This window comes from Rhodoferax koreense, from assembly GCF_001955695.1.
Classification (GTDB): Bacteria; Pseudomonadota; Gammaproteobacteria; order Burkholderiales; family Burkholderiaceae_C; genus Rhodoferax_B; species Rhodoferax_B koreensis.
Genome location: NZ_CP019238.1, coordinates 1 through 55,133 on the forward strand (window position 1 = coordinate 1; position 55,133 = coordinate 55,133).

The window sequence follows — 55,133 nt, forward strand, 5'->3', positions numbered from 1 at the left end:
GCCAGCAGTTCCGCCATCTGAAAGGGCTTGGACACATAGTCGTCGGCCCCGCCATCCAGGCCGCGCAGGCGATCATCCAGACCATCGCGAGCCGTGATGATGAGCAGGGGAACCGGGTTGTCCTTGGCTCGGATGCTGGCCAGCACCTCCAGCCCATCCTTTCCGGGCAGACCGAGGTCGAGTAGCACCAGGTCGTAATGCTGGCAGCCCAGCGTGGTGAGCGCCGTCTGCCCGTCCTTCACCCAGTCGGCGGCGTAGGACGCATCCTTCAATGCGCCCTGGATCGCGTCACCGATCATGGGATCGTCTTCGACCAGCAATACCCGCACTCACCCTCCCTTCAATTGTTGTTCAATGCGCCGTCCTGGCGGCTCGCTGCCTGAACAGCAGGATTGCCACCACTATGAAGGTGAGCAGCGCGGCCGACGCTGAATAGCGGCTCAGCGCCAAGCCGCCCGCGCTCACCGGCTTGTCCAGAAAATCGCCGACCACGGCACCTAGCGGACGCGTCAGGATGAACGCCGCCCAGAACAGCAGCGTGCGGGACACGCTCGTCCAGTAGTAGGCTGCCACGACCAGCGCGAGCAGCCCGCCGAACACGACGGCCGCACCCGTGTATCCCAGGCCCGCCGTATCAGCCGTCCAGTCGCCCAGCGCGGTGCCCAGCGTCTGGGAGAACATAATCGTCAACCAGTAAAAGGCTTCCGCCTTGGGCGAGCTGACCGTGCTTACCGACACGGAGCCAAGGGTGCGATGCCAGACGAAGAGAGAGCCAAGCAGCAAGGCCAGCAGCAAGCTCGAACCGCCAGCGTACCCGATTCCGAGCGATCGGTCCGCGAAATCGGCAGCGTCGTGCCGACCGTGGTTGTCGCGATGATGGTCGTCCAGTACAGGAAGGGGTGGAAGTCCTTGGCCTTGACCTGCGCGACCACGGCAGCCAGGAAGATCGCCGCGAAGATGGCTGTACCGACCAGGTAGCCCAGGTTCATGGACATCGAAACCGCATCACCGCCAGTTTCACCGAGCGTCGTGGCGGCAATCTTGAGCCAGAGCCCAGCGTAACTTCGGGCACCTTGGCCAAAGCGTGTTCAGTGGATGTTTTCATGGGCGCGCTCACTTTCCTTCGAGCGTGTTAAAGGTTTTCAGCAGGGCATCCATCGCAGCCTTGCAGTCAGCCTGGCTTGGCGTGTCTGCGCGAAGCGTCGCAAGCGACTTGTCGATGGCCTTGTCGAGCAGATGCCAGTCATCTGCCGCGCGCGGTTTGAGTCCGGCTTCGGCCGAATCCCATGCGACTTCCAAGTCCTTGATGCGTGACTTGGCAGCAGGCAGATCGCCCTTGTCAACGATGGCGGCGACATCAGTGGCGATGCTGCGGAAGGCCGACAGGTCGCCCAGCTTGGATGCAGTTTTGACTTGCAAGGCCGAGACAGTCTGGGCCGGTGTAGTTGATGCCGAGCTTGCGTTGTTCTGATCGGCAGATTTGGAACAACCAGCCGCGAGGGCCAAGAGCACGGCGGCCGAAATAGCCGCAACAGAGCGAGCGATTGAGTGCTGTATGAACATGTTTTTCTCCTTGTGTAGAGCGAAGAGGGTTATTCGACGAGCTGGGCCGAGCGGCGTCCATTCATGCCGATCTGCGCGACGGCCACCAGCATGACGATCACCGTGAGGAACAAGGCGCTTGTCCACATGGCACCCATGCCAAGGCCACCATAAGTCTTGGCCTGCGTCAGCAAGTCGCCGAGTGCGGCCCCGAAGGGGCGGGTCAAGATGTAGGGATCCAGAAGGTCAGAACGGCGTTGCCGCCCATGCGCCAGGCGGTATAGGTGATGCCAATCAGCACACCGAACGCCACCGCGCCCCAGGTAAAGCCCAAGCCCAATGCCTCGGTCGCCAAATCGCCAGCAGCCGTGGCCCAGCGCGAACGTGCAGAGGATGGCAGCCCAATAGAACAGCTCCCGGCTGCGCGTCACAATGTCGTGAATGGACAGGGTGCGCTCGATCCGATACCAGACGAAGAAGATCGCGGCGAGCGCAACGGCGAACGCCGAGGTGCTGATGTACAGGCTGACGCCAAGGCCATCGTCAGCAGATCGGTGATCTGGGTGCCGACCACGCTGACCAGTACCAACCGTCAGCCAGTAAATCCAAGGGGTATAGCGTCGGGTGCGCAACTGCATGAACAAGGCGGCCGCCAACAGGGCAGCCATGACGGTTCGAGTCACGCCTTGCCCCCACCCTGCGTTGACCGCCAGGAAATCGGCTCCCGTCTCGCCCACCGTGGTGGACATGATCTTGATGATCCAGAACGACAGCGCGACTTCCGGGACTTTATTGAGCCAGCCAGTGGTGCTGCTCGTGGGCAATTTGTTCATGGTGTTCTCCTGCCGGGGGTGAAATGGTTTGCCAGCAGTTTGAACATGCTGACTTAGCCCGCCCATAGGCTCACTCGCGCACCCATCCAAGCGCGATCAACCCGCTGAAAAGCCGCCGATGGATTCCGGTGGAAAGTTGATAACTTGGCAATAGATACCAGTGTGCTTCACGTAACGTCAGCCAGGCACAGATTGCAGCAACGGCGATGGCCCGAGCATGTCGAATGGGAAGTGCACTCCAAGGTAGATGCGCGCCCAGGCAATGGGAACGCCCAGCAAAGCCAAAGTCACGCCTGCAATTCGTGGGCCTCGTTGCAGCGCGAGGCTGAAGGCAACCGCCCACCACAGCGTCAGGTGATCGCTTGGGAAAGACGAATCGGCAACATGAGGGATGAGGGTGTGACCCAGGCCGATCATGAAAGGTCGAGGATGCAACCAAGCCAGGCCGATGATCTGGTTGATGAGCAGGCCCAGCAATCCCGATGCGCTAGCAACGAGCATCGTCTTGCGGGTAGGCTCGCCGCCGCGAAGCCAGCCGATGCCGATCAGGAGTGGAACCGCCCAGATGAGCTGTTCGGCAAAGAAGGTGGCCAACGTCAGAGCCAAAGCACTGGGATGCTCCGGTGCGTTGAGCCAGAGAAAAAATGTATGGTTGAGTGATTCCATGAGGTCTCCGGGCCGGATCGCCTCCGAGGGAAACGATCCGGCCATACTGTCGGGAGTCAGTCCCGCTTGTCGTGGTCATCATCGTGATCCGCCTTGTCCTCGGCAGACGAGATGACCGTGCCCTTGTCGGCATCGACCCGGACATCGAAGACCTTGGCCCCGCTGACGACTTCCACGTCGTAGACCCAGCCTTGCTTCGAGTTCTCGTACTCGGCGCGTGACGCCTTGCCATTGGCGTGCTGCTCGGCGACGGTGACCGCCTGTGTGAGGGGAATCTTGGCCTTGCTGATTGCCAGGGCGTCGTTTTCCATACCGCCATTGGCGGCGTAGGCGACCGCGCCGGTTGCAGCGATGGCGACGGCCAGAAGGGAAAGTTTGGTGTAGCGGTACATGATGCTTCTCCAGAAGAGTGCAGGGATTTGCACAGTGGAGAAGGTACGCAGGCAGACTTAGCTCGCACTGAGCCGGGAAGTTTTCGCTCTCGCCGATGTAGTGTTATCGACTTCTAATAATTGGTGCAGTCGTCTTCTGAAAATGACAGATAAATCGCATGACGGCCTTTTTGGCCGGGGGTAGCATGACCGGACACTTTGCGTATACCCAAAATGACCGGAGGAACCCATGACCAGCCGCAACGGCTACTTCCCAGGCATGTCATTTTCAGAAGGCGACTGCACGGAATGTCAGGAGTCGGCTGCACGGCCTGTCGGGGCTATTTTTTGCGGGAGCGTTCCATGTGCAGAACAGCGTCAAGCAATGCCATTGAATCGCAGGTGTCGGATGCGTAGACCGTGCGCGTCCTTGGGTCATACGACACCATGACGAACGGGTCTGAGGTACGTTCCGTGCTCCGGGGCGCTTGACGCTTGGAGCGGTAGGTTCTGCATACCTCCCTCTTGACCTTGCCCCTGTTTGCTGGAGTTCTTAGCCCACGGATTACGCGGCCTTTTTACGCTGTGCCTCGTACCAGCGTTGCTCATATTGCATCGGGCTGAGGTATCCCAGCGTCGAATGCAATCGTCGGTGATTGTAGAAAGCCATCCAGTCCAGCACCGCGTCCATGGCCTCACGCCGGGTAGCGAACTTCCTGCCGTACAGGCTGGCCGTTTTCAATCTGCCCCAGAAGCTTTCGGTCGGTGCATTGTCCCAGCAGTTACCCTTCCTGCTCATCGATGAGCGCATCTCCCAGACACGTAGCGTGTCCTGGAATTCGTGGCTGCAATATTGACTGCCACGGTCGCTGTGGAAGATGAGGCCAGCCTCAGGGCGGCGCCGGAACCACGCCATGGTGAGCGCATCCTTGACTAGACTGGCTTGCATATGGGCTTGCATGCTCCAGCCCACCACCTGACGGCTGAACAAATCAATGACGCCCGCCAGGTACAACCACCCCTCGTCGGTAGCGATGTAGGTGATGTCGCCACTCCACAACCGGTTGGGCGCCTCGGGATTGAAGCGCCGCTGCACGAGGTCGGGCGCCACCGGCAGACTGTGCCGGCTATCCGTGGTCACCACGAATTTGCGCTTGGTCTTGGCTTTGATGCCGTGCTGCTGCATCAGGTGACGTACCCGCTCTTTACCGACACGAATCCCGCGTGCAAGCAGCTCCTTGTGCATACGCGGCCAGCCGTACTCCTGCTTGACCTCTATGTGAATTGCACGCATGTGGGCCAGTAAGGCTTCGTCGCTATGGCGGCCAGCAGGCCCTGGGCGAGCAGCGTCACGGCGGCGCTGCCAGACAAAATAGCCACTGGCGCTGACCTCCAGCACTTCGCAGGAGATGCTCACTGGATACTGGTTTCTCATTTGGTAAATCCAGGCGTACCTCGCAGCGTGTCCTGCGCGAAGTACGCCGCGGCTTTTTTTGCGATGTCTCGCTCCATTCGAAGCCTGGCAACCTCAGCACGCAGGCGCGCCAGCTCCATTTGCTCAGGCGTGACGGATGCAGGTCTGTCTCCTACACCGCCCACATCACCCTTGGCGCCGCGGCGTACCCAGTTGCTCAGGCTGGCCTTGGGGATACCCAATACCTTGGCTGTGGCAGCAATGGATTGCCCACCCTTGACCTGACGCACCGCCTCCAATTTGTATTCCCGCGTGTACTGCGCTCGAACTTGCTTGTCTGACATTTCTTGACTCCTTGGTCGTATTTTGAACAAGGCTCAAGAACTCCACTTTCCGGGGGCAAGGTCATCTTTTCGGCAAGCTGCTGGCCGATCTTCTTCCAGTCAAAGAGATAGTCGGGATACAACCGGCGCATGTCTCGCTTGTCCTGCGGCTCAAGCGTGTAATTGCGAATCCGCATGATGTTGTAATTGCTCCTGCCGACTTTGACCGTGAGATAGCAAAAGCCCTTTCTGGTCGTGACGAAGGCACTGCTTTGCTTGCGGCTCATGGTTGCTCGCTCCCGCCTTGCAGCGCGGCGTATAGGGCCGTCTTGCTCACCTTGAGCCGTGTAGCAGCCTCCCGGACGTTCAGCCCGTTGGCAATATGCTCCTGCGCCCGCTGCAACTTGTCGGCAGTGACAACCGGCTTGCGCCCGCCCTTGCGCCCGCGAGCGGCGGCAGCGGTCAGCCCGGCCTTGGTGCGCTCACGGATCAAGTCGCGCTCGAACTGGCCCAGCGCGCCGAACACGTGGAAGATGAGCCGCCCGCCCGGTGTGGTGGTGTCAATGCTTTCTGTCAGCGACCGGAAGCCGACGCCACGCGCTTCCAGCGCGCCGATTGTCTCGATGAGGTGTGGCATCGAGCGCCCGAGCCGATCCAGCCGCCAGACGGCCAGCACGTCGCCGTCGCGCAGATAGGCCAGCGCGGCGGCCAAGCCGGGCCTGTCGGCCTTGGCCCCGGAAGCCGTGTCCTCAAAGACGCGCTCGCAGCCCGCCTTGCGCAGTGCATCCGTCTGCAAGGCGGTGTCCTGTTCAGCCGTCGATACCCGCGCATAGCCGATGAGTGCCATTACCGCCCCTTTTGTCCGTTTTTCCGTCCGCCTATCATAATGTCCGACAACCCGTTATTCAAGCGCATTGCCGGACAGTGACCGGCTTGGCCGACTAATGATCGTTTGACGGACAAGGCGGCGCATGTGCCGCCATCCCGGCGCAATGGAACAGCGAACCGACTTAAGCCGGAACCGCCGAAAATTCCGGCGCGATACCGAGTAAGCCGGAATCCCAGATTTTTCCGGCACCGGGTCAAATAACGCCAACGACCAACAGGAGCGCCCTATCTATTGCTTTCATTCGCTCATCGTCGAGGCGGCCAAACGGTTCACTGATTTTGGTGCGCGGTAGCGTCGAGAGCTTGTCCACCATAACTTGCGATAGTGCGCGCAGCCCGTTAGCTGGATTCGGTTCCACGGTGACGCGAAACGCGGCATTGCGCAGGTCGCTTGTCACTGGGCACAGCACAACGCTTTCCAAGTCGGTTAGTAGGTCTGATTGAACGATCAGGGCTGGTCGTGGTTTGCCGTAGTCACCCTGCAATGAAACCGTCACGAGGTCGCCTCGCTGCATCACTCCCAGCCCTCAACGTGCGATGCCGCCTCTTCGGTGAAGCGCAAAACCTCTGCTTCTGCTGGGTCGCCCTTCAGGCTTTGGCATTGCTTGCGCACTTGCGCCGTGAACTCAGGCGAACGGGTGTCCGGCACCCAAAACTGCACAGGCCGCAGCCCCGCCGCGCGCATCCGTTCGCGGTGTCGGGCTACCTTTGATTCGTGAATTGATGGCATGGTGCTCTCCATTGGTTGCATGTATGGTTACATGATACTGCGCATGAAACCATAGCGCAAGCCAAGCCGTTCCGCAACGTCGTGCAGGGAAGTTCTGCGCAATTTCCGCCCTTCTTGGAGTTTCGTGCATAGGACTGCTGACACGACCCGGTCAGAAGTCGGCTGCACACGGGGCGGCCAGCCTCATGAACTGGTGCAGACGTCTTCTGAAAATGACAAGGCAAGACCAAGGCGAAGCGCAGCGCGATCATCACGCCGCGCACCGCCCAGGAAACACAGATTGCGGCCATGCCGCGCCAGTCACGCGCAGCGCGCCAGGCGCTCGCCAAGACGCCACCGCTGCGCGTCGGCGGCGATGGCCTGGTCGAAGGTGCCGACCGCATCATGCGGACGCCGACCGAGCACCAGGCCGCCGGCGTCGCTTTCAAGGTCGCGCGCATCTACTTGCGCGTCAGCACCGACGAGCAGGACTTGACCAGGCAGGCCGCCATCGTGGAGAGCACCAGGGCCGCCGGCTTCTACGTCGCCGGCATCTACCGCGAGAAGGCTTCGGGCGCTCGCGCCGATCGCGCCGAGCTGCTGCGCATGATCGGCGACCTGCAACCCGGTGAAGTCGTCGTTGCGGAGAAGATCGACCGCATCAGCCGCCTGCCGCTGCCCGAGGCCGAACGCCTCGTGGCCTCGATCCGCGCCCAGGGCGCGCGCCTGGCTGTCCCTGGCGTGGTCGATCTATCCGACCTGGCCGCCGAGGCGAAGGGCGTGGCAAAGGTGGTGCTGGAGTCGATCCAGGACATGCTTTTGAAGCTGGCGTTGCAGATGGCCCGCGACGACTACGAGGATCGCCGCGAGCGGCAGCGGCAGGGCGTCGAGCTGGCGAAGGACGCCGGCCGCTACACCGGCCGCAAGGCCAACACAAAGGTGCATGAACGCATCGTGGCGCTGCGCAGCGCAGGCCACAGCATTCCAGAGACGGCCAGGCTGGCCGGGTGCAGTGAAAGCCAGGTCAAGCGCGTATGGGCGCTGCACAACCAGGCGCAGGCGTGACCTACTCGGCCGCCTCCAGCTCGCGCAGGCATTCCATGATCGCCGCCCGCTCCAGCGGATCGAGCTTGGCGAGCTTCGCTTGCCAGCGGGCTTTCTTCCGCTTGATGCGCTCGCGCTCGCGGAAGTTGCTGCCGAGGTAGCGCAGATCGTGCAGCTCGGCCGGCTCGGGGTAGTTCATCCACAGCCGTTCGATAGCGATGCCGCCGCGCGTCATCGCGTTGAAGTCGATGGTTCTCCATGACGCCAAGGGAGAGCTGTCATAGATCGTTGAGCTGTAGCCCGACACCATCACCGCGCACGGCAAGCCGGCCAGCACGTCGAGCAGCCGCACGTGGTCGGCGTCGTCGTATTCGTGGCGGTATAGCTTGCCGCCGCGCCGGCTGTCCATCACGTAGGGCGGATCGGCGTAGACGAACTCGGAGCCGGTGAACTGGTGGGACTCCAGCCAGGCCACGGCGTCGCCGTGGTGCAGCTCCAGGCCGGGCACGTCGAGCTGCTGCCAGACCTCGATCACCTCGGGATCAACGTCGATGCCGACGCTGCGGGCAGCGGGCCGCTTGCGCTCCAGGATGTTGCCGCCGCCCAGGTGCGTTTCGATGTACGTGTCGTGAGGCGGGATGTTGTTGATGATCGTCTGGTAGACGCCGGCACCGCCCTTGCCGCCGGGGTATCTCATGGCCTTCTTCCTGGAGTAAATCGGGACTTGGCCAGCATCGTCAGAAATGGCGATGCTGTCAAGGGAAGCCGGCCGGGCCTGCATCGTCAGAGCCGACGATGCGAAGCTGCTGGAGCGTCCTGCAGCACCGCCAGGAATGGCGATGCCGGATCGCTCAGTAGGTGGGGATGTAGACCACCTCAATGTCCACGCGCTGGTTCTCGCGCCGGCCCTCGGCCGTCGAGTTGTCTGCCACGAAATCGGCGGCCGATGCGAAGTTCACCATGATCTTGAGCGGCGAGACGCCGCGCGCCACCAAGTACGACCTGGCCGAGAGCGCACGGCGTAGTGCAAGGGCCTCATCGGCCGCGCTGGGCCGTAGTGTGCTGGTGCGCCCGCTGATGTAGATGATCGCCGCATTCCTAGCGTCGGCCAGCAGCTCCAGGGCCTCTGGCGTCGGCTGGAATGTCGCGCTGCTGTCGGGGAAGGACACCGATACGCCGGACTTGATCGGCGTGCCGAAGTTGCCGGCGTCGCCGGCGGCCAGTGCGCTTTGCGCGCTGACCAGGAACGCCAGAGAGAGGGCCAGAAGAACGGGTTTTCGCATGGGGCAGGACTCCAATCAGAAGAACAGGTAGCCGGCCTTGCTCATGGGGATGCGGATCAACCAGAGCGAGGCCAGGTGCAGCGGGTAATAGGCGTAGAAGGCCCAGCGCAGGCGCGGCACGCGCACATCCACCCGCGAGGCCAGGAAGAGCACCGGCAGGGCTGCCAAGGCCCACAGGTTGCGATTGACGAACCACAGGGCCGCGCAGGCCAGCACCGCGACCGCCGCGGCGGCCCAGCTCGGCCGGCGCGTGTACGACCACACCGCCAGGCCGAAAGCCACGGCCGGCCACCAATATTCGACCGAGCTGCCGCCGACCAGGAACACCACGCCGGCGGCCGCCAGGTGCAGCTTGCCGCCACGTTCGACCAGGTAAGCCGTGGCCGTGACGACCAGCAGCGTGAACATCACGTTGAGCGGCCACCAACCGGCGTACAGGCCGCCGAGGGCCACGAAGGGCACGGAGGCCAGCGCGCCGAACATCGCCAGGCGCGACATGGTGCGGCCGTACACGCCGCGTTCGAGCGTGCCCGGCCGGGCCAGGTTGTAGGCCAGGACGAACACGAAAAGGGGGAGCGCCACGCGGCCGGCCTCGAACAGCACCGGCAGCGTCGCGTTGAACAGGTACTTGTTGACGTGATCGCCGGTCATGAGAACCAGTGCGAGCCACTTCAACGCTTCGACGGTTCCATCAGGAATCCGCAGGGCCTTCATCAGCGCCGGCCCCCGCGAATCGCGTAGGCGCGCAGCACCAGGAAGATGATGTAGAGCGCTGGCAGTGAGAGCACGAAGGCGATGGGCTTGCCGATCCACGCCGGCAGCGCCCACAGCAGAAGGCCCAAGGCGAAGATCGGGCCGAGGCCCAGCAGAAGCAAATCGAGCTGGTTCTTGGCCTGTCCTTCCGCCCACTTGCAATAGGCTTGAAGCAACCGGCCGACGCCCAGCGTGTACCGCATCATGAAGGCGTGGAATTTGTCCATGTTTAGCCGCTAAATCGGAAGAGCCGGCCTACTCGGCCGACCCCTCGCGTGAAGTGTTGAAAGACACCGTGCGGGGCACGTAGCCGGCCACCGACACGCTGCGAGCTGCTGCGGCCGCTGGGGCGGCCTGCTGGGGTGCTGGTGCCGGCCTGGCCGCCGGCGTCGCCCGCTGGGCCACCGTCGCGGGCTGGCTGGGCGTCGAGGGCGTGGCCCCGGCCTTCGTCACGTCAAGCGTGACGAACCGAGCTTCGAGCCAATCGGCCCACTTCGACGCCTTGCGCATCAAGTCGGCCCGGTACACCGCGTTGTACTGCGGCGTGCGCGAGTGGTAGTTCGCCGCCTTCGTCCAGAGGTCGCCCTTGTCGTTGCGGATGTGCATCCGCAGCCGCCAGGCGGCCAGGTCGAACGAGTAGCAGCCGGCAGCCGCCACATCGTTCGCCGTGATGCCGTATCGGGCCAGGTCGCCCAGGTACGCGGTGTTGAACTGCATCGGGCCAACGTCATGCGTGCCATTCGAGTTGCGCACCCACTGGCCCGGCTTGCCGCCCTCTTTCTCGGCGACGGCCAACACGATGTTGACCGGCACCTCGTACTTGACGGCGGCCGAGATCGAGCAGACGACGCGCTCCTGGAGCTGCGGCGGCAGATCGGCGAAGAACGGCATGCCCTCCCCTCCCTCAGTTCAGCCAGGACTGACGGCGGCGCTCTTCGTCCTCGCGCCGGATGCGTTCGTTGTACTCGGCCAAGGCGCGGTCATAGTCGCGCGCTTCGACCCAATACCCGCCCCGCTCTGGCGTCCCGACATAGCGCGGCAGCGTGCCGCTGCTGGCGAAGTCGGTGTAGGCGTGGCCGGTGTAGGCCCCGCAGTAGTCAGGCAACTGGTTGCTGATGTACGTGCGCCCATCGTCGTAGCCGCCCGTCCACATCACCAACGTCGAGTTCAGCGACTGCGCGTCGCAACGGCCAGCGCCGCGCGAGATCGCCGACACGAGCGACTGCATTTCCGGCGTCTGGCTCGCCACCGGGCAAAGCTGGAGGAAGTTCAGGCGGGCGCGGATCGTGTCCGACAGCTTGCGCTTCGTGATGTTGAAGTACCGCGACAGCGACGGCGTGCATTCGCTCGGGCGCGTGCCCGACGACAGGCACAGGATCGCCTCGCAGGCCAGGCGCGTGTCGCCGGTCAGCACGTCTTGCGCGCTGGCCGTGCCGGCGGTCGATCCGAGGGCTGCCACGAGGGCGGCCAGGGCAAACAGTTTCTTCTTCATGGTTGGACTCTCCTTGGTTACGCAGTTGTGCCGTCGCGGCCTTGCTCGCGGTTGGCGAACGCAGCTACTTCGGACTCGGGATCGGCATCGGCGGGGCCGCCTGCCAGGCTGTTGTCGCCGAAGCTCGGCGCGGGCTGCTGGTCGGGCACGTCGATGTTCTCGGCCGTGCCGCTTCCTTGCGCCTTGATCGCGGCGGCGATCTTTCCGCCAGTGGTGTCGGCGATCCGCTCGGCTGCGGCTTCGCGCAGGCTCGCGGCTTTGGCCTTGGCAACATCGGCGGTTCCCTTCGCCAAGTTCGCGCCGGCGTCGGCGGCGATGCGGCCGGCCGTGCCGAGGGCCGATGCGGCCGATGCGAGCAAGCCGGGGCCGGTGCTGCCCGGTGCGGCCTGCTGCCCTTGCCCTGCCCCGCCGGCGGGCTTGGGTTCGTTCTTGGCGGCCTTGTCGGCACTGCTGCCGGTGCTGGCCGTCGAGCTGCTGCCCTGGCCGCCGGCGTCGGCTTTGCCGCCGCCCTTATCGCCGCCCTTCGAGCTGCCCGAGCTGCTGCCGGTCGAGGGGCTGCCGCCACCCGACGAAGAGCCACCGCCGGAGCTGCCGCTAAAGCCCGCAGCCTGAGCGAAGGGCGTGCTGCCGGTGCCGGCGTCGCCGCCGCCGCCCGCACCGCCGCCCGAGCTGCCGCCGCCCGAGAAGGCCGACATAACGTCCGTGCCTGCCGACACGTTCTCATTGGCCTTCGAGAAGGCGGCCATGACGGCAGAGGCACCACCGGCGGCCGAGGCTGCGCCGGCGGCCAGAGCGGCGCCGCCGGTCGCGGCCGCTGCTGCTGCCATGCCTGCGGCACCCAACGCAGCGCCTGCACCGAACTGGCCGATGCCGGCACCGCCCACGCTCGCGCCGGTGATGATCCCGGCGATGAGCGGCGGAATCTTGTTGACCAACGCCAAGAGGATGATGACGACGATCAGCATCACGCCCATTTCCTTGAGGCTGATGCCGGCGCTCATGCGCGAGTAGTAGTCATCGAGGAAGGTCTTGCCGATGCCCACCAGGAGCACCATTGCGAAGAGCTGCGCGGCCACGCCCAGGACGACCTTGTAGTAGTTGATCGCCATGTCGGAAGTCCAGCGCGAACCACCGAAGCCGAGGAAGAACACGCCGCCGTAGGCGAGCACCCAGCCCGACGCGAGCAGCAGAAGCATATTCACACCGACCAGGGCCAGGATGACCAGGATCGCCACGGCCATGAGGATGCCGGCCATGCTGTCCACCGGCGACCACACCGAGGACTGATCCATCACCTTGTCGAAGATCGCAAAGCCCACGTCCACGATGCCCGAGGGCGACAGAGCATTGCCCAGGCCCGTCGCGTTGCCGGCGAGCTGCCGCAACGACGCATAGATGGACGAGGCGAAGTTAGGGCCGTTGGTCAGCGCCCACCAGAAGAAGCCGGTAAAGATCGTGAAGCGGACGAACTCCGCGAAGAACTCGCCAATGTCGGCCTTGCGCAAGGCCATCATGCCGAACGTCCAGACCATCGAGATCACAACCAGCGTCCAGAAGAGCCAGGTTGCGGCCGTGGTGATGACACCGGCCCAGCCGCTCGCGGCGGCCTGGTAGCGATCCAGCACGCTATCGAACACGCCGGCGTTGTCGATGGCCGCGTGGGCATCGACCGCGAAGAACGCCAGCCAGACGAACAGCGGCAGGGCGAGGGTTTTTAGATTGGCTGGCATTCTCATCGTCAGCACCTCACCATTCGCGTTTCGGGCTGGGCTTGAAATCCCCACCACGACGCAAGCACAGCGACGAAAAAGCCTGCTGGACGCCCTTGTCCTCGATCTTGGCGATGTTCTCGGGCTTGCAGTTCTCGTCGTTCACTTCCGGCATGGGGGCCGTGGCCGGCTTGTTGTCGCAGCCGGCGACCAAGGCCGCCACGAGGGCGGCCGAGGCCAAGGACAGAGCCTTGATTGCTTTCATGAATCCCCCTTACCAGGTGCGCGCCGGGCTGGCCCGGTAGCTGCCCTGGCGCAGTTGTGCGGCCGCTGCCGCCTGCTGGGCTTCCTTGTCGGCGTCGGCCTGCATCTTGGTTGCCATCGCGTTCTGCTGCGCGATCAGCAGGCCACGAATCTGCAAGAGCTGGTTGGCCTGCTGGCTGGCGAGCTGGTTGGCGTAGCCGATGGCCTGCATTTGGCCCTGCGCGCCCTGCGCTGCCGATTGAAGACGCTGCAACGTCGCTGCATCGGCCGTGAGATTCGTTTGCTGCCTATCGAGGCCCTTGAACAAGGCATCGTTGGCCTTCTTCTGCGACTCGCTCGCGAGCTGGGCCACATTCCGAAGTGCTGCGCGTTCCGCGTCGGAGCACCCTGCCGCCGTAAAGCACGGCGAGTTCTTGTAGTAGTTCACGTCCTGGAACTTGCCGATGTAGCTGTCCAGGCTGCCGAGTTGGGTCTTGTAGTAATCCAGCGTGTTGACCGCGTTCATCAACCCGTTGATGGTCGATTGCGCCTGATCCCAGATATACGCGGCCGGGGCCATCGTGTTCTGGAGTTGGTTTTGATACTGCTGGAGCTGGGTGCTGTACTGCTCAATTTGCTTGAGCGTCTGGGCCACCGATTCGATGGCCGTCATGATGTTCTGCGACAGGTTGGTGCCGTCGATGACGGGGATGCCAGCCTGCACAGGTGTGACCGCCAGCGTGCTCGAAACAGCAATGACGAGGGCCAATTTAGCGGCTAAAAACTTCGGCTTCATGGTGCTTTTCTCCTATGGCGTTAGTAATCGAAGGAACGGTACGGCTTGGAAAACGTCATGTCCTTCGTGACCACGACGTTGAAGCGATACCCCGGCCGAATTTCCAGCGTCGGCGAAATGCTCAGGTTCTTGGCGATGAGTTGCGCCGTAACCTGGCCGAGCTGCTGGCCGAGGGCTTCGCTTAGGGCACTGCTGGCGCTCGGTGCGCCATAGGTGTTTGTGGCCTGGTTCTGGCGTTGGCTGTAGGTGATGCCTGCTGTCACGCCGGACATGAGGAAGGCCGAGCCGAACAGGCGCACATAGTGGTTGTTCACCTGGTCGTGGAAGCCCGCGTATCCCGCGCTGTCCGCGCCTGGCATCGCGCCAATGTCCATCGCCTTGCCATCGGGGAACACGATGCGTTGCCACGCAACCAGCACGCGCGCTTGGCCGTAGGCCACGTCGCTCGAATACGAGCCGACGAGGCGCGATCCCTGCGGGATCAACAGGTGCTTGCCGGTCGGTGTGTCGTACACGTCCTGCGCGACCTGGGCCATGATTTGGCCCGGCAGATCGGAGTTGATGCCCGAAATGAGCGTGGCCGGCACGACGAAGCCCGCGCGCAGCTCGAACGGTGTGCGCGGCGCTTCCGGCTGCGAATCCAGCTTCCAGCGGTCGCCCTGCCCACCTTGGCCGAACTGCGCCATGCTGTTGCGCCCGCCGCCGCTGGTCGAGGTTTGCAGGAGCTGCGGCGCACCGCCCGCGCCCATGCCGCCGGCGGCCGGAGCCGCGCCGCCACCACCGACGCCCATGCCGCGAATCTGCGCCAGGCGTGCTTGATAGGCGGCGGTCGGATCGTTGCTGCGCTGCGCGTCGATTTGCTGCTGCACCGCTGCGATGCGGTTCAGCATTTCATCGCGCGTCTGCGGCGTGCCGGTGTAGGTGCTCGGGCCACCCGGCGCGGAGCCGTTGCTACGCGGGGCATCCACGCGCACGGTGGTCTTGGCCTTCACGGCTTCGCCGAACATCTGCATCTTCGCCATGCGGATGCGCTGGGCCTCGTCGTCGTTCACCGGCTGGCCCGGGTTGCCGGGGTTGGCCGGCGGGGCCGGCGGCGCGTCCGGGTTGGACGGCCGCGCGATCTCCAGCGGAGCCGACGCCGGGCCGGTCGGCATGTCGGGCACCTTGAGCGGGCTTGCCGGCTCGATCAAGCCGCCGGTCTTGTCGCCTGCGATCTCCTTGGCGAACATCGACGTGTTGCCGGCCTTCTCCTTGGGGCCGTCCGCCGGCGCGTTCTGCTTGGCCGCGCGATCCGCCGCGACCAGGGCCATGACCAGCACGAACGACAGCAGGACGCCGCCGAGGATGTACATGGGCATGTTGTTGACGCGACGGACGCCCGCCTTCTTGGACACTTCGCCAGGCGAAGCGTCAGGTGCCATCTGATCGGCGTTTTCTGTCATGGCGTCACTCCTTGCGCACCCAGTACCCGGCCGGCGCGAACGTGCCGTTTTGCGCCAGGTAAGGGCGGGTGATGGATTGATTGCCGACCATCAAGGTCAGGCGGTACAGGTTCGAGTCGCCAGCCTGGTCGAGCACGTAGCGCAACGGCAGGCCGCCCGACGCGGCCGTGGTGGCCGGTGCGCTCGCCTGCGATGCCGCCGAGGCCGGGGCCTGCGTGGAAGCGCCGGCCGGGGCGTACTCCAGGAGGGCATAGCCCTTGTCGCGCAGCGACTTGACGAGCGCCTGGCCGAACGGATCGGGCGTCGGCTGTTGCAGCTCCAGGCGCGTGCGCGCCGGCGCGTACAGCGTGGCGAGCTGCTGCACCGCGTCGGTGGCGAGCTTCTGCTGATCGAGCGCGGCCGACTGGACGAAGTTGCCGTACTGGCTGGTGGTTGCGCAGCCGCCGAGGCCCAGGGCGAGGGCGAGCAGCGCGAGAGAGACGATCTTGCGCATGGTCACTTCCTCCGGCTGATGGTCACGCGGTCTTGGCTACTGCCAACACCGGCAATCAGGATCGCGCGGTCAAACACCGTGTCCACGATGTAGCGATTGCCCTGCACGCGGTAATTGACCAGCACCGTTTCGTCGTCGGTGAACAAGCCGCCCTCTTTGCGCACGACCAGGAGCGTCGGCGCTTCGGTCTGCTGCATCGTGCCGGGCATTTCGATGATGGTCTTGCGGCCATCGTTGTAGACGCGCACAGGCTTCCAGCTCGCCGACCCGGACAGCTCATAGTCGAACGAGAGATCGCCCAGGTACTCGCCCGTCGCCGGCAGGGTGTTGTCGGTGCGTTCCTGCTTCTCGCGGCGCTGGATCGCGTCCCACTTGGCTTGCGCTTCCTCGGGGTACGTGAACGAGACTTGCGGCATGTACTCGGTGCGATGCGAGCGCAGGCGGAAGTGGTAGCTGCGGCGGTTCGTGGTCACAACCAGGCTGGTTTCGAGGCCCACGTCCATCGGCTTGATGATGAGGTGCTGAACCTCGGTCGCGCCGCTGCCGGTGATGGCCGGTTCCACCGTCCACCTGGCCGTGTCGCCCAGGTTGATCGAGTTCACTTGTTCGCCGGGCTGCAAGGCCACGTCGCACACCTGGAGCACCGCGCAAACGATGCTCGGCTGCTGCGCGCCGTACACGAACTTGATGGCACCGCCCGAGCCGGCCACCGGCTTGATGCCGGTCGCCGACCCCGCTTCCCACCGTTTGGCGATGGCGAGCGCCGCGCGCTCTTGAGCGGTCAGCGTCGGGTTGGTCTTGTTGAAATACTTGTCGGCAATGTCGTCGCCAGGGGCGGCCAGAGCCAGGGAGGGCACCGCCACAGCAGCGCCCACGATCAAAGCGGAGAGGGTTTTCTTCATGGTGGATGACCTCGAATTCATTGGATGCGGGACCAGGAGTAATCACGCACGTAGATGCTCAACGGGTTGTTCCGCAGTTGCTCATCGGTGGTGTTGGGCGTGACCTCGGCGATGTAGGTAGTCACGAGCGCGCGCCAGGTGACGGGCTGACCTTTCAGCGTGCCTTGGCGGTCGCGCGTGGTTTCCACCCACTCGACTTGCCAGGTGTCGGGCGTTTGCGGGATGACGGTCTTGATCTCGACGCTGACCATTTCCTTCTCGGCGCGCTTGAACGGGCTGGAATCGGGCGTGCCGTTCAACCACTCGTTCATCTTTGGCGTCGCCGGATCGTTGGGGGCGAGCATCGAGTACGCCTTGAACACGCACTTGCGCTGCAAGGCCACGTCAGGCGACACCATGCGCGCGCAGCTCATCCAGTCCGCAACGGCGGCGTGGATGACACGCGGATCGGCCTTCCCTGCGGCCTGCACCGGGCCGGCGGCCACCGTCTGGCCCAGCTTGTCCACCTCGACCACGTAGGGGATGAACTTCGACTGGCTGCCGATGTGGATCACGCCACCCACGCCGGCCAGCGCGATCAACAGCGACAGGATGCCGATCACCTGCCAGGTTTGGCGCTGCGAGACGACGCCGCCCACGTGATCGTTCCAGGTGCGGCGCGCGGCCAGGTAGGGGTTCTCGGCCTCGCCCGCACGGCGGCCGCCGGCGAGCGGTTCCTTCGAGCGGCGCGGATCGCGCGGCTCGGCGGAGTTGGCGGGCTTCTTGAAGATCAAGCCCTTGAGGGTGTCGGCGATGCTCATGCGGCCTCCAGGTAGTCGTTGAGATTCAGCCCACGGCCGGCCAGCCACTCATGCACCCATTCGTGGCCGAACTTGGCTTCGAGGCTCTTGATGGTGGCGACCGATTCCTTGTCGGACGCACCGACGAAGGCCAGGGCCATCGGCCCCAGGGCAAGGTCATAGAGACGGCGGCCGTTCTCCGAGACGTAGTAGTACTGACGCTTCGGAATGGCAGTCGCCAGGATTTCGATCTGACGCGCGTTGAGGCCCATACGGCGATAGAGCGCCGATGTGTCCTCATCCCTGGCGTAGACGTTGGGCAGGAAAATCTTGGTCGCGGTCGATTCCACGATCACGTCCAAGATGCCCGAGTTGGCCGCGTCGGAGAGGCTTTGCGTCGCCATCAGCACAAGGCAGTTGGCCTTGCGCAGCACCTTGAGCCATTCCCTGATCTTGGCGCGGAACGCGGGGTGGCCCAGCATCAACCAGGCTTCGTCCAGGATGATGACGGAGGGCTGGCCTTTCAGTGCGCGCTCGATGCGGCGGAACAGGTAGAGCAGCACCGGCAGCGCGAACTTCTCGCCCAGGTTCATCAGCTCTTCGATCTCGAACACCGTGAAGTCGGACAGCGACAGGCCGTCCTCTTCGGCGTCGAGCAGGTGGCCCATCGAGCCGTCCACCGTGTACTGCTTGATGGCCTCGCGGATCGCCTCGTCCTGAATCGTCACCGAGAACTCGGAGAGCGTGCGCGCGCCGCTGGCGTGCATGCTCATGATCGCGTTGCCGATCTCGTTGCGCTGCGCCGGCGTGGTGTTGACGCCGTTCAACGCCAGGATGGTGTCGATCCACTCCATCGCCCAGGCCCTATCCCCCTTCGTTTCGAGGAACTGGAGCGGGCAGAACGCCAGGCGGTCATCGTCGGCGGCCACCGTGAAATGCAGGCCGCTCTTGCCCTTCGTGGCCGCGCGGATGCCGGCCGCGAGTGGGTACATCGACATGCCCTTGTCGAAGGCGTAGATCGACATGCCGGCGTAGCGACGGAGCTGCGCGGCGATGATGCCCAGGTGCGTCGATTTGCCTGCGCCGGTCGGGCCGAACATGAAGGTGTGGCCCAGGTCGCGCACGTGCAGGTTCAGGCGGAACGGCGTAGCGCCCACCGTCACGCAGTGCATGAGCGCCGGCGACAGCGGCGGGTACATCGGGCACGGAGCCGTGGCGCTGCCCGTCCAGATCGAGCTTGTCGGCAGCAGGTCGGCCAGGTTCATCGTGTTGATGAGCGGCCGGCGCACGTTCTCGACGCCGTGGCCGGGCAAGCTGCCCAGGTACGCATCGAGCGTGTTGATCGTCTCGATACGGGCCGCGAAGGCCAGGCGGTTGACGGCCTTCTCGACCAGGAGCGCGGAGGCCGCCAGGCGCTCCCGATCCTCGTCCATCAGCACGACCACGCTGGTGTAGTAGCCGGCCGCCACCAAGCCGCTGTTGACCTCGGCGATGGCCGCCTCGGCGTCGCCGACCATCGCGGCCGCGTCCTGGTTGATCGAGCCGGTATTCGTGTTGAACACCTGATCGAAGAAGCCGCGAATCTTCTGCTTCCACTTCTTGCGGAACTTGTCCAGGTGCTTCAAGGACTCGTGCTGATCCATGAAGATGAAGCGGCTCGACCAGCGGTATTCGCTGGGCAGCTCGGCCAGGGCCGAGAGCACCCCAGGCGTTGACTCCAAGGGGAAGCCTTCGATGGCGACCACCTGGATGAACTTGCGCCCGATCTTGGGCACGACGCCGCCCCACAGCTCTTGCCCGCCGATTACCGCATCGAGGTACATCGGATTGCTGGGCAGCATGACCGGGTGATGGAGGCCCGTCACGCAGAACTGCAACCAGCTCAGGAAGTCATCGTGCGTGACTTCCCTGCCCTCTTCCGACACGACTTTTTGGCCGCGCAGGCGCGTCATCTTGACCGCCGAGGACAGGCGCGATTCCAGGCTGGTGATCTCGCGCTTGAACTGCGCAATCAGGCCCGTAGTGCGCGCCGTATGGTCGGGAGCCACCGCATCGTCATCGAACATGAGTTCGACAAACTTGCGCTGGGCCAGCACTGGCGGGAACCACGTGACGGTCAGGACAAAGTAGCCCTCGAACATCGCGCCCAGGCCCTCGAACAAGCGCCGGCGTTCCTCGTCAATGGCGAAGGAAACGGAGTCGGGGAACGATGACACGCCCCGCTCCGAGTAGTTCGGCGCAGGCCGACGCACAGCATCGACATGCACCATCCAGCCGTTCCCCAGGCCCGCCAGGGCCTGGTTGATGCGGAACGACACCATTTCCCGCTGTTCCTCGGTGCTGCTGGCGTTGTCATCCCCCTTGTACAGCCAGGCGGCCATAAAGGAGCCGTTCTTGCCCACGATCACGCCGTCATCGACCACGGCGGCGTAATTGAGCAGATCGGCCAGGCCGGCATCCTTGGCGCGATGCTTCTTGAGCTTCAGCTCGGCATCGACAGCCCGGATGCGGGCAAAGAGGATGAGCAACAGAACCGCACCGAGCACAGCAATGGCAATTGCGATTGCTTCGATCATTTGTATTGCTTCCCTTGACTCGGCGTGTTGTCACGGAAGGGCGTGCTGCGAGCCGGGTAGTACGGCTTGTACCGGCGGTGCCGCAGGTACACGTGTCGCAGCTTCGGATCGGCCTTCGCCATGAGGCGCAGCGCGAAGAGCGCGCCGAACCACAAGGCGATGCCGAACACCGTTGCCCTCACTTCTTGGGCGCTGAAAATCAGCGCGCCGGCCAGCAGGCCCGAGAACATCACCAGCTCACGATCCCCGCCCATGAACAGGTTTTCTCGGTTGCCGGCCCTACGGATGGGGATCGCGCGCAGAGCCATGACTTACCCCGCGATGTGGCCGCGCTCGGCCCAGCGCATGACGGCTTCGCCGGGGAAGCCGGCCACGTCCAGCGCGGCGACCTTGACCTGGTGCAGCGCGCCATCGGTCAGGGCGGCGATTTCCGCGCCACGGCCGAAGAACGTGCTCATCATGTTCTGCGCGCCGACCAGCAGGGCCATGACCAGGACGATGAAGATCAACGTGCGGAAGAAGCCGTTGAGTTCGCCGCCGAAGATCAGGATGCCGCCGGCGACCACGATGCCGATGATCGACAGCGCGAAGGCCACCGGGCCGGTGACGGAGTTGCGGAGGTTGGTCAGCCAGCTCTCATACGGCAGAGAGCCGCCGGTGCCCTCGGAGGCGAATGCGTGCTGGGGGGCCAGCAGGAAGAACGCCAGGAGGGCGAAGAGGCCCATGTAGAACAGGGCGTTGCGGTTGAGGCGGAATGCCGGGAAGGTTGCTTGCATTGGTCGTAACTCCTAGTCAGAGGGTTTTGGTGATGTACTGGCCGTTGGCGAACCCGGAAACCTCCAAGATTTCCTGGATGCGCCGCGAGCCTTCGACGCGGGCGATATGAACAACCACGTGAACCGCCTCGCCGATAAGCGGTTCAATGGGTTTCGGGGAATCGGGGTGCATGCTGATGAGCATGGCGAGCCGATCCAATCCAGCTTTGGCGTTGTTTGCGTGCAGGGTTGCAGCACCTCCTTCGTGCCCGGTGTTCCAGGCCATCAACAGATCAAGGGCTTCGGGGCCGCGCACCTCGCCGACCAGGATTCGGTCGGGGCGCATGCGGAGGGTGGTTTTCAGCAGCGCCGTCATGTTCACGTCGATGCTGGTGTGGTACTGGACGTAGTTCTCGGCGGCGCACTGGATTTCGCCGGTGTCCTCGATGATGAAAACCCGCTCGGTCGGGTCTTGAATCACCATCTCGTTGATGATCGCGTTCACCAGCGTGGTCTTGCCCGAGCCGGTGCCGCCGATCACAAGGATGTTCCGGTGCGCGCGCACCGCTGCAATCAATGCCTCGCGCTGCGGCGCGGTCATGATTCCGCGTTCGACGTACTGATCGAGCGTGAAGATGGCGACGGCCTTCTTCCGAATGGCGAAGGTGGGTGCGGGCACAACCGGCGGGAGCTGGCCGGCGAAGCGACTGCCATCAAGGGGCAGCTCGCCTTCCAGGATCGGCTTGGAGCGCGTGACTTCCTTGCCGTGGTAGCCCGCGATGGTTTCGATGATGGCTTGCGCCTGCGCGACGCGCAGCGTGCCGATGCACTTCATCGGCTCGCCCAGGCGTTCGAGCCAGAGCTTGCCGTCCGCGTTGAGCATGATTTCAACGGTCTTGGGATCGTTGAGGGCGGCCAGCAGCTCCGGCCCCATGTCGCGTTCGAGCTTCTTCTTCGCCCGTTCCTTGATGCTGTTGTGTTCTGGTTTCTGGTCGGTCATTCCGTATGCCCTGTATGCCGTTGCGTTTCGCGCATTCTATACAGGTTCATACGATATACCGAACTAATTTCGACCGCAACACCGAAGCGCACAAGGGTGACTTCGGCCGCGACGTTGCATCGCGGATTGCAGGGGCGAAAGAGGCGACAACGCGGCGCATGCTCCGTGCGCCCTCGCGCCGAACCCGTGGCGTTTGCGTTATGGGTTGTCCGGGGGTTGAGCCACCCCGGCGGGCTTTAGCGGCTAAAACTTGGCTGGCTCTTGTGGCTCAGTTCCGCGCCGCTTCCCTTCCCTTCTCACATCCTGGCGTCAACTCCCTCTAAGTTTCTTCCTTGTCGCTTCGCCCCACTTCTTGACGATGAACGCCTGGTGTTCTGGCAGCACGGCCGCCACGCGCTCGAAGCCTGGCGGCAGGCTTCGGGGTGCCTTGCCGCCGGCCAGGGCGTCAAGGGCTTCTTTGTCCAGGTCGGTCGATTCAAGCAGGAGCGGCAGGGGAGTTTCAAGGGCCTGCGCAATGTCCTCCATCACCTTTAGGGAGGGGTTGGCTTTGCCAGTAGTGAGATCGGACAGGAAGGAGATCGAAACCCCCGACCTGTCCGATAGCTCCTTTTTCGTCATGTGCCGCTCATCGAGCAGCCGGAGCACGTTCGTGAAGAAGATGTAGTTGTACAAGGCCCGTATGCCTTCTCGGTGCGGGCGGCAGAAAATTTTAGCCGCTAAAGTTCTTGACCACGGACGCAGGTTTAGCTAAACTGACGACTCCATTAGCGAAAGGAGCATGACGAATGAGCCACAACCTGTTCCAGTTTATCGGTAATCTTACCCGCGATACCGACGTTCGCCATAGCGAAAACAGCGCCCGCGCCGTTTTCGACCTGGCTGTCAATCGCGTGTGGCGCAACGCAGCCGGTGCGAAGCAGGAGCAGACGGACTTCTTCCGCATCAAGTCGTTCGGCGGCCTGGCCGAGAACGCGGGCAAGTACCTGGGCAAAGGCTCCAAGGTGTTCGTCCAGGGCCGCATCGAGCCGACGAAGTACGAGAAGGACGGCAAGACCGAATACGGGTTCGATTTCATCGCCGAGGAAATCGAATACCTGGACACCAAAGCGCCAGGCGGCGGCCAGTAAGGCCAGGCCCGGCCACGGCCGGGCAGTATGCTAGGAGGGAGATTAGATGCAGAACGAGTTCAACGAGCAGGAATACAGGCGCAAGCTCATCGAGGGCGGGCTTAGCGAAGCCGACGCCACCGACCTTGCCGCCCGTACCGCCGCCGCTCGCAGGGACTCGGGCAGCGCCGGCGGGGCCTTCCGCCCCGCCGGTTCCCTCTTCGAGCTGCCGGCCACGGCCGGCGACAACGAGGCGGCTTTGCCGCCGAAGCTACCGACGCCGGCAAGTGCCGCCGTCGAGCGATCCGAGCGCATGGCGCAGGAATCGGCCGAGCTTGCGCGCACGATGGGCCTGCCGCCCGAACCGCGCACCGCCGTGAACAAGATGGCCGAGCAGATCGGCGCGCTGGCCCAGGACAAACGGAGTAGTGCGATGGCGACCAAGAAGCGAACGGCCGGCGGTGAGCTGGCCGAGAAGGTCAGCGAGGCCAAGCAGACGGCCTTGCTCAAGCACACGAAGCAGCAGATCAAGGACATGCAGCTCTCGCTGTTCGACCTGGCTCCCTGGCCGGATCACATGCGGGCACTGCCCAACGACTTCGGGCGGTCGGCGATCTTCACCGTCCGCAACAAGAAGGTGCCGCGCGCCGCGCTGCAAGGCCAGTCGATCTACCACGTCAACAAAGACGTGGAGATCACCTACACCGGGATCGAACTGCGCGCCGACGACGACGAGCTGGTATTCGCCCAGGTGCTGGAGTACGCGAAGCGCACCGCGCTCGGAGAGCCGGTTTCCTTCACGTTCTACGAGCTTTGCCAGGACTTGGACTGGTCAATCAACGGTCGGTACTACACAAGGGCCGAGGAATGCCTGACGCGGCTCCAGGCGTCGGCCATGCAGTTCTCATCCCAACGCATCGGCCGGCTCGAATCGGTGTCGCTGATCCGGCGCTTCCGCGTCCTGGATCGCGGCAAGCGCACGTCGCGCTGCCAGGTCGAGATCGACGCCGAAATCGTGGTGCTGTTCGCCGGCGACCACTACACGAAATTCGTGTGGGAGAAGTACCGCAAGCTGTCGCCCACCGCGCGGCGCATGTTCGACTACTTCGCCACCCACAAGGAGCCGTACCCGCTTAAGCTGGAGACGTTCCGGCTGATGTGCGGCTCGGATTCCACCCGGCCGAAGAAGTGGCGCGAGCAGGTAGGCGAAGCGTGCGACGAGCTGCGCGAAAACGGCCTGGTCGAAAGTGCGTGGGTGAACGACGACCTGGTGCATTGCAAGCGGTGATCGCCCCCCTGCCCTCCCCTGGAGCCGCCCGAGATCGAGGCGGCTTTTTTTCTCGAGCATCGCCACTTCCGGCGAGGCAGTACCGCGCACCAGCTCGCGCACGTCGAGCTGCAGCATCGTCACTTCCGGCGAGGCTGGCCACGTCCTGGCCACGTCCTGGCCACGGTCGACCATCGCCACATCCAACGATGCCCCGAGGGCCCCATCGCCACTTCCGACGATGAGATCCGCTCTTTGACATTTGAGGGGCCAAGCTGCGGGGGATTCTCCCGGCCGGCGGCCGCGAGAACCGGCTATGTCGTGCTACGCATCGAGCCAGGCGGCCACGGCCGCCCGTCTCGCCCCTGGCGGGCTTCCAGCGCCTTCCCGACGCTCACCGGGCCGGTGGCCCTCGCCGCTAGGCTACGAGGCCCTGGCGGGCCTTTCTGGCCCCTTCTCGGGGCCATAGAGGGCCGGCGCTGCCTGGTCGGCCTTGTGGATCGTTTGGGGACAAAACGCCGGCTGGTGACAGTTGAGGGGCGTTTCTTGACACTTGGGGGGCAGCGCACCCCGGCGCGATGCTGACAGATGAGGGGCCGGCCTCGAAATCGGCCGGCTGGAGCCGCGCCGGAGGCCGTCGAGGCGGCCTATGTGCTTGATCGGGCTGGCTTTATCCACAGAAGTTGTGGATAAGCCTGTTGGCAAGGCCCTTGCCGTACTGACACTTGAGGGGCGGGGGTGCTGACAGATGAGGGGCGCGATCCTTGACACTTGACGGGCAGACTATTGACCCTTGAGGGGCTTATCCATTGACACTTGAGGGGCGGCCCTTCGAGCCTTTTCCTTGGCGTATCAACGGCTTGCGCGCGTTTTCCGGTCAAGCTAACCGGCTTTTAACCCTTCATAACCTTTATATTAAACCTAGTTGTTATAACCGGGTGTCGAAAAAAGCGGCAAACCGGCCCAAGGTGCCCCGCAGAATAATCGGCCGCCGAAGGGGGGTGCCCCCCCTTCTCGATCCCACCCGGCCGCTAAAGCGGCCTCCCATCCCCCCAGGGGCGTTGCCCCTCGGCCTACGGCCTTCACCCCAAGAATGGAGCGCCTACGGCGCTACGGCTGACCATAGCCAGGCGCAAGCGCCTGGCAGAAGTTCGTGCTCTTCCAAAGGGGGCCAAGGCCCCCTCTGGACTCCCCAACTGTCAAGGCCGCGGTGACTCCTGCGCCGTCGCCAAGTCGGAAGATGGCTCCAGCTCGAAGGCCGCAAGGTTGAACGCCAAGGGAGGGGTCGGCCTGCCAGGCCCAGGGCGTGATTGCGCCCCTCAAGTGTCAAGAAGCGGGGGAATTCAGTCGTCCGCGTCGTCGTGCAGGATCGACTCGTAGTCCTGCCCGCCGTAGAACACGCCGATGATGGAAACCAGATCGCCGGCCACATCGAAGGCGATCACGGCGCGCTTGCGGTAGTTCGTGATGCGCAGGCCGGGCCGCACATCGTCGCGCATGGTGCCGCGCAGTGGAAACGTGCGCAGGCTTTCGCAATAGGTGACGATTGCCTCGGTGTAGCGAGCGGCAACGTCAGGCGACGCCGCCGCCGCGATGTAGCGGTACAGCTCGGCAAGCTGCTCTTCGGCCTCGGGCGAGAAGACGACCGCGTAGCTCATTGCGCCTTCGCATGCTCGGCGGCCAGGCGGGCGCGCACCTGGTCGGCGGTGACGGCTCGGGAGGGATCGGCTTTCAGGGCGTCATACGCCGGGCCGACCTGGTTGTGAAGCCAGGACTCGACGGCGCGATCACGCGCGAGTAGCGCACGCAGGCCGTCGCGGATGACCTCGCTTTCGCTCGCGTACTCCCCGGTCTTGACCTTCGTTTTCACCACGTCGGCCATGTCGTTCGGCAGGGTGATGCTCAGTTGCTGGGTGGTTCGCATGGCGGCCTCCATTCGGTTCAATAGGATTCAATCCTATCACTCCAAGGGGACGAAGTCCAGTTTAGCGGCTAAAGTTTAGCTAAAGTGCTTGACAGGTTAGGACATTTTGTCCTAATATACGTCTTGAAGGCCGGGCATGTCGCCCAGGTCAACTACCGGAGAGTTCCGATGAACACCCAAGACCAACCCGTCACCGCTTCCCTGGTCGCCGAGGCCCAGCGCCTCGACTTCTTGCCTACCTACTTCGGCCCGCGCCTGATGATGCGCGGCGAGGCCCTTGTGTACGCCTGGCTGCGCCGGCTCTGCGAACGCTACAACGGCGCGTATTGGCACTACTACACCCTGTCGGACGGCGGTTTCTACCTGGCCCCCGACCTGGCCGAGCGCCTGGAGATCGAGGTAGACGGCAACGGCTTCCGGGGCGAACTGTCGGCCGACGCCGCCGGCATTGTCGCAACCCTGTTCGCGCTCGGCCAGCTCGCGGCCGAGATCGCCGGCACGGACGCGGCCGACGCCCTGATCGACCGCTATCACTTCCTGCGCGGCTTCGCGGCCGGCCACCCCGAGGCCGCTGCGATCTACCGGGCTATTGACTGATGAGGGGCGGCCCCGGCTCCGGCCGGGGCTGCACCAGGAGCACGTCAAGCGATGGCGAAGCGAACAAAGCAACCGGCCCAGGCGGGCCAGGACTGGAGCGCGCCGGCGGCCGAGCTGCTGGCCGAGCTGCCGGCAGACCGTGACGGCCTGCTGGCTGCGGCCGTTGCGGCCGTGGTGGAGATCGACGCGGCTGTCATGCGCGGCGACGGGGCGGCGGCCGAGCTGGCCGGCGACCGATACGAGGCGATCATCTGGAAGCTGAACGGCGGCACGAACTTCGGGTGCATGGCCGACGACGAGGCCGCCGGCCGCGTCATCGAGCGGCATTGCGCTGCGGTGCCGGGGGACGTGCCCTTGTGGGGCCAGCGCGGCCAGTTCCTGGCCGTGGCGGGCGACGTGCGCGCCCTGGTGGAGTACGAGGCCGGTTATGGCGGGCCGCTCAACGCGCATTTTCAGTTCCACGCGGTTGACCTGGACAGGCCGTTTATCTCGGCGACGGGCTATCGCTCGCACTTCGACACGGCGCGGGGCTGCATGACCGTGGACGAGGTTGCGCGCGGCATCCTGACGGCCATGCTGGCCGAGAAGAAGCGGCCGGTGTTGATCGAGGCCAACTACCGCGACCGCTTGGCCGACGCTCCCCTGCCCGATTGGCTGGCCGGCCTGGTGCCGCCGGCGCGGCGCGAGCCGGCGACCGTGACGATCCCGCCGGGCTTCGTCTTGGTCGATGTGGTGCTGCCGGCGCACAAGGCGTTCATCGCGCGGCGCTGGGCGGCCGAGGCGGCGGGCAAGGTCAAGGCGGCCAGGGCCGCCAGGTCGAACGCCAAGGGAAAGGCCGGGGGCCGCGAGCGAGATCCCGCATCGGCGGAAACGGCGATGCGCTGCAGCACCGCCAAAGCTGACGATTGCAAGGCCGAGGCTGGGCCTGTATCGCCAGAAGCGACGATGCCGGGCGCAGGCGAAGCATCCTGCAGCACCGCCAGGAATGGCGATGCAGGCCCGGCCGACCTGGTGGAGTTCACGCCCGCACCAGGCCAACGGTGCGAGATCGTGAGCGTCCACCATCCGGTGTTCGCCAAGGAGATCGGCAAGCGCGTCATCATCGTGAAGGTGCATCCAGACACCCGCCAGGTGTGGGCGCATGACGACCGGCCGGTGACATACAAGACCAACCGCGCGGGCCGCCGTGTGGTGGATTCAGACCCGAGCTGCATTCAGTCGATCTACGGATTCGACCAACTGCGGCTTATCACGTGACCAGGAGAAGAAACGAATGACGAACGACGCCAATATCCGGCTGGAGTGCTTGAAGCCGGCCGAGCGGTGGGCGCAGCCGAGCGGCGAAGAGGTGCGCGAGGTGCTGCGCCTGGCGGGCCTCACCGGCGGCAAAGCCGCGAAGGTGCTGGGCCTCGGCCCGAAGGGCGACCGGACGATCCGGCGATGGGTGGGCGAGGACACGCCGATCCCTTATGCCGCGTGGGCGCTGCTGTGCGACTACGCCGGCCTCGGGCTGATCTGGAAAGAGGCTTGACGCCAGGGAAAGAGGCTTTAGCGGCTAAAGTGCTAGGCATCGGACTACGGTAAAGCGAAAATAGTTTAGCTAAAGTGCTTGACAGGCTAGGACATTTTGTCCTAATATAGCACTTGAAGGCCGGGCATTCCGCCCAGGTCGATTACCGGAGAGGTTCCGATGAGCAAGAACAAGATCATGCCTTGGGTTGACGCCCTGCCGAATGTGGAAGCCACCGACTTCCAAGCCCGCCGCGACCAGATCGAGGCCACGATGGCCGAGGCGGCCGAGCTGGTGAAGCAGGCGGAAGAGCTGCGCGGCAAAGCCTATTTCGCCGCCTTGAGCCTGGAGGCCAGTGCCAAGGGCGAATGGTCGAGCCAAGCGGTCGAGCAGGCCAAGCGCAGCGTCGGCTGGTAAGGGAAGGCGGCCCGGCTTCGGCCGGGTCATCAACGGAACGCCAAGAGGAAACAGTCCCATGAGCAAAGGCAAGATCGAGATCATCGAGACGTGCTGCCGGCGCTGCGGCAAGAGCATCCGAACCTTGAGCCACACCATCATCGGCGCCGATGATGCCCGCGAGAAGTTCGGCAGCATCTGCGGCGGCTGCATCACGCCGGAGGAAGATAACGAGCTGACGGAAATGCTGCTGGCGGCGGCCGTGCGACGCATGAGCGGAGCGACGCTGCAATGACGGCATTCCACACGTTCGACGGCCCCAGGTGGAGGAACGCCCCGGAGTGATCCGGGGCGCTTGGCCTGGTGCTGGCACACCGTAACCATGCTTCCGAGTGGGAGCATCCAGCATTCAACACGTAACCGCGTGGAGGGTCAAGCCATGTCCAACATCGTCAAGTTCCCCAGGGCGAGCAAGCCGCCGGCTCCCGAGCCGGTGCAGCCTGCCGCGCCCGCTGCTGCGCCTGCCGCACCCAAGGCCGAAGGCCGGGGCCTGGTGGCCGGCCTGGTCAAGTTCGTATGGGTGGCGACCGTGCTGGTCTGGCCGGTGCTCAAGTGGGTGCTGGCGATCATCACCTTCTTCCAGTTCGTGCGGATGCTCTACCACTGGAACACGCCTGGCGTGTATGCCGGCTGGTCGTTCCTGGCGTACTTCGCGGCACTGACCGCGATCACCTACTTCGTTTCGATCTACAAACCGAAAGGGCTTTGACATGGCAAAGCAGACCCTCCCCTACCCGCCTGGCTTCGTGGAGCCGACCACTGGCCGCGTGGCCGTCCTGGTGCGCGAGTACGCGGACAGCGACTTGAACGGCGACGCGCCGGCCTACTGGTACAGCGCGCAATCCGAAGAATGGGGCCTTGACCCCTGGCGTCTCGTGGAGGGCGTCGATCCGCACGTGGGCGGCGGTTCCTTCGACGTGTGCTTTGCCAGCGGCGGCACGCGCACCGTAGGCCCGCTGATGACGTTCTTCCTGAGTGCCGCCCATGCGGCACAGCTCATTGACGCCAAGGGGGAAGAGTTGGCCTTGCAGCGCGCCACCCTGGCCGTCATCGCGGACGGGCTGGGCCTGCCTGCCAAGGCGCTGCGCATCGAGGCGAAGGTGGAGGGCCGGCCGGCCGTGTTCTACGACCAGGACGGGGCCACGCTTTGCGCGTGCGCGGTGGATTCCGACCACTGGCGACAGGCGCGGGCGACGGCCGCAACGGCATCGGCCATCGACAAGGCGCGAACAAATTTTTAGCCGCTAAAACGCTTGACGGCTTCGCATGGTTTAGCTAAACTTCTGCACATGGTCGGCGGCTGGCACCGCCATTTGTTCAACAAACCGGGTGTGGAGTGTTATGGGTGCAATCCATGAAGAAACGGCTAACCGAAGCCCAATTCCAGACGGCCATCAAGGGGCTGGAGATCGGGCAGCAGACCATCGACATAGCGCGCGGCGTGCTGGTCGATGGCCGGCCCCAGGCGGAGTTTGTCACTTCGCTGGGGCTGACCAAGGGGGCGGTGTCGCAGGCGGTCAGTCGCGTATGGGCAGCAGCAGGGGAACAGCTCCCCGAGGGCTTCGAGCGAGTGACGGCGGTACTGCCGGAGCATCAAGCGTTCATCGTCAAGAAGTGGGAAGCAGACGCCAAGAGGAAACAGGAACCCAAGTCATGAAAACACTGGTCACGGCAATTCAGAAGGGCGGTCAAGGCAAGACGTTCGCCACCTGCCACCTGGCATTCGACTTCCTGGAGCGCGGCCTTCGCGTGGCCGTGATCGACCTGGACACCCAGGGCAACGCATCGTTCACGCTGTCGGCGTACCAATCGGGCTACCTCGCCAGCCAGTTGTTCACCGGCGACACCGATGACCTGCGGTATTGGTTCGGCAAGCGCGAGGGCGAGAGCCTGGCGCTGATCGCGGCAGACGCCAACCTGGCGAACCTGGACAAGATGGAGCTTTCCCAGGCGGCCGCCGCGCTGCGGGCCAGTGTGGCCGCGCTGGGCGAGTTCTTCGACGTGTGCCTGATCGACACGGCCCCCTCCCTTGGCGTCGCCATGACGGCGGCCGTGCTGACGGCCGACTACATGCTGTCGCCCATCGAAATGGAGGCGTACAGCTTGCAGGGCATGAAGAAGATGGTCGCGGTCATCAGCAACCTGCGCAAGCAGAACCCCAAGCTGCGCTTCCTCGGCATGGTGCCGAACAAGGTGGACGCGCGGAAGCCGCGCCACGTCAACAACCTGGCGACGTTGCAGCAGGCATACCCGCAGCTCATCTTGCCGTTCAGCATCGGCGCGCGTGACAGCATCGCCGAGGCGCTGGGCGAGCAGATGCCGGTGTGGAAGATCAAGAAGACCGCCGCGCGGAAGGCCACCCAGGAGGTGCGTGCGCTGGCGGATTACGTGTTCACGAAGATGGAGATCGCGCAATGAGCGCCAAGACCAACGCCAAGAAGAAGGAGCAGGACAAGCCGCAATCGTCCGGGCTGGGCCTGGACGGGCTGGGCGACCTGGCCGGCCTGCTGAACGAGCAGCCGGCGGCCAACGCCGGCGGCGCAGGCCCGCAGGAGCTGCCGCTTGACCTGATCGACGAAGACCCGCACCAGCCGCGCACGGCCGACAACCCCGGCTTCTCGCCGGAGAGCATCGCGGAGATCGGCGAGACGATCAAAGCGCGCGGCGTGAAGTCGCCCATCAGCGTGCGCGAGAACCCGGACGCACCGGGGCGCTACCTCATCAACCACGGCGCGCGGCGCTATCGCGGCTCGAAGTGGGCGCACAAGACCACGATCCCGGCCTTCATCGACAACGACTACAACGAGGCCGACCAGGTTATCGAGAACCTGCAACGCAATGAGCTGACGGCGCGTGAGATCGCCGACTTCATCGGCCGCGAGCTGGCGAAGGGCAAGAAGAAGGGCGAGATCGCCAAGGAGATCGGCAAGTCGCCGGCCTTCGTCACGCAGCACGTCACGCTGCTGGACTTGCCCGAACCCATTGCCGAGGCGTTCAATAGCGGCCGGGGCAAGGACGTGACTGTCATCAACGAGCTGGTGACGGCCTACAAGAAGAACCCCGACGAGGTGGCCGCCTGGCTGGCCGACGACAGCCAGGAGCTGACGCGCGGCTCGGTGAAGCTGCTGCGCGAGTTCCTGGAGGACAAGCGCAGTCACGAGGACGGCGACCGTGATCCCAACACCGTCGATGCGCTGACCGGCAAGACCGACGCCGAGGCCGGCGACGGCGAGCAGGGGCCGCAGGATGATGACGCCAAGGGGAAGAAGGAGCCGAAGGAGGCCGACCCCGACAAGCTCAAGAAGGCCATCATCCAGGTCAAGCACGACGACCGGCCGGCACGGCTGATCCTCAACCGCCGGCCCCCGGCCGAGGGCTGGGCCTGGCTCAAATACGAGGATGACGGCCAGGAGTTCGAGGCCGACCTTGGCACCGTGCAGCTTGTCGCGCTGCTGGAGGGCTGACACGCCCAGCGCCGGGCATCGCCGACCACCGACCCCCACCCATCGCCCCGCCATCGAGCGGGGCTTTTTTTTGCCCGCGTTTTAGCCGCTAAAAAAGGTTCAGCTAAACCGCTTGCGTAGTGTTGTATGTTGTAGTATGCTACACGCTACAACATACAACCGGCCAAAGGAGGCCCGACATGGCGATCTCGAAGGAGCAGATATTTGCGGTGGCCGACGAACTGGACGCGGCCGGCCAGAACCCCACGCTGGCGAACGTGCGCAAGCAGCTCGGCAGCGGCAGCTTCACCACCATCAGCGAGGCGATGAACGAGTGGCGCGCACGCAAGGCCAGCCAGGCCGCCCCGATCCGCGAGCCGGCACCGCAGGCGATCACCGACAAGCTGGCCGAGCTGGGCGGCGACTTGTGGGCCGTGGCGCTGGAAATGGCGAACAACCGCCTGGCCGCCGAGCGCGAGGCGCTGGAGGCCGTGCGCCAGGAGACGGAAGCAGCGCGCCAGGAAGCCGCAGAGCTGGCCGACCAGCTCACCGGCGAGCTGGACGAGGCCAAGGCCCGCGTCGCGGCCCTGGAGGCCGTCGAGGCGGCCGCCAAGGGCGAGGCCGACGAGCTGCGCGGCAAGCTCGCGGCGACCAGCGAGCGCGCGGCCACGGCCGAGGCCAGGGCCGGCGAGCTGCGCACGGAGCTGGATCACGCCCATCAGGAAGCCCGCCAGGCGCGCGCAGAGCGCGACAAGGCCCAGGAGAGGGCCACGGCCAGCGCCGACCAGGTGGAGGCCCTGCGGGCCGACCTCGCGGCCGCGAACAGCCGTACCGCCGAGATCGAGCGCCGCGCCGGCGAGCTGCGTGCCGACCTGGAGCGGGCGAACCAGGCGACCGACCAGGCGCGCGCCGCTCAGGCCGAGCAGCGGAAGGCCACCGAGGCGGCCGCCGCCGAGCGCGACCAGGTGCGCGCGGAGCTGGTGAAGGTGCAGGCCAAGGCCGAGGCGGCCGAGCAGGCCCACCAGGAGCAGCGCAAGGCGATGGCGGCCGAGGCACACCGCCAGGCCGAGCGGCTGACCGCCGCCCAGGGCGAGCGCGACCAGGCGAAGCGCGACGCTGCCCAGGCCCGCGAGGAAGCGGCCGGGCTTCGCGGCCGGCTGGAGGCCCTGGAAACCGTCATGGCGCAAGGCCGGGCGGCCGATCCGACCAGCGGCGGACGCAAAAAGACCTGATAAATCGGTTGGTTTTCCTTAAAATTACCCTGGAACCCTGACAAAACGCACAACCCGGCCGCTGGGAAGAGCCGGCCTCGCTTTGCCGAGGTCGGCTTTTTTGTTGGAGCGCGGCTTGCATGGGGCCACCATCACCCTTTTGAGAACCACGGCAACCATAGGAGTGCCCGATGAAAGAACGCCTCTTGGTCATGAACGGTCAACGCATCGTTCAGGCCGAAAAGGACGGCGCTTGGACGAATCAGAAAGTAGACAAGGCGGGCGCGTTGAAGCCCGGCATCTACAACCTGTACACGGCCCAAGCGGCCGACAAGAAGCAGACCCACGCCGGCGTGATCGTTCATGCCGACGCCACCAACGTGTACCAGCAGATCGGCAAGAACTTTGTCATGCACGCTCGGTCAGATTTCGATAAAGTACCTGAAATTGGGAGCGCAAAGAGCATCAGCTACAACGCCCAGGGCAAGGCGGCAGTCGCCGCAGAGGCCCCGAAACTGACGCGGGGGCGCTCCATGTAGCTTTAGCGGCTAAAAAGGAGGCACGCCCTTGAAACGACTCACCATCCCCGGCAGCGGCACCGAGAGCCGCGCCACCAAGCCGGCCCGCGTCAGCGCGCCGGCCACCCTCGGCGGTGCCGCCTTCGGCGCTTCGCGCGAGGACACCGGAGCCGACTTGCTGGAGGCCGCCCAGGCGGCCGAGATCGAGCAGCAGGCCACCCTAGAGGCGGCCCCGGTCGAGCAGTCCTACCCCGAAACCCTGGCGCTCTACGTGCAGGCCAAGCACGACCAGGTGGAGCACATCGAGGACAGGCTAGAAAACCTGATCGACCGGCAGCAGGCCCGCTTGCAGCAGACCCAGGCGTCCGCGCCTGGCCGGCTTTCCTTGCCCGGCTCTAAGCGAGCCTGGCAGAACCAGCAGGCGCAGCAGCAGGCCCGCTTGCAGACGCTTCACGCGCGCCTGGAGGCCGTCCGCGAGATCAAGGAAGGCATGGGCCTGCACTCGCCGAAGATCGAAGAGCTGGCGACGCGCAAGATGCGCGCCGAGAACCCCGAGCTGGCTTCCGATTGGGATGCCATGCGCGAGGCCGCCCGCCGGCATGAGCTGCTGATGCGCAAGCAGGAGCAGGAGCGCAAGCAATCCCAGGCCCAGGAGCGGCCAGGGAGATCGCAGTCCTTGGGCCTGTCAGCCAGGCCCGCATAAAAACGAAGCCCGGCGGTCGCCGGGCTTTTTTCTCGAGCATCGCCATTTCTGGCGAGGGAGGCCCGCCGAGGGCCTGGCGGAATCATCCTGCAGCATCGTCACAAGCGACGATGCCGGGAGCTGGCCAGCATCGCCGAACCTGGCGATGCCGCCGGCGCGGTCGACCATCGCCAGTTCTGACGATGAGATCCCGCATCGCCATCTACAGCGAGGCCCACAGGGCCAGGCCGGCGGCCACGACCGCCATGCCGGCCGCGACCATGTTCATCATGGCGACGCGCCGCGCCTCGCGGATCGGCGCGACGAGCTGCGCCGTCACCGCCTCAACCTCACGCCGCACGGCCTCGGCGGCCGCCTTCGCGCCCTCCTGCATTCCCCGCGTCATGGCGTCCTTGCTGGCCGCCAACGCCGCGTTGAGCGTCCTTTCCGCCTTTCCCTTGGCGTCATCACCCCATCGGTGGGCGATGGACTCCAGTTCCGACTTGAAGGCGTCCAAGATTTCCTGCTGGGCCGATGCGCTGTCCTGCATCAGCTTCATGTTGATGGTCTGGAGGATCAAGATCGGATCGTCGCGGCCCACGGCGATGCCGTGCTTGGCCGCGATCTCCCGTATCAGCTCCTCGATCTTGTCGTCGGCCGCCATCAGAGCACCGCCGCGTTTTCGAGCTGGGCGAAGAGCTGGGTTTTCACGATCTTGAGCCGCTGCCGCGTCATGATCGTGAGCGCCGAATCGGCCAGGGCCTCATCGAAGGTGCGCCGATCCTGGAGCATTTCGGCGAAGTCGCGGCCGTAGGTTTCCTCTTTCAGCGCCGGAATCTGGATGATGGCGGACACACGGCCCTTGTTGGCCGTGTACGCCTTCAACTGCTCGAACCCCTTGCCCTCGTGCTCGATTGGCCCCCAATACGGGTTCAGCCAGACCACGAACAGGCATTCGGCCGGGAACTGGCTGGCGAGCTGGGCGAAGCCGCTCACCGTGTCCACCAGGGCCTGGCCGCCGGTGACGACCGTATGCACCACGAGTTCGTGGCCCATGTCCTGGAGCAGCGCCGGCACCTGGTTGCTGATGAGGTAGTGCGACAGCGGCACGAACGAGCTGGCCCCGTTGTCGATGATGACGTCGCCCTCGGCCGACGCGATCATCTCGACCAGGGCGTCGAAATTCCGGGTGTTGATCTCGTCGCCGTCCATGATGTTGAGCCGGCGCACGTTGAGGGCTTTGTAGCCCTCGAACGTCGCGTTCACCGGATCGGTGTCGATGCAAAGCGGCTTCTGTCCCTTGCCGGCTTTGTACTGCGCGATGGTGGCCGCGATCATCGACTTGCCGACGCCGCCCTTGCCTTGCAGAACCATGTGAATTTTCGCCATTACAGTAAATCCTCTTTCTTTGGAGTCGCATCAAACGTGAAGCCGCCGATCTTGGGCGGCTCACTCTTGGATTCCGAGGCCGGCGGGGCGGCCTTCGGCTCGGGCTTCGCGCCCTTGGGCTGGCTGTCCGGGGGAGTGGCGGGAGGCGGCGGGGAAGCTACCGGCGCGGCCTTGATGTACCGCTTCACGTGCTGGGTGAAGGTTTCGTACCGACAGCGCAGCCGGCCGGTTTCCTTCATGTGCTCCCAGATCGTTTTCATCGCATAGCCCGCATCGAGCGCCGCTTGAACGTCGCTCTTGACGGCCAGGAACGCGACCACGTGCTTGTCCTGGCGCGGCTTCTTGGCTTCCCGTCCCTTCACCCATTCAGCCAGCTCTTCGGGGTAGGTCTTTGGCATCGTGTTCGTCCATCTAATCCTCTCATCGCAAATGTAACGCTACTAAGCGGCGCTACGGAAACGCAAAAAGTCCGCTATCGGCGTGCATTGGCACGCTTCGATAGCGGCATTATGGGCCATTGTGGCGGGTTTCGCTATATCCGTTGCTGCTTTTGCGGCCTGATAGCGCGATAGTTGCGGATAAATCGTAATGGCTGGTGTAGACTTTCCTTGGTGTTATTAACGCCGTAAGGCGGGCAGGATGTGTGAAGTTAGCTAACCGGCGAGCCGGTTATCTATCTTCACTGTCCCTTATTCGCGCCGGGGGCGCTCAACGGGTCATCCTGCTCTGCGAGGCAGCCGGCTACCGCCGGCATGAGAGACGAGGCGAGGCATGGAGAACGACGAAAAGGAACACGGCCGCCGGCGGCGGCAGCACCTGCGGGTGCCGGTGTTCCCCGAAGAGAAAGACGAGATCGAGGCGAACGCCAAGAGGGCGGGCGTCAGCGTGGCGCGCTATCTGCGCGACGTGGGCCAGGGCTACCAGATCAAGGGCGTCATGGACTACCAGCACGTGCGCGAGCTGGTGCGCGTCAACGGCGACCTTGGCCGCCTTGGCGGCCTGCTCAAGCTCTGGCTGACCGATGACGTGCGAACGCTCCAGTTCGGCGAGGCGACCATCCTGGCCCTGCTGGGCCGGATCGAGGCCACCCAGGACGAAATGAGCCGGATCATGAAGGCCGTGGTTCAGCCGAGGGCCGAGCCTTGACTTCTTTAGCGGCTAAAAAGCCGGAGGGGCGGCCATGATCGCCAAGCACGTGCCGATGCGCTCGCTTGGCAAGAGCGACTTCGCGGGCCTGGCGAACTACATCACCGACGCCCAAAGCAAAGACCACCGGCTGGGCCACGTGCAGGCGACGAACTGCGAAGCCGGTTCCATCCAGGACGCCATCACGGAGGTGCTGGCGACCCAGCACACGAACACCCGCGCGAAGGGCGACAAGACCTACCACCTGATCGTCAGCTTCCGGGCCGGCGAGCAGCCCAGCGCCGACACCTTGCGCGCGATTGAGGAACGCATCTGCGTCGGGCTGGGTTATGGCGAGCATCAGCGAATCAGTGCCGTCCACAACGACACCGACAACCTGCACATCCACATCGCCATCAACAAGATTCACCCGACGCGGCACACGATGCACGAGCCGTACTACCCGCACCGGGCGCTGGCGGAACTCTGCACGGCCCTGGAGCGCGACTACGGCCTGGAGCGCGACAACCACGAGCCGCGCAAGCGCGGCGCGGAGGGCCGGGCCGCCGACATGGAGCGGCATGCCGGCGTTGAAAGCCTGGTCGGCTGGGTCAAGCGCGAGTGCCTGGACGAGATCAAGGGCGCGCAGTCCTGGCAGGAACTGCACCAGGTCATGCGCGACAACGGAATGGAGCTGCGCGTCCGCGCCAATGGCCTCGTGTTCGAGGCCGGCGACGGAACGATGGTGAAGGCGAGCACAGTAGCCCGCGACCTTTCCAAGCCGAGCCTGGAGGCGCGGCTTGGCCCGTTCGAGGCTTCGCCCGAACGGCAGGCGCAAACCACCGCGAAGCGGCAGTACCGCAAAGACCCCATCCGCCTTCGCGTCAACACCGTGGAGCTGTACGCGAAGTACAAGGCCGAGCAGCAGAACTTGACCACGGCGCGCGCCCAGGCCCTGGAGCGCGCCCGGCATCGCAAGGATCGGCTGATCGAGGCGGCCAAGAGGTCGAACCGCCTGCGCCGCGCCACGATTAAGGTGGTCGGCGAGGGCCGCGCGAACAAGAAGCTGCTGTACGCCCAGGCGAGCAAGGCCCTGCGCAGCGAAATCCAGGCGATCAACAAGCAGTTCCAGCAGGAGCGCACGGCCCTCTACGCCGAGCACCGCCGGCGCACGTGGGCCGACTGGCTCAAGAAGGAGGCGCAGCACGGCGGCGCCGACGCCCTGGCCGCCCTGCGCGCCCGCGAGGCGGCCCAGGGCCTCAAGGGCAACACCATCCGGGGCGAGGGCCAGGCGAAGCCCGGCCACGCGCCGGCGGTGGACAACATCACGAAGAAGGGGACGATCATCTTCCGCGCCGGCATGAGCGCCGTGCGCGATGACGGTGACCGCCTGCAAGTCTCCCGCGAGGCCACGCGCGAAGGGCTGCAAGAAGCCCTGCGCCTGGCGATGCAACGCTACGGCAACCGCATCACCGTCAACGGCACGGTGGAGTTCAAGGCGCAGATGATCCGCGCCGCCGTCGATTCCCAGCTACCCATCACCTTCACCGATCCGGCTCTTGAGAGCCGGCGGCAGGCGCTTTTGAACAAGGAGAACACCCATGAGCGAACCGAAAGACCAGAGCATCGAGGACGAACTGGACGCGGCGCTGGCGGCCCTGGACAGCGGCCCGCTGCCGACCAGCACGCTACCGGAGCCGCAGCCGTCGCCCGAGCAGGCGACGGCCGGCCAGCCGCCGGCCGAGGCGACCGCGCCGACGCCGGCCTTCACGCCGCCACCGTCCACCGGAAGCCCGACGTTGGACGCCTTGGAAGAAAACCGCCGCCCCAAAGCCAGCACCGTTTGCGAGCACTGTCCGAACTCGGTGTGGTTCGCATCGCCGGCGGAAGTGAAGTGCTATTGCCGCGTGATGTTCCTCGTCACGTGGAGCAGCAAGGAACCCAACCAGATCACGCACTGCGACGGGGAATTTCTCGGCCAGGAACAGGAGTAGGCCAGACGCCGCCGGGCGTCGCCGCCGCCGACAAGTACATCGCCGAACGCGAGGCAAAGCGCCTAAAAGGTTTCGATATACCGAAGCATTCCCGATATACTGCCGGTGATGGTGCGCTCACGTTCCAGGGCACCAGGACTATCGAGGGCCAGGCGCTGGCCCTCTTGAAACGAGGTGATGAGGTCATGGTTATGCCCATCGACCAGGCCACGGCCCGGCGCTTGACGCGCATCGCGGTCGGCGATGCCGTCTCGATCACCGCGAAAGGCTCCATCAAAACGTCGAAAGGAAGGAGTAGATGAAGATCAAGATGAACAACGCGGTAGGGCCGCAAGTCCGAACCGCCAAACCGAAGCCGAGCAAGCTGCTGCCGGTGCTGGGCGCGGCCTCGATGGTCGGCGGCCTCCAGGCCGCGACGCAGTTCTTCGCCCACACGTTCGCCTATCACGCGACCCTCGGCCCCAACGTGGGCCACGTGTACGCGCCCTGGTCGATCCTGCACTGGACGTACAAGTGGTACAGCCAGTACCCGGACGAGATCATGAAGGCCGGCAGCATGGGGATGCTGGTTTCGACCGTGGGCCTGCTGGGCGTGGCCGTGGCGAAGGTCGTCACGTCCAACAGCTCGAAGGCGAACGAGTACCTGCACGGCTCGGCCCGCTGGGCCGAGAAGAAGGACATTCAGGCGGCCGGCCTGCTGCCACGCGAGCGCAACGTCCTGGAGATCGTCACCGGCAAGGCCGCACCCACGGCTACCGGCGTGTACGTGGGCGGCTGGCAGGACAAGGACGGCAATTTCTTCTACCTGCGGCACAGCGGCCCCGAGCACGTGCTGACCTACGCGCCCACGCGCTCGGGCAAGGGCGTCGGCCTGGTGGTGCCCACGCTGCTGTCGTGGGGCGCGAGCAGCGTCATCACCGACTTGAAGGGCGAGTTGTGGGCCTTGACCGCCGGCTGGCGGCAGAAGCACGCCAAGAACAAGGTGCTGCGCTTCGAGCCGGCCAGCACCTCGGGCGGCGTCTGCTGGAATCCGCTGGACGAAATCCGCCTCGGCACCGAATACGAGGTGGGTGACGTGCAGAACCTTGCCACGCTGATCGTTGACCCGGACGGCAAGGGCCTGGACTCGCACTGGCAGAAGACCGCCTTCGCGCTCCTGGTCGGCGTGATCCTGCACGCGCTGTACAAGGCCAAGGACGATGGCGGCACCGCCACGCTGCCGTCCGTCGATGCGATGCTGGCCGACCCGAACCGGGACATTGGCGAGCTTTGGATGGAAATGGCGACCTACGGGCACGTAGACGGCCAGAACCATCACGCCATCGGCTCGGCGGCCCGCGACATGATGGATCGGCCCGAGGAAGAAGCCGGATCGGTGCTGTCCACGGCCAAGTCGTACCTGGCCCTGTACCGCGACCCCGTGGTGGCCCGCAACGTCAGCCGGTCGGACTTCCGCATCAAGCAGTTGATGCACGAGGACGACCCGGTAAGCCTCTACATCGTCACCCAGCCCAACGATAAGGCCCGCCTGCGGCCGCTGGTGCGCGTCATGGTGAACATGATCGTGCGCCTGCTGGCCGACAAGATGGACTTCGAGGGCGGCCGGCCGGTGGCGCACTACAAGCACCGGCTCTTGATGATGCTGGACGAGTTCCCGAGCCTCGGGAAGCTGGAGATCATGCAAGAGTCGCTGGCCTTCGTGGCCGGCTACGGCATCAAGTGCTACCTCATCTGCCAGGACATTAACCAGCTCAAGAGCCGCGAGACGGGCTACGGCCACGACGAAAGCATCACGTCGAACTGCCACGTGCAGAACGCCTACCCGCCCAACCGCGTCGAGACGGCCGAACACCTGTCCCGCCTCACCGGGCAGACCACCGTGGTGAAGGAGCAGATCACGACCAGCGGCCGCCGCACGGCGGCGATGCTGGGCCAGGTGTCGCGCACTTACCAGGAAGTGCAGCGGCCCTTGCTGACGCCCGACGAATGCCTGCGCATGCCGGGGCCAAAGAAGAACGCCCAGGGCGAGATCGAAGAAGCCGGCGACATGGTGATCTACGTCGCGGGCTACCCGGCGATCTACGGCAAGCAACCCCTGTACTTCAAAGACCCAGTGTTCTCGGCACGCGCCGCGATCCCTGCGCCCAAGGTCAGCGACCGCCTGCGCGCCGTCGCACAGGCCGAGACGGAAGGGGAGGGCATCACGATATGAGCCGCATCCTGAAACGCATCGCGGCAGGCGTCGTCATCGCGGGCGTGGCCGCCCTGCTGCTGGCCGCCGGCGGCTATGCCGCCGGTGCCCGCGTGAACACCACCAAGAGCATTCCGGTCGGCCTGTACTGGACGAGCAGCGCGCCGGTGGAGAAGGGGGCCTACGTCCTCTTCTGCCCGCCGCAGCTCGGCGTGTTCGATGACGCCAAGGAGAGGGGCTACATCGGGGCCGGCTTCTGCCAGGGCGGCTACGGCTACATGATGAAGCGCGTTTTAGCCGCTAAAGACGATGCCGTCGCCGTCGCCGATGACGGCGTGCGCGTCAACGGCGAGCTGCTGCCCCTCAGCGCGCCGATCAAGGCCGACAAGGCCGGTCGGCCGCTGCCGCGCTATCAGTCCAACAGCTACACGCTCGGCAATTCCGAGGTGCTGCTTATGTCGGACGTGAGCGCCACATCCTTCGACGGCCGCTACTTCGGCCCGATCAATCGTTCGCAAATCAAGACCGTGATCCGTCCGGTCATCACCTGGTAGGGAGACACACCATGCGCCTTTTCATCGCAGAAAAGCCGTCCGTCGCCAAGGCCATCGCCGGCGAGCTGGGCGCGACCGGCAAGGGCGACGGCTTCATCGAGTGCGGCACCGACAAAGTGACCTGGTGCTTCGGGCACATGCTCGAACAGGCCGACCCCGACGAGTACACGCCCGATGACGTGCCGCGCGGCCAGTCCGGCAAGAAGGTCTGGCGCGTCGATGAGCTGCCCATCATCCCCGAGAGCTGGATTCTCAAGCCCAAGGACGACGCGAAGAAGCAGCTCGCCGTGATCGGCAAGCTGCTCAAGGAGGCCAAGGAGATCGTCAACGCCGGCGACCCCGACCGCGAAGGCCAGTTGCTGGTTGACGAAGTGCTGGAGCACTTCCGCAACAGCAAGCCGGTGCGCCGCTTTTGGGTGAGCGCGCAGGACTCCGTTTCCGTCAAGCGCGGCCTGGCCGCGTTGAAGGAGAACACCACCTATGCAGGCTGGGCCGACGCTGCACGCGGGCGGCAGCGCGCCGACTGGCTGATCGGCATGAACCTCAGCCGCGCGTACACGCTGCGCGCGCAGCGCGGCGGCTCGCGCGCCCTGCTGACCGTGGGCCGCGTGCAGACGCCGACGCTGGCCCTCGTGGTCGCCCGCGACCGCGAGATCGAGGCATTCAAGGCCGTGCCGTACCACACCATCCGGGCGGTGGTGCAGCACGCCGGCGGCAGCTTCGCCGCCGCATGGAAGGCGAAGGAGGATCAAGCCGGCCTGGACAGCGAAGGCCGCCTTGTCGATACCGCCGTCGCCGACGCCCTGGTGGCCGCCGTCAAGGGCCAGCCGGGCACCATCGCCGCGTACAAACAGGAGGCCAAGAAGCAGAACCAGCCGCTGGCCTTCGCCCTGTCCGACATTACGGCACTGGCCTCGGCCAAGTTCGGCTACAGCGCCGAGGACGTGCTGAACACCTGCCAGGCGCTCTACGAGACGCACAAGCTGACCTCGTACCCGCGCACCGACTGCGCCTACCTGCCGGAGTCGCAGCACGCCGACGCGCCGCGCGTGCTGGAGGCGATCAAGCACGTCAACCCCGAACTGGCCGGCCTGGTCGATGGTGCCGATCCGCGTATCAAGTCCAAGACGTGGGACGACTCGAAGATCACCGCGCACCACGGCATCGTGCCGACCATGCAGAAGGGCAGCAAGGCCGCCCTCAGCGAGCGCGAGCGCAACATCTACGACCTGATCGTGCGCGCCTACCTGGCGCAGTTCTACCCGCTGCACGAGTACATGCAGACCACCGTGGGCGTCGAGATCGCGGGCGAGAACTTCGCCGCGAGCGGCAAGGTAGTCACGCGCAACGGCTGGCGTGACGTGTACAGCCAGGCCGACGAGGAAGGCGAGAAGGACGAGGACGACGACAGCGGCACGCAGGCCCTGCCGTCGATGGCCCAGGGCGACGCCGTGACCTGCACGGACGCCACCCGCAAGGACGCCAAGACGAAGCCGCCAGCGCGCTTTACCGAGGGCACGCTGATCCGCGCGATGGAGAACATCCACAAGTTCGTCAGCGATGCCGAGCACAAGAAGATGCTGCGCGAGGGCGACGGCATCGGCACGTCGGCCACCCGCGCGTCGATCATTTCCGAGTTGAAGCGGCGCGAGTTCCTGGCCGTCAAAGGCAAGCAGATCATCAGCACGACCCTCGGCCGCAGCGTCATCGACGCGCTGCCCGAGGTTGTGAAAAGCCCGGTGCTGACCGCGCTCTACGAGCGGATGCTGAAAGGCGTCGAGCAGGGCACGGCCGCCCTGGACGCCTTCATCACGAAGCAAGAGACGTTCATCCGCGACCAGGTGGCGAAGGCCAACAGCGGAGCCGTGACCATCGCCGGCGGCAAGGAAGCCGCGCCGGTGTCATCCCTTCACAAGTGCATGGCCTGCGGCAGCGGCTTGTCGCGCCGGCCGAGCAAGAAGAAGGGGCAATTCTGGTGGGGTTGCAGCAACTTCCCCACATGCAAGCAGACCTACCCCGACCTCAAGGGTCGGCCCGACTACAGCAAGGGCCGCAACGGCCCGGCATCCGAATGACCACAGCGAAGGAGATCGACCATGAACGAGCAAACCACCACCAACACCGCCGCCCACGACGAGCCGCTGGCCGTCCTGCCGCCGGTTGACGACGACGCCGCCGGCCGCGAGGCCGTGCGCGAGAAGATGGCCGACGCGCTGACGCCCGGCTTCCAGGTCGAGTTCGACCCCGACGAAGCCGAGCGCGTGGGCGCGTTCGTGGAGGACGCGCTGTCCGAGCAGGACGCCGCCGCGAGCGGCGACGACCTGGTGGAAGTCGATGGCGCGCTGGAGCCGGCATTCCTGGACGACGAAGGCCCGAGCGCCGACATCCCGCCGTTCATCACCACCACGAACGCCCGCGAGCTGTACGACCTGCGGCCCGGCGAGACGGTTGCCCAGGCCGCCGCGCGCAAGGCTTCGGAGGGCTGACCCATGCCGATCACGAAAGCCGAGGCGCAAGGGGTGACGCGGGCTTTCGTCCGCGACTACCCCGGCGCGCTGGAGCTGGCCTACAAGTTCCGCGAGGACGCGGCCGAGCTGTACGGGCCGCGAGCGGCCGAGGTGCCGGCCGACATGAAGGGCGGCTACGTGCCCAAGGAGACGCTGCACGCCGGCCGCGCCTACCGTGGCCGCGTGGACGTGCCCTTGCAGAACGTCGAGAGCGCCAGCGACCTACTGATGACGCTGCGGCACGAGGTGCTAGGCCACTACGGGGCCAACACCTTCGCGCCGGGCGAGAAGCGCGCCTTGCTGGACGGCCTGGCGGCCGCCCGCAACGAACCCACCCTCAAGCCGCTATGGGATGACGTGAACCGGCGCTATGCCGGCCAGTCCCTGGACGTGCGCGCCGAGGAAGTGTTTGCCCTGCACTGCGAGGGCATCGAGCCGAGCCAGCACCAGGTCGCCGACCAGGTGCAGCAGCGCGGCCAACAGTCATTCACGGAAACCTGCATCGCCCGCGTGCGGCCCATGCAGGCCGACGACCTGCACAACATCGTGTGCATGGTCGCCCAGGGCCTGCGCGACCGTTCCCGGACACAGCAGAACTTCCCTCAGTTCAACGAGCTATTCCGAAGGGACGAGAACATGGAGCCGAAGAAGCCGTTTCACGAAGTCGTGGCCGAAAAGCTGATCGAGCAGCTCAAGGCCGGCACCGCACCGTGGCAAAAGCCGTGGGAGCCGGGCGAACCCAACGCCTACCTGCCGATGAACCCGACCACCGGCAAGCGGTACAAAGGGATCAACGCCATCCACCTGATGGCCCAGGGCCGCAGCGATGCGCGCTGGATGACCTACAAGCAGGCCGCCGCCGTGGGCGCGCAGGTTCGCAAGGGCGAGAAAGGCACGCCGGTTCAATACTGGAAGTTCAGCGAAGAGCAAGACAAGCTGGACGACAGCGGCCGGCCCGTCCTCGATGCGAAGGGCCAGCCGGTCAAGGAAACCGTCATGCTGGAGCGGCCGCGCGTGTTCTTTGCGACCGTGTTCAACGGCGAGCAGATCGACGGCCTGCCGCCGCTCCAGCCGAAGAAGGAACAGACTTGGAACGCCGTCGAGCGCGCCGAGCACATCCTGAAAGCCTCGGGCGCGACGATCACCCACGCCGCCGGTGATCGGGCGTTCTACCGCCCTTCGACCGACAGCATCACCCTGCCGGAGCGCGGCCAGTTCCCCAGCTCCGACCGCTACTACGCGACCGCGCTGCACGAGCTGGGCCACTGGACGGGCCACGCTTCGCGCCTTGACCGCGACCTGGCGCACCCGTTCGGGAGCGAGGGGTACGCCAAGGAAGAGCTGCGCGCCGAGATCGCTTCCATGATCGTCGGCGACGAGCTGGGCATCGGCCACGATCCGGGCCAGCACGCCGCCTATGTGGGTTCGTGGATCAAGGCGCTGCAAGACGAGCCGCTGGAGGTGTTCCGCGCGGCCGCCGATGCCGAGAAGATTCACGACTACGTGCTGGCCTTCGAGCAGAAGCAGGTTCAGGAGCAAGACCAGCAGCAGAGCCAGGCCCAGGACGAAGCCGTGGCCCAGGCCCTGGCCGTGGACATTGCCGAAGTCCTGGACAACCCGGACGTGTCTTTCAGCCACTACCAGGCATTCCAGGGCGACACCCTGGAAGACGCCTTGCGCAGCCGTGGCCTCGAAACCGTGGGCAGCATCACCGGCACCGATCCCGAGCAGTTCTACGCGGTCGCGCATGACCGGCTGTCGCCGGTGTTCGGCATCGACCCGAGCCACACCGACACCGACAACGCCTACCTGGAGCGCAAGGGCTTGGCGCAAGAGTTCGCCAACATGGCCGAACAGCTCCACCTCGCGCAGCAGCTCCAGCAGCACGGCGAACAGATCGTGTCGAGCATCGACGCCGAAGCCAGGTGGAGCGACGGCCAGCGCATCTTTGCGTTCCACGACCAGGACGGTGAACCCCACCAGGTTCGCAGCCTGGACGAGCTGAACAACTACGCGCCCGACCAGTTGATGGCCCTGCCGGCGCTGACCCAGCAGCAAGCGGCCGTCGCAGACCAGGAGGCGAACATGACCCCACCGACCAACGACCAGGCGGCCGCCCTGCTGGCCGCCCATCCTGCCGACGCGGTGCAGGGCATCGAGCAGGCCGCCGCCGCGCGCCGGCAGCTCGCCGCCGGCGAGATCGACGGCCAGGCGTTCGCCGACGCGACCCGTCAACACCTTGGCGTTGAGCTGCCGCCCGACTGGAGCGGAGAGCTGCGCATCGTCGGCGTGGCCGAGCAGGACGGCCAGACCGTCGATGCCGCCCAGGCCGGCATCGAGCCGCAGGCGTTCCAGGTCTACGCGCGCAAGGCCGATGCGCAGTTCGGCGAGGACGCCTTTGCCTTCGTCGCCGGCACCCGCACCGAGGGCCAGGCCGAGGCTCTGGCCGAGCGCCTGCACCTGGTCGATGCGCTGGGCACCGACAACCAGCACGAGCGCGCCGCCAAGCTGGCCCGCGTGCAGGAAGAGCGTGTACGGCGCGACCCCAACGCGACCGAAGAGGACATTTCAGCCGCTAAAGAGGCACGCAAGACCGCCGAGGCGTCGGCCATGCTCAACGACAGCGACGCGCAGCGCCGCGCGGCCGAGCTGGAGCGCCAGGAACGCGAGCGGCAGCAGGCGCAGCCGCAGGCCGAGAAGCCCGAACGGCAGTACATCAACGTGCCGTACAAGGAGAAGGACGAGGCCAAGAGCCTCGGGGCGCGTTGGGATCGGCAGCAACAGTCCTGGTACGTGCCGCCGGGCACCGATGCCGCTCCCTTCGCCAAATGGGCGCAGGGAGCCGCTACAGCGGCCGTAGAGCCGCGTTCGGCCCAGCCGGCACCCGAAGCCCAGGGCGAGGCGCAGAAGCCCGCGCAGCAGGCCCAGCAGGCCCGCCAGTACCTGGCCGTGCCCTACGAGCAGCGCAACGCGGCCAAGGCCGCCGGCGCGCTTTGGGACAAGGCCGCGAAGTCCTGGTATGTCGGCCCGCGCGCCGACGCGGCGAAGCTCGAACGCTGGAAGCCCGAGAACGTGCAGGCCCAGCAAGGGCCAGCGATGACGCCAAGGGAAGAGTTCGCCGAGGCCATGCGCAGCGCCGGCCTGTTCACCGGCAGCAACGCCCAGGGCGATCACCCGATCATGGATGGCAAGCGGCACCGCGTGCCGGTCGAGGGCGGCAAGAAGGGCGCGCTCGATGGCTTCTACGTGGGCCACCTGGACGGGCACCCGGCCGGGCGGATCATCAACAACAAGACCGGCACGGACATTACCTGGAAGAGCAAGGGCTACGCCTTGAGCGACCAGGAGAAGGCCAAGCTCCAGGCCGAGGCGGCCGAGAAGCTGGCACAGCGAGCCGTCGAGCAGGACAAGGCCCAGGAGGCCACCGCGCAGCGCGTCGGTCGGCAGATGGCCGACCTCGTGCCCATCGAGCAGCCGACGCCCTACCTGCAAGCCAAAGGCATCCAGGCGCAGGCCGGCGTGATGACCGACCGCGAAGGCCAGAAGACCTACATCCCGGCCTTCGACGCAGAGGGCAAGCAATGGACGATGCAATACATCCAGGAGGACGGCACTAAGCGGTTCGCCAAGGACTCGAAGAAGGAAGGATGCTTCCACCCGGTCGGCGGCATGGACGCCCTGGCGGCCGCGCCGGCGCTGGTGATCTCGGAGGGCTACGCCACGGCGGCCCAGGTGGCCGAGGCCGTGGGCCACGCCACGGTCGCCGCCTTCGACAGCGGCAACCTTGAGGCCGTGGCGAAGGCGCTGCACGCCAAGTTCCCGGACAAGCCGGTCATCATCGCCGGCGACGACGACCGGCACCTGGTCATGACCCACGGCAACAACCCCGGCCGGGAGAAGGCCGAGGCGGCCGCCCAGGCCGTGGGCGGCAAGGCGATCTTCCCGATCTTCGCGCCGGCCGAGAACACCTACCCGCGCGACTTGCCCGCCATCACGCCCGACAGCTTCAAGACCCACCTGCGCGCCGAGCAGCGCCTTGCCGACGCCGCCGCCGGCAAGGTCGAGCTGGCCGGCGACGAGGCGGCCAAGCTCAAGGCGTCGATGTTGAGCGGCGCGCAGATCGCGGCGCTGTCCACGATGAAGCAGCACACCGACTTCAACGACTTGGCGCACAAGAGCGAGCTGGGCATCGAGGGCGTGAAGCGGCAGATCGGCGCGGCCATCAGCCAGGTGCAGCGCGACGAGCAGCAGCACCAGGAGCAGAAGCACGTCGAGAAAAAGCAACAGCAGATCGAGCAGCGCCCACGGCGGGCCGCTCGCATCGGATAAGTCGAAAAATCCGGCTAAAGTGGCCGAGCTGCACATCAGGCCGCGCGGTTTTCCTCCCTGATCGCCGGCGCGGTTTCTTCCTCCCTGAACCGCATGCAGACTTGCCGCCTCGGACACCCCGAGGCGGTTTTTTTTCGCCTCGCTCGGGGTCTCCTCGTTTTCAGTGCAATAAGTGACGGTACGCAAAGCTAGCACTGGCGCGGGGGTGGTCTGGGTAGACCGTTGATTTCATTGACTTTCCTGTTCGCTTTGTAAACGGGTATGGTGGCCTCCCACTTTTGAGGTTCACGATGCAGGGTTGGCACACAACGTTTTTGGGGATGCGTGGGCTCCCCCGCGATATCAGCGACTTCGAGATGAAGGCATTTTTCACCTTCGATGGTGCCGAGCGCGACGCAATCAATGCACGCCGAGGTGATTCCCACAAGCTTGGTCTGGCGCTCCATATTGGTTTCCTGCGCATGAGTGGGCGTTTGCTCGGTGCCTTTCGGGTAATTCCAGTAGCCTTGTGGCGCCACCTTGGCAACGAGCTTGGCATTGCAGCACCAGAAGTCGCCTCGCTGAGAGCCATGTATGAACGCGGGCGCACGCTATTCGATCACCAACAAGTAGCCTGCACGGTCCTTGGATTCCAGTGGATGAGCGAGCACCAGCGCCGCTCACTGGTACGTGAACTGCGCGACGAAGTGGCGCGCTGCGCCGACCGCGATCAGCTACTCGTGCGGGCGCGTCAATGGCTGTACAAGAACAAGCTGGTGATCGTGCACGAGCGGGCAATTCGGACACTGATTGCGGCGGCACTTGCCCAGCTTGAAGTTGAAACAGGCACCGCCATCGCCGCCAGCGTTGATCCAGCAACACTTGATCGCTGGCGAGCCTCAGTTTCAGAGCTGCGCCCAGATGGACAAACCCAGCAGAGTTGGCTATGGGCTGCACCGGCGAAACACTCAACCCGCCAAATCAGCGAGGTACTGGAGCGCATCGACCTGCTTTACACGCTGGACGTTCATAAGCACCTGGCAGACATCCCCGATCTCATCTTGCGCCGCTACGCGCGCCGACTTGTCTCCAGGCCGCCCTCAGCCGGAGCCAAGATCAAAGAGCCAGCGCGCACCGTGGAGGTCGCATGCTTTCTTCGGTATTGCCTGTTCACCACCACAGACCAGTTGATCCTTATGGTGCAGCGCCGGATCGCCGATCTGTGGCGTCAGGCTGCCGCCGATGTCCCCGCTACCGTCAATTGGGCCGCAATGTACAAAACGCTGCTCGGCGAACTTGTTGCCTTGAGCGCGCAAGGTGCGGTGCCAGATGCTGAGTTGCGTGCCCGTCTTGAAGCCTTGATCACCGAAACCCAGAAACGCAAACCACCGAGCAGGGCCTCCCTGGTCCGCGAGGGATTGATTGATGGAATTCGCCCCGTGCGGTCGTTGCTCGTCGCCATTGCAAAGCTGCCCTGGCAGGCCACCGGCGAGCATCCTGCCATCGAGTACCTTGCCAAGCTGCAAGCTTTATATCTCAAAGGATCCAGAAAGCTGCCAGTTGAAGTGGTGGCACCAAGTCTGGGAATGATCTGGCAGGTTTCGATCTCCAGCCCAGACCGGGAACGGGCGTTTCAGGCGTTGGAGGTGGCCACCCTGTTTGCCCTGCGCCGCGCGGTGCGCAATGGCTCGGTCTGGATTGAGCACAGCCTGAGCTTTCGGGGTCGTGCGCGCTTGTTCTTCACGGACGAGCGTTGGCAGGCAGAGTCCAAGAAACACTATGCCCGTCTATCGTTACCCAGCAAGGCTGCCACTTTCTTGAAGCCTTTGCTGGCCAGAGTAACTGCCGGTGTCGATGCGGTGGCCGCTGCAGCCCGCAGTGGCGTACTGCGCGTGGATGATGAACTCCATTTGTCGCCATTGCCCGCAGAGGACGAAGACCCAGAAGTGACCAAGCTGCGCGCGGCTTTGGATCACCGCATCGGTGAGGTTCAATTGCCGGAAGTGATTCTGGCCGTTGACGCCCAGGTGCGCTTTAGCTGGATCATGCTCGGACGTGAGCCGCGCTCTACCGACGAGCTGCTGATGGTCTATGCCGGCATCATGGCCCACGGCACCAGTCTGACTGCGGTCGAATGCGCGCGCATGATTCCGCAATTGTCTGCCACCAGCATTCGCCAGGCCATGCGCTGGGCGCGGGACGAACGGCGTCTGAGCCAGGCCTGCCAGGCTGTGCTGGAATTCATGCAGCGACACCCGATTGCCGCCACCTGGGGGCGGTCCGATTTGGCATCTTCTGACATGATGAGCATGGAGACCACCAAACGGGTGTGGCAAGCCCGGCTTGATCCTCGGCGCAACACACCTTCCATTGGAATCTACTCCCATGTAAAAGACCGGTGGGGCATCTTCCATGCGCAGCCCTTTGTGCTCAATGAGCGCCAGGCGGGCGTGGCCATTGAAGGTGTCATCCGCCAAGAAAAGCTGGAGACCAGCCAGCTTGCTGTGGATACCCATGGCTACACCGACTTTGCCATGTCACATGCCCGTTTGCTTGGTTTTGATCTTTGCCCGCGGTTGAAGGAACTCAAACAGCGCCACCTCTTTGTGCCACGCGGCACCAAAGTGCCCGCAGAAATCGCTGCGGTGTGCGAAGCCAATGTCGACGTCGCTTTGATCGAAAAGCATTGGGATAGTCTGGTGCACCTGGCAGCCTCGGTCATGAGCGGACATGCCAGTGCGGTGGCAGCTCTTGCGCGGTTCGGTTCTGCCGCCCAGGGCGATCCAATCTATGAGGCTGGCGTGCAATTGGGGCGGTTGCTGCGTACGGCGTTTTTGGCTGACTACTTTGTCAAGGACGCTTTCAGGAACGAGTTGCGCCGGGTGCTCAATCGGGGCGAGGCTGTTAACGCCCTCAAGCGCGCCATTTATACCGGCCGGATCAGCCCGGCGCAGGCCAAACGTGTCGATGAAATGCAGGCTGTGGCCGATGCGTTGAGCCTGATGGCCAACATCGTGATGGCGTGGAATACCTCACAGATGCAGGCGGTCCTGGATCGCTGGTCGAACCGCCGCCAGGTCATTCCACCGGAACTGATCGGGAAGATTGCGCCCACCAAGCTGGAGAGCATCAACTTGCGGGGTGTGTTTCGCTTCCCGGTTGACCGCTATGCTGACCAAATCCTGCCTTCGCGGCCAAATGCATCGATAACTGGCACCAATGGATGAAACCGACCACGGTTTGACGCCACGAATCGCAGATTTGAAAGTGAACAGGAAAGTCAATGAAATCAACGATCTACCAACACCACCTCCGCGCCAGTGCTAGCTTTTCGTACCGTCACTTATTGCACTGAAAACGAGGAGACCCCAACGTGGACATCCAGATGCGCACCAATGTGCCGCACATCTTCGCCATCGGCGACATCGTGGGCCAGCCCATGCTGGCGCACAAGGCGGTGCACGAGGCGCATGTGGCAGCCGAAGTCATCGCCGGTGAACTGCAAGGCAACAAGGAACTGGCCGCTGCCGCCTTCAACGCCCGCGTCATCCCCAGCGTGGCCTACACCGACCCCGAAGTGGCCTGGGTGGGGCTCACCGAAGACCAGGCCAAGGCCCAGGGCGTCAAGGTCAAGAAAGGCCTGTTCCCCTGGGCCGCCTCCGGCCGTGCCATTGCCAACGGGCGCGACGAAGGCTTCACCAAGCTGCTGTTCGACGACAGCCCCGAAGCAGGATCAGGAGACGGCCATGCTGGCCGGGGCCACGGCAAGATCTTGGGCGGTGGCATGGTCGGCACCCACGCGGGCGACATGATCGGAGAGATCGCGCTGGCTATCGAGATGGGTGCCGACGCAGTGGACATCGGCAAGACCATCCACCCGCATCCAACCCTTGGCGAATCCATTGGCATGGCGGCGGAAGTGGCGCATGGCAGCTGCACGGATGTGCCGCCTGCGCGCAAGTAAGTCCGCAGCCAAGCTACCCTGCCAAGGCCCGAACTGGCGACGGTTCGGGCCTTGTGCTTTGCGTACCCAAACAATCGCCGCAGAATACTGTGCATTTGTACAGTATTCATGTCAGCCACTTCCAAGCCCAAGCTCTACAACCCACGCCACCCCGAACGCACGCTGCTCTACCAAACGGTAGCCGAGCACTACGAGACCTGGCTAGAGTTGGCCAGCGCGGGTCAGTTCGACGGCCAGGGCGACCACCACACCCCCAAGCCCTTCGTGCGCAAAGCGTTTGCCAAGTATCTTGAGTGCGGCATCTTTGCCCATGGCTTTGCCCGCGCTCGCTGCGGCGACTGTGGGCACGACTACTTCGTCGCTTTCTCCTGCAAAGGCCGGGGAGTCTGCCCCTCGTGCACCACCCGGCGCATGGTGGAGACAGCAGCGCACCTGAACGATCACGTATTCCCCCGCCTGCCGGTGCGCCAGTGGGTGCTGTCGGTTCCCAAGCGGCTTCGTTACTTCATGCAGCGCGACGGAGCGGTGCTGAGCATGGTGCTGCGCATCTTTCTGCGGGTGATCGCACAAACTCTGCAGACCCACAGCCCCGGTGCGGCCCATATGGACAAGGCAGGCCTGCACATCGGTGCCATCGCCTTCATTCACCGATTCGGCTCCAGCCTCAATGAACACGTCCACTTCCACGTTTGTGTGGTGGACGGGGTGTTTGAGGAAGTGGAGGGCGAGGGCGATGCTGATGCGACCCCTCGAATCTCATCGCCGGGTGTCATCTTTCACGCGGCCACCGGCATCGATGCGGCTACCGTGGCCCCAGTGCAGACCACACTGCAAAAACGCATCCTGCGCGCCTTCGTTGCTCGGGGCCTGCTGGAGAACTGTGACGCCAAAGACATGCTGGGCTACAAACACAGCGGCTTCTCGGTGGATGCGGGGGTGTGCATCGAAGCCCACGACCGCGCTGCGCTGGAGCGGCTGCTGCGCTATTGCGCGCGTCCACCGTTTTCCATGGAGCGCCTACGCAAAGAGGGAAGCAAACTGGTGTACCGCTGCGGCAAGCAGCGCAGCGAACCCACCAGCGACAAGCGCGGTGCCAAGGTTGATGAGCTGCACCTCACACCGCTGGAACTGATCGACCGCATCGCCGCGCTGGTGCCACCGCCACGCACCCACCGGCACCGCTACTTTGGTGTGCTGGCACCAAACTCGCCGCTGAGAGCGGCGGTAACGGCGCTGGCTCAGCCTGCTGCGTCGCAACCAGCCACGGTGGAGACTGCACAACCTGGCGCGGGCGTACCTGGGGTGGCGGCGCCGGGCAACGCGGCCACACCCACACCCGAACCTGAAGCACGCCCGAAGCGAGCGGCGCATTACTTGTGGGCGGTGCTGATTGCCCGCATCTACGAGGCATTTCCGCTGCTGTGCCCCATGTGCGGTGGGCAGATGCGCATCATTGCCTTCATCACCCACAGCGCCGAAATCCGCCACATCCTGAACCACATCGGGGTGGAGTCTGCCCCCCCGCACATCACCCCGGCACGCGGGCCACCGCTGTGGGAGGGCTGCGACGCGCCGGTGGATGATGGTGCGCAAGGCGAGCCGGATTGGGATCTGGCAGCTCAACCCGACGAGGTAGACCAGCGCGTCAATTGGTGACCCAGTGAAGCGGCGGTATCCATCGCTGCGGGGAAGCAGCTGCGCGCGCGCCAGGCCCAAATGCATACTGCCTCCCAAGCTCTTGCCATTGAGCGGCAAGCGAGCGCTCAACCTTCCTTGGCCGAACGTGTTTCGAGGCCCAAAACTCGTGCCATACTTGGCCTCATGCGGTTGAATTTCCTATCCGTCAAGTTTCAGGCGAAAGTCGCCACCATGGCGGTGGGCGATCCGCGCGAGGGCAAGACGCCGCTCGGCGCAGTGGTTGACGCCAAGACCGTTGGCTATCCGTTGATCGCTGCCGGCGTCGATCCGGCCCATCTCTACGAGGATCAAGCGTCGGGCAAACGCGAGGATCGTCCCGGCCTGTTGAGCTGCCTGAAGGCGCTACGACCGGGGGATACGTTGATGGTGTGGAAACTTGACCGGCTCGGGCGCGATCTGCGGCATCTCATCAACACCGTGCATGACCTGACCGGGCGAGGCATCGGTCTGAAAGTGTTGACTGGGCACGGTGCAGCCATTGACACCACGACGGCCGCCGGCAAGTTGGTCTTCGGCATCTTCGCCGCGCTGGCCGAGTTCGAGCGCGAACTGATTACCGAGCGCACGATTGCAGGATTGGCTTCGGCGAGGGCGCGCGGTAGGAAGGGCGGCCGGCCCTTCAAGATGACTGCCGCCAAGTTGCGGCTGGCGATGGCCGCTATGGGGCAGCCCGAAA

Annotated in this window: 56 protein-coding genes and 4 pseudogenes (1 of these 60 running past the window's edge); 27 read left to right on the top strand and 33 right to left on the bottom strand. The window is 64.9% G+C overall.

Translation table 11 applies throughout. From position 1 onward, the window contains the following. From RD110_RS26925 to RD110_RS26985, 10 genes and pseudogenes are all read right to left on the bottom strand, one after another. Positions 1–329, bottom strand: a 329-nt coding sequence (locus RD110_RS26925) for a response regulator (RefSeq protein WP_157900425.1), incomplete at its 3' end; no start/stop codon positions are given. Between the two features lie 22 nt (positions 330–351). Further along, positions 352–1,105, bottom strand: a pseudogene (locus tag RD110_RS26930) (COG4705 family protein). An 8-nt stretch (positions 1,106–1,113) separates the two neighbouring features. After that, positions 1,114–1,563 carry a hypothetical protein gene (locus RD110_RS26935; protein ID WP_076205818.1) on the bottom strand — a complete coding sequence of 150 codons (450 nt, stop codon included), beginning with the start codon at positions 1,561–1,563 and terminating at the stop codon, positions 1,114–1,116. A gap of 29 nt (positions 1,564–1,592) precedes the next feature. Beyond that, positions 1,593–2,375 (bottom strand): annotated as a pseudogene (locus tag RD110_RS26940) (COG4705 family protein). Positions 2,376–2,445: 70 nt separating this feature from the next. Then, positions 2,446–3,041: pseudogene (locus RD110_RS26945) on the bottom strand (undecaprenyl-diphosphatase). A gap of 56 nt (positions 3,042–3,097) precedes the next feature. Beyond that, positions 3,098–3,433, bottom strand: a complete 336-nt coding sequence (locus RD110_RS26950) for a PepSY domain-containing protein (RefSeq protein ID WP_005797945.1) — start codon at positions 3,431–3,433, stop codon at positions 3,098–3,100. A gap of 544 nt (positions 3,434–3,977) precedes the next feature. Further along, positions 3,978–5,170 (bottom strand): IS3 family transposase gene (locus RD110_RS26960; RefSeq protein WP_087748592.1). Its coding sequence is split into 2 segments (ribosomal slippage): positions 3,978–4,909 and positions 4,909–5,170, totalling 1,194 coding nucleotides; the frame shifts between segments, so codons are not numbered across the junction. Between the two features lie 262 nt (positions 5,171–5,432). Continuing rightward, positions 5,433–5,996 carry a recombinase family protein gene (locus RD110_RS26975; RefSeq protein ID WP_021561445.1) on the bottom strand — a complete coding sequence of 188 codons (564 nt, stop codon included), beginning with the start codon at positions 5,994–5,996 and terminating at the stop codon, positions 5,433–5,435. 235 nt (positions 5,997–6,231) lie between these two features. Then, complete coding sequence (locus RD110_RS26980) at positions 6,232–6,552, bottom strand: type II toxin-antitoxin system PemK/MazF family toxin (protein WP_021561444.1); 321 nt, start codon at positions 6,550–6,552, stop codon at positions 6,232–6,234. After that, entirely contained in the window at positions 6,552–6,767 is a 216-nt protein-coding gene (locus RD110_RS26985; RefSeq protein ID WP_021561443.1) for an antitoxin MazE family protein, read from the bottom strand. Before RD110_RS26985 ends, RD110_RS26980 begins: the two co-directional genes overlap by 1 nt. 384 nt (positions 6,768–7,151) lie before the next feature. Between RD110_RS26985 and RD110_RS26990 the strand changes: the two genes are divergently transcribed. Next, a complete protein-coding gene (locus RD110_RS26990) occupies positions 7,152–7,811 on the top strand; it encodes a recombinase family protein (protein ID WP_011178412.1) in 660 nt (219 codons plus the stop codon). Position 7,812: 1 nt separating this feature from the next. On the opposite strand, the gene RD110_RS26995 is transcribed toward RD110_RS26990, so the two are convergent. From RD110_RS26995 to RD110_RS27080, 18 genes are all read right to left on the bottom strand, one after another. After that, positions 7,813–8,487, bottom strand: a complete 675-nt coding sequence (locus RD110_RS26995) for a DNA adenine methylase (protein ID WP_011178411.1) — start codon at positions 8,485–8,487, stop codon at positions 7,813–7,815. Between the two features lie 154 nt (positions 8,488–8,641). Beyond that, positions 8,642–9,073 (bottom strand): OmpA family protein, encoded by a 432-nt coding sequence (locus RD110_RS27000; RefSeq protein WP_001665065.1) that lies wholly within the window; start codon positions 9,071–9,073, stop codon positions 8,642–8,644. A gap of 15 nt (positions 9,074–9,088) precedes the next feature. Beyond that, positions 9,089–9,787 (bottom strand): TraX family protein, encoded by a 699-nt coding sequence (locus RD110_RS27005; protein ID WP_011114053.1) that lies wholly within the window; start codon positions 9,785–9,787, stop codon positions 9,089–9,091. Next, complete coding sequence (locus tag RD110_RS27010) at positions 9,787–10,053, bottom strand: hypothetical protein (protein WP_010890140.1); 267 nt, start codon at positions 10,051–10,053, stop codon at positions 9,787–9,789. Before RD110_RS27010 ends, RD110_RS27005 begins: the two co-directional genes overlap by 1 nt. Before the next feature lie 28 nt (positions 10,054–10,081). Continuing rightward, positions 10,082–10,717 carry a transglycosylase SLT domain-containing protein gene (locus RD110_RS27015; protein WP_011114052.1) on the bottom strand — a complete coding sequence of 212 codons (636 nt, stop codon included), beginning with the start codon at positions 10,715–10,717 and terminating at the stop codon, positions 10,082–10,084. Between the two features lie 13 nt (positions 10,718–10,730). Continuing rightward, a complete protein-coding gene (locus RD110_RS27020) occupies positions 10,731–11,318 on the bottom strand; it encodes a TrbM/KikA/MpfK family conjugal transfer protein (RefSeq protein ID WP_010890138.1) in 588 nt (195 codons plus the stop codon). Positions 11,319–11,335: 17 nt separating this feature from the next. Continuing rightward, a complete protein-coding gene (gene trbL / locus RD110_RS27025; protein ID WP_011114051.1) occupies positions 11,336–13,054 on the bottom strand; it encodes a P-type conjugative transfer protein TrbL in 1,719 nt (572 codons plus the stop codon). A gap of 10 nt (positions 13,055–13,064) precedes the next feature. Beyond that, a complete protein-coding gene (trbK, locus tag RD110_RS27030) occupies positions 13,065–13,292 on the bottom strand; it encodes an entry exclusion lipoprotein TrbK (RefSeq protein WP_000644148.1) in 228 nt (75 codons plus the stop codon). 9 nt (positions 13,293–13,301) lie between these two features. Then, positions 13,302–14,066: a P-type conjugative transfer protein TrbJ gene (gene trbJ / locus RD110_RS27035; protein WP_010890135.1), complete on the bottom strand. Its 765-nt coding sequence runs from the start codon at positions 14,064–14,066 to the stop codon at positions 13,302–13,304. A 20-nt stretch (positions 14,067–14,086) separates the two neighbouring features. Next, a complete protein-coding gene (locus RD110_RS27040) occupies positions 14,087–15,508 on the bottom strand; it encodes a TrbI/VirB10 family protein (RefSeq protein ID WP_011114050.1) in 1,422 nt (473 codons plus the stop codon). A 4-nt stretch (positions 15,509–15,512) separates the two neighbouring features. Then, positions 15,513–16,001, bottom strand: coding sequence for a conjugal transfer protein TrbH (locus tag RD110_RS27045; protein ID WP_006122479.1), 489 nt, complete (start codon positions 15,999–16,001; stop codon positions 15,513–15,515). A 2-nt stretch (positions 16,002–16,003) separates the two neighbouring features. After that, entirely contained in the window at positions 16,004–16,903 is a 900-nt protein-coding gene (gene trbG, locus RD110_RS27050) for a P-type conjugative transfer protein TrbG (RefSeq protein ID WP_006122480.1), read from the bottom strand. Between the two features lie 17 nt (positions 16,904–16,920). Next, complete coding sequence (locus tag RD110_RS27055) at positions 16,921–17,703, bottom strand: conjugal transfer protein TrbF (RefSeq protein ID WP_006122481.1); 783 nt, start codon at positions 17,701–17,703, stop codon at positions 16,921–16,923. Further along, positions 17,700–20,258 carry a VirB4 family type IV secretion/conjugal transfer ATPase gene (locus RD110_RS27060; protein ID WP_011114047.1) on the bottom strand — a complete coding sequence of 853 codons (2,559 nt, stop codon included), beginning with the start codon at positions 20,256–20,258 and terminating at the stop codon, positions 17,700–17,702. Before RD110_RS27060 ends, RD110_RS27055 begins: the two co-directional genes overlap by 4 nt. Next, complete coding sequence (locus tag RD110_RS27065) at positions 20,255–20,566, bottom strand: conjugal transfer protein TrbD (RefSeq protein ID WP_001207961.1); 312 nt, start codon at positions 20,564–20,566, stop codon at positions 20,255–20,257. The genes RD110_RS27060 and RD110_RS27065 overlap by 4 nt, the downstream gene beginning before the upstream one ends. A gap of 3 nt (positions 20,567–20,569) precedes the next feature. Further along, a complete protein-coding gene (gene trbC / locus RD110_RS27070; protein WP_011114046.1) occupies positions 20,570–21,034 on the bottom strand; it encodes a conjugal transfer system pilin TrbC in 465 nt (154 codons plus the stop codon). A gap of 16 nt (positions 21,035–21,050) precedes the next feature. Further along, complete coding sequence (gene trbB / locus RD110_RS27075; protein ID WP_000132020.1) at positions 21,051–22,013, bottom strand: P-type conjugative transfer ATPase TrbB; 963 nt, start codon at positions 22,011–22,013, stop codon at positions 21,051–21,053. Between the two features lie 309 nt (positions 22,014–22,322). Further along, on the bottom strand, positions 22,323–22,685 hold the full coding sequence (locus RD110_RS27080) for a transcriptional regulator (RefSeq protein ID WP_010890126.1): 363 nt from the start codon (positions 22,683–22,685) through the stop codon (positions 22,323–22,325). 113 nt (positions 22,686–22,798) lie between these two features. On the opposite strand from RD110_RS27080, the gene RD110_RS27085 reads away from it, so the two are divergent. Together RD110_RS27085 and trfA are read left to right on the top strand one after the other, a co-directional pair. After that, positions 22,799–23,140 carry a single-stranded DNA-binding protein gene (locus tag RD110_RS27085; protein ID WP_000019167.1) on the top strand — a complete coding sequence of 114 codons (342 nt, stop codon included), beginning with the start codon at positions 22,799–22,801 and terminating at the stop codon, positions 23,138–23,140. Positions 23,141–23,186: 46 nt separating this feature from the next. After that, complete coding sequence (trfA, locus tag RD110_RS27090) at positions 23,187–24,407, top strand: plasmid replication initiator TrfA (RefSeq protein WP_011114072.1); 1,221 nt, start codon at positions 23,187–23,189, stop codon at positions 24,405–24,407. Between the two features lie 1,322 nt (positions 24,408–25,729). On the opposite strand, the gene RD110_RS27105 is transcribed toward trfA, so the two are convergent. Both RD110_RS27105 and RD110_RS27110 read right to left on the bottom strand, forming a co-directional pair. Next, the gene (locus RD110_RS27105; RefSeq protein ID WP_011117139.1) at positions 25,730–26,044 is read right to left on the bottom strand and encodes a type II toxin-antitoxin system RelE/ParE family toxin; all 315 of its coding nucleotides are present in this window, start codon (positions 26,042–26,044) and stop codon (positions 25,730–25,732) included. After that, on the bottom strand, positions 26,041–26,310 hold the full coding sequence (locus tag RD110_RS27110) for a ribbon-helix-helix domain-containing protein (protein ID WP_001260984.1): 270 nt from the start codon (positions 26,308–26,310) through the stop codon (positions 26,041–26,043). Before RD110_RS27110 ends, RD110_RS27105 begins: the two co-directional genes overlap by 4 nt. Positions 26,311–26,478: 168 nt before the next feature. On the opposite strand from RD110_RS27110, the gene RD110_RS27115 reads away from it, so the two are divergent. From RD110_RS27115 to kfrC, 13 genes are all read left to right on the top strand, one after another. Next, positions 26,479–26,907 (top strand): antirestriction protein, encoded by a 429-nt coding sequence (locus RD110_RS27115; protein WP_001095942.1) that lies wholly within the window; start codon positions 26,479–26,481, stop codon positions 26,905–26,907. Between the two features lie 51 nt (positions 26,908–26,958). Then, on the top strand, positions 26,959–28,164 hold the full coding sequence (locus RD110_RS27120) for a protein KlcB (RefSeq protein ID WP_011405605.1): 1,206 nt from the start codon (positions 26,959–26,961) through the stop codon (positions 28,162–28,164). Positions 28,165–28,180: 16 nt separating this feature from the next. Beyond that, positions 28,181–28,438, top strand: coding sequence for a transcriptional repressor KorC (gene korC / locus RD110_RS27125; protein ID WP_011117141.1), 258 nt, complete (start codon positions 28,181–28,183; stop codon positions 28,436–28,438). Positions 28,439–28,597: 159 nt separating this feature from the next. After that, positions 28,598–28,834 (top strand): stable inheritance protein KleA, encoded by a 237-nt coding sequence (gene kleA, locus RD110_RS27130; protein ID WP_000041932.1) that lies wholly within the window; start codon positions 28,598–28,600, stop codon positions 28,832–28,834. A 58-nt stretch (positions 28,835–28,892) separates the two neighbouring features. Further along, positions 28,893–29,108, top strand: a complete 216-nt coding sequence (locus RD110_RS27135; RefSeq protein WP_010890114.1) for a DUF2688 domain-containing protein — start codon at positions 28,893–28,895, stop codon at positions 29,106–29,108. A gap of 144 nt (positions 29,109–29,252) precedes the next feature. Continuing rightward, entirely contained in the window at positions 29,253–29,582 is a 330-nt protein-coding gene (gene kleE, locus RD110_RS27140) for a KleE stable inheritance protein (RefSeq protein WP_010890113.1), read from the top strand. A 1-nt stretch (position 29,583) separates the two neighbouring features. Next, positions 29,584–30,114, top strand: coding sequence for a DUF2761 domain-containing protein (locus RD110_RS27145; protein WP_011117143.1), 531 nt, complete (start codon positions 29,584–29,586; stop codon positions 30,112–30,114). A 113-nt stretch (positions 30,115–30,227) separates the two neighbouring features. Next, positions 30,228–30,530: a transcriptional regulator KorA gene (locus RD110_RS27150; protein WP_010890110.1), complete on the top strand. Its 303-nt coding sequence runs from the start codon at positions 30,228–30,230 to the stop codon at positions 30,528–30,530. Continuing rightward, positions 30,527–31,291 (top strand): ParA family protein, encoded by a 765-nt coding sequence (locus RD110_RS27155; RefSeq protein ID WP_000855329.1) that lies wholly within the window; start codon positions 30,527–30,529, stop codon positions 31,289–31,291. The genes RD110_RS27150 and RD110_RS27155 overlap by 4 nt, the downstream gene beginning before the upstream one ends. Then, entirely contained in the window at positions 31,288–32,337 is a 1,050-nt protein-coding gene (locus tag RD110_RS27160) for a transcriptional repressor gene korB (RefSeq protein WP_011114060.1), read from the top strand. The genes RD110_RS27155 and RD110_RS27160 overlap by 4 nt, the downstream gene beginning before the upstream one ends. Before the next feature lie 179 nt (positions 32,338–32,516). After that, the gene (locus RD110_RS27165; protein WP_011117145.1) at positions 32,517–33,548 is read left to right on the top strand and encodes a DNA-binding protein; all 1,032 of its coding nucleotides are present in this window, start codon (positions 32,517–32,519) and stop codon (positions 33,546–33,548) included. Positions 33,549–33,718: 170 nt separating this feature from the next. Beyond that, positions 33,719–34,066, top strand: a complete 348-nt coding sequence (gene kfrB / locus RD110_RS27170) for an IncP plasmid survival protein KfrB (RefSeq protein WP_000664557.1) — start codon at positions 33,719–33,721, stop codon at positions 34,064–34,066. Between the two features lie 28 nt (positions 34,067–34,094). Continuing rightward, positions 34,095–34,748 carry an IncP plasmid survival protein KfrC gene (gene kfrC / locus RD110_RS27175; protein WP_000826922.1) on the top strand — a complete coding sequence of 218 codons (654 nt, stop codon included), beginning with the start codon at positions 34,095–34,097 and terminating at the stop codon, positions 34,746–34,748. Between the two features lie 202 nt (positions 34,749–34,950). Here kfrC and RD110_RS27180 read toward each other — a convergent pair whose 3' ends face one another. The 3 genes from RD110_RS27180 to RD110_RS27190 are packed head-to-tail and all read right to left on the bottom strand — an operon-like array spanning position 34,951 to position 36,514. Beyond that, positions 34,951–35,391 (bottom strand): conjugal transfer protein TraM, encoded by a 441-nt coding sequence (locus RD110_RS27180; protein WP_000718516.1) that lies wholly within the window; start codon positions 35,389–35,391, stop codon positions 34,951–34,953. Next, the gene (locus tag RD110_RS27185) at positions 35,391–36,116 is read right to left on the bottom strand and encodes a nucleotide-binding protein (RefSeq protein WP_001062597.1); all 726 of its coding nucleotides are present in this window, start codon (positions 36,114–36,116) and stop codon (positions 35,391–35,393) included. The genes RD110_RS27180 and RD110_RS27185 overlap by 1 nt, the downstream gene beginning before the upstream one ends. Then, complete coding sequence (locus RD110_RS27190; protein WP_001127128.1) at positions 36,116–36,514, bottom strand: TraK family protein; 399 nt, start codon at positions 36,512–36,514, stop codon at positions 36,116–36,118. The genes RD110_RS27185 and RD110_RS27190 overlap by 1 nt, the downstream gene beginning before the upstream one ends. 373 nt (positions 36,515–36,887) lie before the next feature. On the opposite strand from RD110_RS27190, the gene traJ reads away from it, so the two are divergent. The 11 genes and pseudogenes from traJ to RD110_RS27250 all read left to right on the top strand — a co-directional run. Next, positions 36,888–37,262, top strand: coding sequence for a conjugal transfer transcriptional regulator TraJ (gene traJ, locus RD110_RS27195; RefSeq protein WP_000426567.1), 375 nt, complete (start codon positions 36,888–36,890; stop codon positions 37,260–37,262). Between the two features lie 34 nt (positions 37,263–37,296). After that, positions 37,297–39,537, top strand: coding sequence for a TraI/MobA(P) family conjugative relaxase (traI, locus tag RD110_RS27200; RefSeq protein WP_011117146.1), 2,241 nt, complete (start codon positions 37,297–37,299; stop codon positions 39,535–39,537). Next, complete coding sequence (locus tag RD110_RS27205; RefSeq protein WP_000694765.1) at positions 39,534–41,447, top strand: type IV secretory system conjugative DNA transfer family protein; 1,914 nt, start codon at positions 39,534–39,536, stop codon at positions 41,445–41,447. Before traI ends, RD110_RS27205 begins: the two co-directional genes overlap by 4 nt. Beyond that, a complete protein-coding gene (traF, locus tag RD110_RS27210) occupies positions 41,444–41,980 on the top strand; it encodes a conjugative transfer signal peptidase TraF (RefSeq protein WP_006122512.1) in 537 nt (178 codons plus the stop codon). Before RD110_RS27205 ends, traF begins: the two co-directional genes overlap by 4 nt. An 11-nt stretch (positions 41,981–41,991) precedes the next feature. Next, positions 41,992–44,055 (top strand): DNA topoisomerase III, encoded by a 2,064-nt coding sequence (locus RD110_RS27215; RefSeq protein WP_011114056.1) that lies wholly within the window; start codon positions 41,992–41,994, stop codon positions 44,053–44,055. Positions 44,056–44,076: 21 nt separating this feature from the next. Further along, positions 44,077–44,466 (top strand): protein TraD, encoded by a 390-nt coding sequence (locus RD110_RS27220; RefSeq protein ID WP_006122510.1) that lies wholly within the window; start codon positions 44,077–44,079, stop codon positions 44,464–44,466. A gap of 3 nt (positions 44,467–44,469) precedes the next feature. Then, on the top strand, positions 44,470–48,816 hold the full coding sequence (locus RD110_RS27225; protein ID WP_011117147.1) for a zincin-like metallopeptidase domain-containing protein: 4,347 nt from the start codon (positions 44,470–44,472) through the stop codon (positions 48,814–48,816). A 290-nt stretch (positions 48,817–49,106) separates the two neighbouring features. After that, entirely contained in the window at positions 49,107–52,022 is a 2,916-nt protein-coding gene (locus RD110_RS27235; protein ID WP_044402914.1) for a Tn3-like element IS1071 family transposase, read from the top strand. A gap of 131 nt (positions 52,023–52,153) precedes the next feature. Beyond that, positions 52,154–52,759 (top strand): annotated as a pseudogene (locus tag RD110_RS27240) (FAD-dependent oxidoreductase); the annotation flags it as partial. A gap of 108 nt (positions 52,760–52,867) precedes the next feature. After that, complete coding sequence (locus RD110_RS27245; protein ID WP_076205821.1) at positions 52,868–54,415, top strand: IS91-like element ISCR8/ISPps1 family transposase; 1,548 nt, start codon at positions 52,868–52,870, stop codon at positions 54,413–54,415. 165 nt (positions 54,416–54,580) lie between these two features. After that, positions 54,581–55,133, top strand: the 5' portion of a protein-coding gene (locus tag RD110_RS27250) for a recombinase family protein (protein ID WP_237306186.1). It continues 116 nt past the right edge of the window; only the first 553 of its 669 coding nucleotides appear in the window; it begins with the start codon at positions 54,581–54,583; its stop codon lies off the right edge, out of view.

What these genes read in the sequence shown, in the direction of transcription:
- trbJ (WP_010890135.1), bottom strand. Translation starts at nt 14,066, where the DNA reads ATGAAGCCGAAGTTTTTAGCCGCTAAATTGGCCCTCGTCATTGCTGTT.
- RD110_RS27235 (WP_044402914.1), top strand. Translation starts at nt 49,107, where the DNA reads ATGCAGGGTTGGCACACAACGTTTTTGGGGATGCGTGGGCTCCCCCGC.
- RD110_RS27000 (WP_001665065.1), bottom strand. Translation starts at nt 9,073, where the DNA reads ATGCGAAAACCCGTTCTTCTGGCCCTCTCTCTGGCGTTCCTGGTCAGC.
- kfrB (WP_000664557.1), top strand. Translation starts at nt 33,719, where the DNA reads ATGAAAGAACGCCTCTTGGTCATGAACGGTCAACGCATCGTTCAGGCC.
- trbK (WP_000644148.1), bottom strand. Translation starts at nt 13,292, where the DNA reads ATGAAAGCAATCAAGGCTCTGTCCTTGGCCTCGGCCGCCCTCGTGGCG.
- kleA (WP_000041932.1), top strand. Translation starts at nt 28,598, where the DNA reads ATGAGCAAGAACAAGATCATGCCTTGGGTTGACGCCCTGCCGAATGTG.
- RD110_RS27220 (WP_006122510.1), top strand. Translation starts at nt 44,077, where the DNA reads ATGAACGAGCAAACCACCACCAACACCGCCGCCCACGACGAGCCGCTG.
- RD110_RS27205 (WP_000694765.1), top strand. Translation starts at nt 39,534, where the DNA reads ATGAAGATCAAGATGAACAACGCGGTAGGGCCGCAAGTCCGAACCGCC.
- RD110_RS26935 (WP_076205818.1), bottom strand. Translation starts at nt 1,563, where the DNA reads ATGTTCATACAGCACTCAATCGCTCGCTCTGTTGCGGCTATTTCGGCC.
- RD110_RS27145 (WP_011117143.1), top strand. Translation starts at nt 29,584, where the DNA reads ATGGCAAAGCAGACCCTCCCCTACCCGCCTGGCTTCGTGGAGCCGACC.
- kleE (WP_010890113.1), top strand. Translation starts at nt 29,253, where the DNA reads ATGTCCAACATCGTCAAGTTCCCCAGGGCGAGCAAGCCGCCGGCTCCC.
- RD110_RS27045 (WP_006122479.1), bottom strand. Translation starts at nt 16,001, where the DNA reads ATGCGCAAGATCGTCTCTCTCGCGCTGCTCGCCCTCGCCCTGGGCCTC.
- korC (WP_011117141.1), top strand. Translation starts at nt 28,181, where the DNA reads ATGACGAACGACGCCAATATCCGGCTGGAGTGCTTGAAGCCGGCCGAG.
- RD110_RS27010 (WP_010890140.1), bottom strand. Translation starts at nt 10,053, where the DNA reads ATGGACAAATTCCACGCCTTCATGATGCGGTACACGCTGGGCGTCGGC.
- trbG (WP_006122480.1), bottom strand. Translation starts at nt 16,903, where the DNA reads ATGAAGAAAACCCTCTCCGCTTTGATCGTGGGCGCTGCTGTGGCGGTG.
- RD110_RS27120 (WP_011405605.1), top strand. Translation starts at nt 26,959, where the DNA reads ATGGCGAAGCGAACAAAGCAACCGGCCCAGGCGGGCCAGGACTGGAGC.
- RD110_RS27110 (WP_001260984.1), bottom strand. Translation starts at nt 26,310, where the DNA reads ATGCGAACCACCCAGCAACTGAGCATCACCCTGCCGAACGACATGGCC.
- RD110_RS27190 (WP_001127128.1), bottom strand. Translation starts at nt 36,514, where the DNA reads ATGCCAAAGACCTACCCCGAAGAGCTGGCTGAATGGGTGAAGGGACGG.
- trbL (WP_011114051.1), bottom strand. Translation starts at nt 13,054, where the DNA reads ATGAGAATGCCAGCCAATCTAAAAACCCTCGCCCTGCCGCTGTTCGTC.
- traJ (WP_000426567.1), top strand. Translation starts at nt 36,888, where the DNA reads ATGGAGAACGACGAAAAGGAACACGGCCGCCGGCGGCGGCAGCACCTG.
- RD110_RS27215 (WP_011114056.1), top strand. Translation starts at nt 41,992, where the DNA reads ATGCGCCTTTTCATCGCAGAAAAGCCGTCCGTCGCCAAGGCCATCGCC.
- trbC (WP_011114046.1), bottom strand. Translation starts at nt 21,034, where the DNA reads ATGCAAGCAACCTTCCCGGCATTCCGCCTCAACCGCAACGCCCTGTTC.
- RD110_RS26980 (WP_021561444.1), bottom strand. Translation starts at nt 6,552, where the DNA reads ATGCAGCGAGGCGACCTCGTGACGGTTTCATTGCAGGGTGACTACGGC.
- RD110_RS27020 (WP_010890138.1), bottom strand. Translation starts at nt 11,318, where the DNA reads ATGAAGAAGAAACTGTTTGCCCTGGCCGCCCTCGTGGCAGCCCTCGGA.
- RD110_RS27085 (WP_000019167.1), top strand. Translation starts at nt 22,799, where the DNA reads ATGAGCCACAACCTGTTCCAGTTTATCGGTAATCTTACCCGCGATACC.
- RD110_RS27005 (WP_011114053.1), bottom strand. Translation starts at nt 9,787, where the DNA reads ATGAAGGCCCTGCGGATTCCTGATGGAACCGTCGAAGCGTTGAAGTGG.
- RD110_RS26950 (WP_005797945.1), bottom strand. Translation starts at nt 3,433, where the DNA reads ATGTACCGCTACACCAAACTTTCCCTTCTGGCCGTCGCCATCGCTGCA.
- RD110_RS26995 (WP_011178411.1), bottom strand. Translation starts at nt 8,487, where the DNA reads ATGAGATACCCCGGCGGCAAGGGCGGTGCCGGCGTCTACCAGACGATC.
- RD110_RS27105 (WP_011117139.1), bottom strand. Translation starts at nt 26,044, where the DNA reads ATGAGCTACGCGGTCGTCTTCTCGCCCGAGGCCGAAGAGCAGCTTGCC.
- RD110_RS27150 (WP_010890110.1), top strand. Translation starts at nt 30,228, where the DNA reads ATGAAGAAACGGCTAACCGAAGCCCAATTCCAGACGGCCATCAAGGGG.
- RD110_RS26990 (WP_011178412.1), top strand. Translation starts at nt 7,152, where the DNA reads ATGCGGACGCCGACCGAGCACCAGGCCGCCGGCGTCGCTTTCAAGGTC.
- RD110_RS27225 (WP_011117147.1), top strand. Translation starts at nt 44,470, where the DNA reads ATGCCGATCACGAAAGCCGAGGCGCAAGGGGTGACGCGGGCTTTCGTC.
- RD110_RS27135 (WP_010890114.1), top strand. Translation starts at nt 28,893, where the DNA reads ATGAGCAAAGGCAAGATCGAGATCATCGAGACGTGCTGCCGGCGCTGC.
- RD110_RS27060 (WP_011114047.1), bottom strand. Translation starts at nt 20,258, where the DNA reads ATGATCGAAGCAATCGCAATTGCCATTGCTGTGCTCGGTGCGGTTCTG.
- RD110_RS27115 (WP_001095942.1), top strand. Translation starts at nt 26,479, where the DNA reads ATGAACACCCAAGACCAACCCGTCACCGCTTCCCTGGTCGCCGAGGCC.
- RD110_RS27065 (WP_001207961.1), bottom strand. Translation starts at nt 20,566, where the DNA reads ATGGCTCTGCGCGCGATCCCCATCCGTAGGGCCGGCAACCGAGAAAAC.
- traF (WP_006122512.1), top strand. Translation starts at nt 41,444, where the DNA reads ATGAGCCGCATCCTGAAACGCATCGCGGCAGGCGTCGTCATCGCGGGC.
- RD110_RS27160 (WP_011114060.1), top strand. Translation starts at nt 31,288, where the DNA reads ATGAGCGCCAAGACCAACGCCAAGAAGAAGGAGCAGGACAAGCCGCAA.
- RD110_RS27155 (WP_000855329.1), top strand. Translation starts at nt 30,527, where the DNA reads ATGAAAACACTGGTCACGGCAATTCAGAAGGGCGGTCAAGGCAAGACG.
- RD110_RS27055 (WP_006122481.1), bottom strand. Translation starts at nt 17,703, where the DNA reads ATGAGCATCGCCGACACCCTCAAGGGCTTGATCTTCAAGAAGCCCGCC.
- RD110_RS26985 (WP_021561443.1), bottom strand. Translation starts at nt 6,767, where the DNA reads ATGCCATCAATTCACGAATCAAAGGTAGCCCGACACCGCGAACGGATG.
- RD110_RS27180 (WP_000718516.1), bottom strand. Translation starts at nt 35,391, where the DNA reads ATGGCGGCCGACGACAAGATCGAGGAGCTGATACGGGAGATCGCGGCC.
- trbB (WP_000132020.1), bottom strand. Translation starts at nt 22,013, where the DNA reads ATGACCGACCAGAAACCAGAACACAACAGCATCAAGGAACGGGCGAAG.
- RD110_RS27245 (WP_076205821.1), top strand. Translation starts at nt 52,868, where the DNA reads ATGTCAGCCACTTCCAAGCCCAAGCTCTACAACCCACGCCACCCCGAA.
- trfA (WP_011114072.1), top strand. Translation starts at nt 23,187, where the DNA reads ATGCAGAACGAGTTCAACGAGCAGGAATACAGGCGCAAGCTCATCGAG.
- RD110_RS27040 (WP_011114050.1), bottom strand. Translation starts at nt 15,508, where the DNA reads ATGACAGAAAACGCCGATCAGATGGCACCTGACGCTTCGCCTGGCGAA.
- RD110_RS27185 (WP_001062597.1), bottom strand. Translation starts at nt 36,116, where the DNA reads ATGGCGAAAATTCACATGGTTCTGCAAGGCAAGGGCGGCGTCGGCAAG.
- traI (WP_011117146.1), top strand. Translation starts at nt 37,297, where the DNA reads ATGATCGCCAAGCACGTGCCGATGCGCTCGCTTGGCAAGAGCGACTTC.
- RD110_RS26975 (WP_021561445.1), bottom strand. Translation starts at nt 5,996, where the DNA reads ATGGCACTCATCGGCTATGCGCGGGTATCGACGGCTGAACAGGACACC.
- RD110_RS27165 (WP_011117145.1), top strand. Translation starts at nt 32,517, where the DNA reads ATGGCGATCTCGAAGGAGCAGATATTTGCGGTGGCCGACGAACTGGAC.
- RD110_RS27015 (WP_011114052.1), bottom strand. Translation starts at nt 10,717, where the DNA reads ATGCCGTTCTTCGCCGATCTGCCGCCGCAGCTCCAGGAGCGCGTCGTC.